Below are 56,785 nucleotides of genomic sequence, written 5' to 3'. Positions count from 1 at the left end.
TGCGCAGCAGGTAGATCACCAGCTCAAAAAGCTCACAATCGAGAGGTAGCTTTGGGCAACGGCGAGGCCGACAGCGGGTCAGTCGGGCTCTGTGTCCAGCGAGGCTGGCGTCATACGCCCCGTCAGGCTTGACTGTATGGCGCACCAGTTCGCGTGAAATAGTACTAGGTGCACGTCCCAGTTGGTGGGCGATAGCGCGAATCGAGTAGCTAACCCGCATCAGCATGATGGCGGCTCTGTCTTCAGCAGAAAGATGGCGATAACAGTGAGTCATGGCAATACCCTACCTGATAGGTTAGGTGTTGCACTTGGTCATTGAGACCGCCGATCTACTGGCAATGGGGCTAGATGTTTTTTCCCCCTATCACGACGTCGGTATTGGCTCAGCAGAGGATGTAGTTGAGAAGGATCTTGAGGGGGTGCGTGATTGCGACGCTCTCTTTGCGATCGGTGATGGGCTTGATTCGGGCACTATCTACGAGATTGGTTATGCTCGGGCATTGAACAAACCCGTTGTCTATTATGCGGAAAATGAATCTGATCAGGATAATAAAATGATGGAAGGCTCTGGTTGCCGAATCACAGATGACTACGTCAGTGCAATCTACCAGACTGTTTGGGAAGCGATGGTGCTATGAAGTCAGGATTAATGCTGTCTGGTGGCATGGATTCCTTGGCGCTTGCTTGGTGGAAACGTCCGGAAATCGCATTCACCTTAAACTATGGCCAGCTCGCGGCTCAGGCTGAAATCGAAGCTTCGATGAACATCTGCCAACAATTAGATATTCCCCATCATGTAATTGAGATCGACTGCCGCCAACTGGGGTCGGGAGATATGGCTGGCAGGCAAGCCGACAGCTTGGCTCCAGCGTCGGATTGGTGGCCATTCAGGAACCAGATGCTTGTTACGCTGACGGCGATGAAAGCTATCACGTTCGGCGTCACGCACCTGTGGCTGGGAACCGTAAAGTCAGATGGATTTCACAGGGATGGCTCACCTGAGTTCATGTCGGCTATCAGCCATCTGCTCAGCCTACAAGGGGGCGGCATGGTAGTAGAGGCACCTGCCATCGGGCTCTCTACTGTAGAATTGATCCGTGAATCACGTATTCCTGCAAGCCTACTTGCTTGGGCTCACAGCTGTCACAAATCGCATGTTGCATGTGGCGACTGCCGTGGTTGCAACAAGTACATGGAAGTATTTCAAGAGGTAGGGTATGACTTGGATCGATTTGGGTGATCCTCTGCCAAAGCCCGTCCCAAAAAGTTACGAACCTTTTGAATGGAAATTAGGCGAGGTATGTTCTCTCCCTGCTCCTAATGAGGCACTAGCCCGGCCGTTTAGCGAGGTTCTGGATGCACGTTCGTCGCAACGAGAGTTCGGCGTTGTTCATGACCAACAGCTCGGAACTTTCCTATGGCACGCCTGCAGAACCCGTGGAATAGGTTCGTCTAAACTTGGTTTCGCCCTAGAGCATCGAGCAGCGCCCTCAGCAGGCGCGATCCATCCAATTCAAATTATTTTGAAACGACCTAATGATGATCGATGGTGGTTGTATGAGCCCAGGGCTCACCAACTGGTCGAACTCATATATGCGATCAACAGACTTTCAGGCCTTTATGGGCTCAGCCTGCAGGTTCTGGGCGGTGACGAAGCAATACGTATCTTGTTTTTAGCCGAGCCGGGAAAAACATTAGGTAAATACCAGGACGGTTCCAGCCTAGTTTGGCGTGATGCGGGGGCTCTGCTTGGGGTCATGGCATTGACTGCAACAGCCCAGGGACTCAACTTCTGTCCGCTAGGTATCACGGGTGAGCCATGGGCAAGCTCTTTAGCCGATAAGGGGAAGTTGGCTGGAGTTGGTCTTGCTCTTCTTGGCACGTCTACGGGGGATTGATACAGGCTTACGGTACCCCATGCCCATGATGCTATGCACTGTGTCAGGCGAAGACATCATTTCCAGCCACATCAAAGCGTCAAGCTCGGACGCCCTGACACCTAGCCCTTTGCTAAAACGGATAAATTGCTCTTCGAGCTCTAGATAATGGCGCTCTACGGTCAAATTGCTTTCAAAGAAGTTGCCTAACAGCCCGGCGCGGAGAATGTGGATATCCAATATAGCCACATCGTCTGCGTCAAGCCAATTACGAGCTACCCATGATGCAGTCTTATAACCGATGCCTGGAATAGCTAGCAGCCAGTCACGCAGTGCCTTGCCAGATCCTAGCGGGGGATGTTCAGCAGACAGCTTTTGAAGAGCCGCATATAGGTACCGAGCTTTCTGTTTGGCGAAACGGTATCGCACTTGGCGGCTATCAATCGCAAGGGGATCTTTTAGCCATTCAAGCAGACTTTCTTCAGCCGGTGGTTGGTTACCAAAAGCACCGCGTTCTTTGACATGTTGAAAGGCGGCGAGACCAACGTTTGCGGGGATTCCATGACCTCCTAACAGACAGGCACCCACTTCTTCTTTTAGTGTCGTCCCAAGCTTGTAGTTGACCCGATCTCCAGTGAGACGGCGGGCGTACACTTGGTAGGCCCAATAAGCCGGCGTTGGAAACGCTTCCATGGCTCCCCACGGAACGCCCGGAATGACTTCAGAGTCTGCCTTTGGCAGCTCAATGTTGAAGACCACTTGATTTATAAAAATAGCTCCTAGCTGCATCAAGCGGACTCCTCGGCATTGCCGTAGTGCTTCTGTATCCATTGCAATAGCTCATGTCGCTCAATGGGGGCTAGGTTCTGTATACGATTACGGAGCCTATTTTGCCGACGTTGTATGGTTTGGCGTTCACGGAACGTTTCGCCTAAGTAACGGCTGTCGTGTAAATGACTTGGTGACTCGAAGTTCATCCACACCTTTTCCTCGCGCACCCCTGCATGTGTCTTAGCCGGAAAACTCACCTTGCGCCATCCGACAAGCTCACGATTGTAAAGGTCACAGTCATAGCCTGAAAGCATCACGTTGCAAGGTAGTGAGACCAAACATCGCAACAAACGGATATGATCCTCTTTTGAATAATCGCAGCGATAGACCTTCGCTCGACGACGGGTTTCTGGAACGTAAGGCGGATCGACATACACCAGCTCCTGGCCTTCAAACGAATACGCTTCAAGGAAAGCGACTGCGTCGACTTGATAAAGCTCGCAAGCGTCTGAAAGTTCCATCTGCCAAAGTTCAATAACTTTGGCATCGAGATCCAAGCCAATATTTCGCTGCGCAACTTTTTTGTTGCGCATCACGGCTCCACCACCAAGGTGAGATTCAATATATGTCTGATGCGGTGGCATCAGATTGATCAAGCGCTGATAGCACTTGCCTTTTCCGCCTGGATATCTCATGCGCTAAGCATCGTCAGAAATGACGATGCTGTAAAGGTTAAGCTCTTAAAAGACAGCATGAGTGGAATTCGGTGGAGGGGACATTTATGAAGTACTCCAAATGGTCTCCCTTGATACCTGGATATTAAGTTCTCTAAAAATGGTGGATGTCGCTCCACCATAAAGCAACACGTCATCTAGCATCAGTTTCTTTCGAATCAGGCTGCATTATTACAACAGTACAAATAGTGTCGACATCCTAGCTGCTGTACACTGTGCAAAACATCTTTTCTATACATGGTACATGCATTAATTATGTCATTTGAGCGAGCGGGGGGCTGTAACGCTTGCATAGGGGGTGATACAGCTAACCCACCCAGGATATGATGTAAATATGGAATGCACTACCTTTTTAAGTGCACTATTCACCCAATAGTGTAGAGCTGAGCGTGAGTAAGGGGAAAGCGTCTTGAAATTGCTAATATTGGATGCCGGACACTGCTTAAGCTTGGCACTGGCCCGGGAAGCAAGTCGTCGTGCCGATACAGAATTAGTTATTGAACAAGGGACGACCATTACACCGTCGCGCCTTGCAGCGATTGCGCCTGACGCTGTGGTTATTCCACCGTTAGCACATCCCTTAAATATGGCGCCAGCAGATGTCACTGCTCATGCGGATGCAGTCGATATCTGCTTAGATGCTTGCCTATCTGAAAATGTAGCGTTGGTATGGTGTGTGTCTGATCAGCTCTATGAGGATGGCCTGGAAGTCCCTATTGATGAGCATGTAGTGCCTGCACCACGAGACGACAGCCTGCGCCGTCTGGTACAAACCGGCGACCGTATACGGGCGGAGTATCAGTGGCATCTGATTGTGCGTCTAGGCCCGCTGTTTGCTTTGGAAGGCAGTCATGCGTGGCTCAATGACATCATCGGTAACTTAGTCCTCGGGAAGCCAGTGCGGGCAGCAGAAGACGTGATCTTTTGCCCGACATCGGCGGATGCCGTCGCCATGGCGCTGATTGGTATGTTACAGCAGCAGGCCAGCGGAGCGGGTGCGTGGGGCGCCTATCATCTCGCTGGCACCGAGCCGGTCAGCGCTTTTACCTTTACCTCCATGGTGCGGACCCAGCTGTTAACCCATCTTGAAGGCCGCGGTGAGCAGATTACTCTCGGTGAGGTGCAGCCGCTTAAACACCATCATGATGCCAAGCTTCGGCGCGTCTTAAATTGTCGCCGTGTGTTAGATGTCTTTGGTGTCCATCAAAAGCCATGGCGGTTAGAGGCTGGGCGTATGTTGGATGCGTGGTGTTTAATCCGTGAGAATAATCGTGTCAGCGATACAGGAGCATCGGCTTGATAAATGTGGTTCGCAGTCTGGTATTTTATGCTGGCTATTTTTTTGCCATGCTGATGATTGGCATTCTGTTTTTACCCATTGCGCCGTTTCTTCCGCTCTCTGGCCGCTACCGCTTACTCAATCTGTATAACTACTTTTTGATGGTGTGGTTTCGTATCGCCTGTGGCGTCCGCTATGATATTCAAGGGCGTGAAAATCTACCCAGCGGCCCCTGTGTCATTCAAGCCAATCACCAGTGTGAGTGGGAAACGGTATTTCTGCAGGTGATGAAGCCGCCTGTGTGTACCGTGCTGAAGCGAGAGTTACTGCACCTGCCCATCTTCGGTTGGGGATTACGTTTGTTACGCCCGATCAGCTTGGACCGCTCTAAACCGGCGCGGGCGATGAAGCAAGTGCTTACGCAAGGCGTAGAACGCCTTGGTACCGGCTTGTCGGTACTGATTTTTCCAGAAGGAACGCGGGTGGACCCAGGCGTTCGCAAACGCTATAACAAAAGCGGCAGCGTAGTGGCGTGTCGTGCGGGGGTGCCGGTATTGCCGGTAGCTCACAATGCAGGCGAGCGTTGGCCAGGGCGTCATTGGGTTAAGCGGCCAGGCGTACTGCGGGTGCGTATCGGTAAGCCTATTGAGACGGCGGGGCGTATGCCCGATGAAGTGCTCGCAGAAGTGGAAGTGTGGATCGAAGCGCAGTTACAGGAAATTTCTGATGTGCCGCGGCCTACCACTCGTCAAAGCTGACGCTATATACCGAGCTAGTTAGACTATTAAGCAACAATGGCGCCCACTGGGCGCCATTGTTGTCTTCAGCATGCCTGTTGTCTTATCAGCGTTAATCGTTAAAGCGCTGGAAGACTAAACATGCATTAGTGCCGCCAAAGCCGAAGCTATTAGACAAGGCTCGCTCTATTGTCACGTTATCTCGACGTTTAGTGACAATATCAAAGCCGTCGGCCTGCTCATCCAAATTGGCGATATTCGCCGATGCAGCGACAAAGTTATGTTGCATCATCAGCAGCGAATAGATCGCTTCCTGTACACCGGTAGCACCCAGGGAGTGACCGGTCAGCGATTTGGTTGAGCTCATCGCGGGTGTCGTATTACCAAACACTTTACGTATTGCTTTTAGCTCGGCCACATCACCCACCGGGGTAGAGGTACCGTGAGTATTAATGTAATCGATCTTACCCTCTACGGTAGCCATTGCCTGATGCATGCAGCGCATAGCGCCTTCGCCTGAAGGCGCCACCATATCGTAGCCGTCAGAGGTGGCGCCGTAGCCAACTAACTCGCCGTAGATCTTGGCACCACGCGCTTTAGCGTGCTCAAGCTCTTCCAACACCAGCATGCCGCCACCGCCTGCAATCACGAAACCGTCGCGGGCGTTGTCGTAAGGGCGCGAGGCTTGCTCTGGCGTATCGTTATAGTGCGTTGAGAGCGCGCCCATGGCATCAAACAGGCAGGAGAGTGTCCAGTGCTCCTCTTCACCACCACCAGCAAACACTACATCCTGCTTATTAAGCTGAATTTGCTCCATCGCGCTACCAATGCAGTGCGCTGAGGTAGCACAAGCAGAGGAGATGGAGTAATTCACGCCCTTAATTTTAAAGGGTGTCGCCAAACAGGCGGAAACAGTACTGCCCATTGTCCGCGTCACACGATAAGGGCCAACGCGACGCAGGCCTTTTTCACGCAGTACGTCGGCAGCTTCAACTTGGTTAGCGCTTGAAGCACCGCCGGAGCCAGCAATAAGCCCGGTTCTCTCGTTGGAGACCTGCTCCTCAGAGAGCCCCGCGTCTTCAATGGCCTGGGCCATTGAAACATAGGCGTAGGCAGCTGCATCGCCCATAAAGCGGCGCAGTTTGCGGTCGATGAGTGCGTCAAGATCGATATCGACGCTGCCAGCCACATGGCTACGGAAGCCACGCTCGGCGTACTCTTCCTTAAAACGAATACCGCTACGCCCAGTTTTGAGCGCGTCCAGGACCTGTCGTTGGTCGTTGCCAAGGCACGATACGATGCCAAGGCCGGTGACTACCACTCGTCGCATGGGAGCCTCCTGTTCAGAAATTCGCAGTGGAGGTAAATAGGCCAACACGCAGATCATTAGCCTGATAAATGTCGCGTCCGTCGACGGATACTGTGCCGTCGGCGATACCCAAGATGAGTCGTCGGGTAATAATACGCTTAATATTAATACTATAGGTCACTTTTTGTGCATCCGGCAGGATCTGCCCGCTGAACTTGACCTCGCCACAGCCGAGTGCACGTCCGCGCCCCGGGTGGCCTAACCAGCCCAAATAGAAGCCGACTAGCTGCCACATGGCATCTAGACCTAAACACCCAGGCATAACAGGGTCTCCAGGGAAGTGGCAGTCAAAGAACCACAAGTTAGAGCTGATATCCAGCTCGGCGATCAGTTCGCCCTTGCCATGCTCTCCGCCTTCTTCATGAATGTGCTTAATGCGATCAAGCATCAGCATATTAGGCGCTGGGAGCTGTGCATTACCGGGGCCGAATAGCTCGCCGCGTGAGCAGGCCAGCAGTTCTTCGCGATCAAAGGAGTGTTGCTTGGTCACTGAATCGTTCCGAATATCAAAATGGTTGTTGGGCTAGTCTACTTCCCGAAACCGCTGAATGCACGTAACTGGCTATTTATCGCTTATATCTGAAGATTTTAGCGGTTTGGCTGATAGCACCATAGTAGAAGACTTTATTCAAAAGCTGTCGTTCAAGCACAATAAATGTCGCATTACCGTAATATATAGAGCATCCAAGTAGTGATTTACGCGCCGCGCTTATTTCCGGTGACCAGTTGGAGCTGCATTATCAAACCCAGCATGAGCCCGCTAGCGGCGAGCTGGTGGGTATGGAAGCACTGCTGCGCTGGCGCCATCTCAAGGCTGGCATGATTTCCCCCGGCGACTTTATTCCGTTGGCCGAGCGGCACGGTTTAATAAGCCAGCTGGGCACCTGGGTGATCGAAAAAGCCGACGATATGGGTCAATATTTCGGCACGGCAGCTCTTTCAAGGCGACCTGGAAAGCCAGTTGACGACTTGCCTAAAGCGTTATCAGTTGAAACCTTCGCAAATTGGTTTAGAGCTGATTGAGTCGGTGCTGCTTGACGAACGTGCTGGCGATATGGGGCCACGCCTTCAGGCGCTGCGCGACCACGGCTTTGCGATTGCCATCGATGACTTTGGGACAGGCTATTCGTCGCTCGGTTATTTGAAGCGCTTGCCGGTAGACAAAATTAAACTCGACCGGGCGTTCATTAAGGAGTTGCCACATGATCAAGCGGATGCCTCGATCGTGAAGGCGGTCTTAGCAATGGCGGAAGGCATGGGGCTAGGAGTGATAGCAGAAGGCGTAGAAACCAAAGAGCAGGGTAAGTTTTGGCGGATCCGGGTGTACGTCCGTACAAGGTTTCTACTTTGCCAGACCGCTACCCGCTGCGGAATTGGAAAAGCGTTTGCTGCCTGAGCCAGCCACTGCCTCTGCTGCTTCTTAACGCTTATAAAAACGGCTAATGCCTACACACAGTGACGCCCATATCAGCGCCTGGGCTGGCAGCAGCCAAGGGGCAAGCGACACCTCCGCGAGTAGCGCGCCGCCGTAATAGGAGAGTGGGCCGCTGACAGCGCCACACAGCGCGGCTAGTAGCGGATAACGCCACAGCCACGCCAGCGAGTGATAGACTAGGGTGGCAAACAGCGGCCATAGCATCCACAGCCAGAGTGGCAAGAGCCCCAGCACTAGCGCTTGATCGTTAAACTCAAAGCCGCCCAGCCGCTGCAAGCCACCATCAATCACCAGCCCGAGCAGCGCAAACCCGGCGATAAACCGCCACTCTCCAGGCAGGGCGCAGCGCCATAGGTGCCAGGCTAGCAAGCCTCCGCCCGCAAGCGCGGCAACGCTTGAACCACCTACTACGCATAGCAGCCAGCCAGCTTCAAAACGCAGGGCATTGAACAGCAGCGCCTGCCACTTGCGTGATGCCATTTAGAGCGCGCCGGTGAGCGGTATGGGTTTCGCCGCTGGTTTCGCCAGCAGTAGATGGCAGGTACCGATAGAGCGCTCGATGAAGCCGCCTTCGCAGTAGCATAAATAGTAGCGCCACATACGGATAAAGCGCTCGTCATACCCTAGCGTGCGTACCTGCTCCAAGCTTGCTTCAAAGCGGTGGCGCCACTCACGCAGAGTGCGGGCATAATGCGGGCCTATTTCATCCAGCGCGACCACGTTCAGCGATGTTTTGCGCATTACGCTGCTTAACATGGCATGGTGCGAGGGTAGAAAGCCGCCAGGAAAGATGTAGCGCTTGATAAAATCCATGTCGCGTTTAGCGTCTTCAAAGCGCTGGTCGCGGATGGTGATGGCTTGCAGCATGGCCTGCCCATCGTCGGTTAACAGGCTATCCAGCTTGTTGAGGTAGGTATCGAGATACTGGTGCCCCACGGCCTCGATCATCTCGACCGAAATAAGCCGGTCGTAGCGGCCGGTTAATTCACGGTAATCCTGCTTGAGCAGGGTAATTCTGTCTTCCAGCCCCTCTTCTTTGATGCGCTGAGCAGTATGAGCGTGCTGTTCATCGGAAATGGTCGTGGTGGTGACACGGCAACCACGAGTTTTCGCCGCATGAATCGCCAGACCACCCCAGCCGGTGCCAATCTCTAACAGGTGATGTTCTGGCCGGACATCAAGCTTTTCAAGCATCAAATCCAGTTTGTAGGTTGAGGCCTCTTCCAGACTAGCTTCTGGGTAGGGGAAAACGGCGCTGGAGTACATCCAGTGGTGGCGATCCAAAAACGTCGAAAACAGGTCGTTACCAATATCGTAGTGGGCGGCAATGTTGCGCTTAGAGCCGCTTAGGCTGTTGCGCTGAAAACGGTAGGCGGCACCCAATAACCAACGGGCCAAGCGGGCACTGCCGTTCTCCATTTTGGTATTAACCTGTTCCAGGTTGGCGGCAAACAGACGGACCAGGGCGACCAAGTCGTCGGCATCCCAGTCACCGTCCATATAAGATTCGGCAGCGCCGACGGTACCGCCGAAGGCCAGCCGCTTCCAGGCGCGCGAGTGGCGGATTACTACGGTTACCTGCAGCGGTCCTCCCTGGCCTAAGTGGTGGCACTGGTCGCCTTCAATGAGGGTAATACGACCACCGCGAAAGGTATCCAATTGGGCCACTAGGCGCGGTTTAAGCCACTTGGTTAAGCGGTCTTGGGCAACAGGTTGAATATTTGGCGGCGTAGAACGCAGGGTCGTCACTTTGAAGTCTCCTTGCGCTGCTTGGGGTGGTTATAAACGGGGGCGCGCTTCAGCCACAGGCGTAGCGCTTCAAAATGAATGCCCGCGATGGTTTTCAGGCTCATCCATGGCTGGCGCGCCAGGGCTTTTATCAGCGCGCCACGAGTAGCGGGGGAGGCGTTCAGTGTCAGGGTGGCATCAAAATGGCACTGCTGTTCCCGCCAGTTCTCCATATGCAAAAAGAGCGTTTCGCCGGGGGCGTTAAATTTCCACCGATAGGTCATATCCATGGGATTGAAAGGCGACACGTGGAGGTCTTTGTCGAAACGGGCCTGGTGGCTGTGACGTGAAGGGTCCACCGCGCTGGCGTAACGGGTACGCTCACGCCAAGGCATATTGGTGACTTCGCTCAATACGGCTGCCAATCTACCTAAATGGTCGTAGGCGTAGTAAACGGAGATAGGATTAAACATGCAGCCCAGCGTGCGCAGTTGGGTGAGCACACAAATCCGCCCTGTGGGGGCGCTGCCTAATTGACGAACAAGCTCTTCGCGCACGGCGGTTTTTAGCGGGCGATCCACCGGGCCTAGGTAATCCTCCCGCCGAAAACGCGCCAGGGCAGGCCTGCGGGCGCTAAAGCCGGGCACCTTGTCGAACAGATCGGGCAGCTCGTCCAGATCCAGCCACGCCATCCATACCTGATAGCTGAATGTGTGGGGCTTGGGCGTGAAGCGGCGGTGACGCAGGGTGCCACGGTAGATACGCGAACGTGGTGCGGCAATCATCCCAGTCCCTCGACACCTTGCGGTGTCAGCAGCTCATGAGCCGGCAGCGCCAGCGGTTCCGCGGGAGGCGTGGCAGCCTCGTCACAGCCCAAGGCCTGGGCGACGCGCAGGGCGCTCCACACCCCGTCTTCGTGGAAACCGTTGCGCCAATAGGCACCGCAAAAATGCGTACGATGCGCTATCGACGATATCTCTGCGTGGCGCGCCTGCGCCGCCTGGCCCGCCAAGGTGAACTGAGGGTGCGCGTAGGTATAACGCCCCAGCACTTTATTGGGGTCGATGCTGTCGCTGTCGTTCAGGGTCACGCAAAACGTAGTGTCACTCTCTATCCGTTGAAGGATATTCATGTCGTAAGTAACCGAGACTCGTGCCTCGCTATCTCGCTGATCCAGGCGGTAATTCCAGCTCGCCCAGGCACGTTTGCGCCGCGGCAGCAGCGAGGTGTCGGTATGCAGCACCACCTCGTTATCCTGATACGGCATGGCGCCGAGCACTGCTTTCTCGTCTGCACTGGCGTCACCTAGCATCGCCAAGGCTTGGTCGGCGTGGCAGGCGAGCACCACCTGGTCAAAGTGCTGGCTGCCAGCCGGTGTGGTAATCGTAACGCCAGCACGCTCTCCAGCACGTTCGCGGGTAATCTTGGTGACCGGCGTATTGAGGTGAATGCGCGACGCGTAGGGGGCCGTTAGGTTAGGGATATAGCTTTTCGAACCGCCCATCAGGGTGTACCACTGGGGGCGGTGATTAACTGATAGCAGGCCGTGATTGCGGAAAAAACGCACAAAAAACGCCAGCGGAAAGGCGCGTAAATCGTTGATGCTGGCCGACCAAATGGCGGCTCCCATGGGCAGTAAGTAACGCTGCTGGAAATCGCGGTTGTAGTGGTGGCGGTCTAGGTATTCCCCTAGGGTCATCTGTTCGGGTAGTTCGTTGCGGTCAAGCGCTTTAGTGGCCTGCTTGTTAAAACGCAGGATATCGCGGAGCAGACGATAAAAAGAGGGATTAAATAAATTGCGTCGTTGGGCAAACAGTGACCCTAACGTGTGCCCGTTGTACTCAAAGTCCCTTGCCGTTGCATGCACCGAGAAACTCATCTCGGTGGCTTGTGAGGCAACGCTCAGGGTCGCCATCAAGCGCTGAAAGTGCGGATAGGTCCAGTCGTTAAAGACAATAAAGCCGGTGTCGATCGCATACGTCTGCCCTTTTACGTCTACATCCATCGTGGCGGTATGGCCACCCAGCCGCGAATCCGACTCGAACAATGTAACTTCATGCTGAGCGGAAAGGTACCAGCCAGCGGCCATGCCGCTAATACCGCTGCCGACAATGGCAATACGCTGAGATGCCCCAGCACTATTTGATACCACGGTACTCATGACGATTCCTTTTGGGCGCGGGTCATGCGCAGGCCAATCTGACGGCGCAAGGCAGGAGGCAAAATGCCCAGCAATTTGACCAGATAGGTGAACCGGCGTGGGAAATGGATATCCAGCCGACCCTTTACCAAGCCTGCGATAATGGCATCGGCCGCTTGCTCAGCGGTGACCTGCATGGGCATCGGAAAGTCGTTTCGCTCGGTGAGTGGCGTTTTCACAAAGCCGGGGTGGATAAGGCTGACATCAATGCCTTCCTGATCAAGATCCAAGCGCAGCGATTCCAGGAAGTAGCTGACGGCGGCTTTAGAAGCGCCATAGGCTTCTGCGCGGGGTAGCGGTAAATAGGCCGACGCGCTGGAGGTGGCCGCTAGCCGGGCGGGCAGACCCTGCTGCCGTGCAGCCCGTAGCAGCGGCAGAGCGGCTTCGACACCGTACAAAGTGCCAAATAAGTTGGGCTTAAAAACGCGCTCGACTAAATCCATATCGAACTGCTGAGCGTTCAGGTATTCGCAAGTGCCAGCATTGAATAACGCTAAATCTAATGCCCCCAGGCGCTCGGCAATGGTCTCGCCAGCATTAAGCACGGCTTGGCGGTCACTAACATCTAGCGGGAGCGGATGGGCATTGGGGTGGCCTTGGCACAGCGCTTCAAGTGACTCAGCGTTGCGGGCGCTGAGTACCACCTGGTGGCCTTGGGCGATAAATTTACGGGCAAGCGCTTCACCAATGCCGGACGTGGCACCGGTTAACCAAATACGTTGGGGCGTTTCCCATGTGCTCATTAAGCCTCCTCGTACGCCCCGCCGTGATGTTACTGCTTAGGCAAGACGTTTTTTTAACCAGCGAATGGCGCTTCCCATCAGCGGTAAATGTTCGTAAAGCATGGCGCCAGCATCAAAATAATCGCGATGACACTCAACGCGCCCATCGGCGGCGAAGGTGAGTGCGCTACAGCCTTCGACCTTGACAGCCTGGCCACCTGCCAATCTGGGATGAATAAACGTCATGGTCCAGGTTACAAACGCTTGCTGACCCTGTAACTGCCGAGTGTGGTAAGTGAAGTGGCACTGCTCGACATTTTCATACATGGCTGAAAAATAGCGCGCTAATGCTTCGCGACCTTCAATATGGTGCAGCGAGTCACTAAAAATTATATTTTCAGTATATACCTCGTATAGCTTTTCTGTACAGGTATTGTCTAGTTTGTTGAAAAAGGCGCAGAACGCCTCCAGCGCCGCAGGCTCAGCCATAACGGTCTCCTTGATTAGCTTTGCAACTATAATGGCTTAAGGAAACGGGGACAGAAGCGATTATTTAGTGAGTGATTTAAACGTGTCCAGTGCACGTTGACGTGCCGCTTTGTGATCAACGATCGGCGCTGGGTATTGCACATCGGTGAGTAGGTCTTGAGGCGGCGTATGGCGCGCTTTGGCAGGCAGATCAGCAAGCTCAGGCAGCCAGTGGGCAATAAACTCACCGTCAGCATCAAAGCGGGTCGACTGAGTGGTAGGGTTAAAGATGCGAAAGTAAGGCGCGGCATCGGTACCCGTAGAAGCAGCCCACTGCCAGCCACCGTTGTTGGCGCAAAATTCGCCGTCCACCAAGTGACGCATAAAAAAGGCTTCACCGCGCCGCCAATCAATCAGCAGGTGCTTACTTAAAAACATTGCGGTCACCATGCGCAGCCGATTATGCATCCAACCGGTGGCGACTAACTGGCGCATGGCAGCATCGACAATAGGGTAGCCAGTACGCCCTTCGCACCAAGCTTGAAAGCCTTCATCATCATCGCGCCACTTCAATTGCTTAGTGTGTTCCTGGAAGGGTTGATAGCGGCACACTTCGGGAAATCCTACCGCTACGTGCTGATAAAATTCGCGCCAGACCAGTTCGTTGACCCAGGTAGTAAGACCGATATCGCCATCGGCTAAGTGACCGCCGTTTTCGCTTATCACGGCTTGTAAACATTGGCGATGGGAGATCATGCCTAACGCTAAGTAGGGGGATAGCTCGCTGGTACCACGTACCTTGGGAAGATCACGCTGGTCTTTATAGTGGCGGCCACGAAAGCGCAGGAAACGCGCCAAGTTATCCGCCGCGGGCCGTTCACCGGCAGGCCACAGGCGCTCTTCTATCGGTGTGCTGTCAAGGGTCGGTAGCGCAGGCAACGGATCACTTTTAATATCCAGTTCTGTTTGCACCGGTGGTGACTCGCGCAGCGCTAACTGGTCGGCGGTGACCTGCTTGTGCCACGCCTTGGAGAACGGCGTAAATACCCCGTAGTAGTCGCCCTTGCCGGTTAGCAGGCTGCCGGGGGCAAATGCCATGGCATCGTGGCAGCCATGGGCGGCAATACCGGCCTGCTTAAAGGCGTCTTGCACAGCCTGGTCGCGGTGGCGCTCATTGAGGGCGTACTCGTAATTGAAGTGCAACTGCTCAATATCGTACTCACGAGCGATATCGAGCAGTGCCTCGGGGGCCTGATCATAGCGGCCAATGTCGCGATGCAGCAGCGGAATATTCAATCCGTTAAGGGCTGTTTTAACGGTGGCGACACCGCGCGCCCAAAAATCCAGCTTATTGGCACCATGGCCGTGCTCTTGCCACTGGGGAATACTGCGCAAAAAAACCGCGATGACAGGCCCTTTGGCCGCTGCGGCAGCCAGGGCACTGTTGTCATCAATACGCAAGTCGCTGCGCAGCCAAACCAATTGACGTTTCATAGGCTTTTCTGTCATAGGGGCTCCTACGGCACAAAAAAATGGCCGGTCGCCAGAGGGCGAACGGCCAGGGTAAGAGTGTGTTGGTTACAGTACGCCTGACTCGCGTAAGAGAGGACGCAAGCGAGCAATCGCCTGGGGCAAGTCATCGCCTAGCATGTGAACCGGGCTATCGCGCAGATCGGCTTCGCGCAGGCGCGCCACTTCACCACACACGCCGATGGGCACATTAAGCGTCTCGGCGGCTTTAGGCAGCGCTTGGCGAATATAGCTGTCACTTTCGCGCTGGCCGCTAGACAGCAGTACCATCGACGAGTGTAGCCGCGCGACTGCCTGAGGGAGATCCTCCAGTGGCAGCGAGTGGTCAAGCATCTGTACTCGGTAGCCTTGCTCGCTGGCCATCAATGCCGACATCAACACCCAGAGCGGGCCAGGGTCATCGGGCATGGCATTGAGCAAAATCAGCGGGCCCCGGGTAGCCTGGTTAGCATAATGCAAGCGGATGCCCACTTGGCTGCGCAAAAATGCTTCCAAGGTGCGGCGTACTAACTGGTCTGCCTGAATGGCCCATTTCGCCTCTAAGCTTAAAACAACCGGCTGCCAAAGCTCGTTAATGGCAATACTCAGCGGATAGAGCGCTAAGCTCTGGTAATAAAAAGCCTCTAGCTTGGGCAGGTCTAACGCTTCGATGATGGCTTGCAGCTGCAGGCGTTGGCTAGCCCAATCGCCGGCATCAGGGGTAGGCGCCTCAATTGTTTCTGGCTGGTCAAGCAAGTCGGCGACTTGACTGACCGGCACACCACGATTGAGCCACTGCAAGATGCGTTCGATGCGTGTGATGTCGTCTTGAGCGTAAAGGCGATGCCCTTTGGGGGTGCGCTGGGGGCGAATCAGCCCGTAGCGTCGTTCCCAAGCGCGAAGGGTGACCGAGTTTACGCCCGTCAAGCGAGACACTTCGCGTATCGGATAGAGCGGCGTATCGGGGGGATGGGTCGCCTTAAGACTCATGAGCGCCAGTACCTCTTTGTTAACTGCAACGTAGTTAACCACATGCTAGTTAACTGCAGCGCCGCGCTGTAAGGGCCGGACATTATTCGCCGCGGCGAAGGTGAAGCGTGTTCCATGTAGAGACTGCCTAATCAAAGATCTGAACATTAGTACGTTACTGTATGCTCATTTGTACAACTTGTCGCTATTCGGTACAACCTTTATAAGAATCCTTCTTAGCCCGTATAATATTTTAAAAATTAGACCGACCGGCCTATTAGCGCTTTCCCCAAGCGATGGCCTGATAGCCAGGCATCTTCTACCCGGCCGTCACAAAAGTTATCGCCGCACAAGGCCAAACCGTTTCCACTGTATAAGTATGTGTGTTCACAAGCGGCCGCTGGTTGTGCATAGCGCCACCGGTGCGCGCCTGTTTCAATCAGGTCGGGTAGCGTTGCTGAGACGGGGAAAAGACTTTTTAGAGCGGCAAGAAGCTGGCGAGCCACCTCACTGGCAGGCTGCTCCAAATGTGCTTCGCTCCAGTCGAGTTGAGCCAGCAGGCTAAGGCTTTCAGGTTGAGCTGCGCGTCCTGGTTTAGTTTGGTTACGTGACACAATATGCAGGGTAGGGTGGGCAACCCGCGCCATCTGCCAGTCTGGGTCAACACCGGGTATGGCGGGAAGCGGTCCGTCAAAAATCGCCCATCCCGCCCAGCAGGCGCGCTGCTTTCGTGTTTGGCACGCGGTGGCCAAATCGTCGTCCCACGCTGCCAGCAGTGCATGGGCCTGGGGCGGTGGTGCGCTGACCACTACCTGATCATAAGGCCCATGGGTAATGCCGCCAGCCGTTACCAACAGCCACCCTTTTTGCGTGCGTTTGAGTGACGTGATGGAAGTGCCTGTATGCAGTGCAGCCTGAGGTAGCGCCGTTAGCGAGTCGGCCAAATGACGCGTCAAGGCACTCATTCGAGGAGCACCGGTGTAGCGCTTTTGCCCATCGTTATGCGCCTGCCAGCCATTTGGACTAGCCTGATAGGTAGCGGTGGGCCAAGAAGCGATGCAGCCAATGGATAGCCATGTATCAACCGCGCGCTGAAAGTCTGCGTTGTGTACGCTGAAAGCCTGGGCGCCTAGATCTAGCGTCGCGCTGGGTCTGCGCTTACTCGACAGGCGCCCGCCAGGGCCGCGGGCTTTATCAAACAGCGTAACGCTAGCGCCGCTATTGGCGAGTACCTGCCCACAGGCAAGCCCTGCGATGCCTGCACCAATGATGGCGACCGATTGATGAGCACTCAGAGGCAGTATCGCCATGGTTCCTCGCAGCGTTGTTTAGGTGTCGTATGAATAGAGTTGAAAGCTTAATGTAGCAGTTGTGTATAGATGTCGTACAATTTGGTCGTCGATTGATTCATTTCGTCAAGCTGACAACGAACGGTGGCACCAACAGGAGTAATTCCATGCGCGTATTAGTGACCGGAGGCAGTGGGTTTGTCGGCCAGCGGCTATGCCAAAAACTGATAGAGCAAGGCCACGAGGTGCAGGTGGTTTCCCGTCACCCTCATCAAGTACGCGATCGCTTGCCCAATAGCTGTGACATTCGTGACAGCGCCCAGGCGTTTATTGAGTCACCACCGGACGCGCTAATTAACTTGGCTGGAGAGTCTATTGCCGGTAAGCGCTGGAGCGATGAGCAGAAAGCCAAGCTGATAAATTCTCGTGTAGCGTCAACTGAGCAATTGGTCGCGTTGTGTGAACAGTTAAAGGCTAATGGTCAGCCATTGCCGAAGGTAATGGTATCGGGTTCAGCGATGGGCTATTACGGCGATCAGGGCAAGCGCGTGGTGACCGAAGAGACAATCCCTAACGATGAGTTTGCCCATCGTCTGTGCAAACAGTGGGAGGCAGCCGCCCAGCCGATTGAGGCGATGGGGGTGCGTTTAGCGATTTTGCGTACGGGGTTGGTGCTAGATACAGGCGGCGGTAGCCTGCAGAAAATGCTGCCGCCGTTTAAGCTAGGACTAGGTGGCCGCTTTGGCAGCGGTGAGCAATTTATGCCGTGGATCCACCGCGATGATTTAGTCGCGGCGATCCTGTTTCTCATCAATCACGAAACCTTGAGCGGCGCCTTTAACGGCAGCGCACCGCACCCGGTCACCAACGCCATCTTTACCAAAACCCTGGCCAAGCATCTCAATCGACCGGCCATTTTTCCCGTACCCGCGTTTGTCTTGAAGGCGGGGTTGGGGGAAATGTCTCGGCTATTGCTGACCGGGGCGGATATGCGCCCCGCGCGCCTTGAAGCGGCAGGGTTTACCTTTCAATATCCCACGCTGGACAAGGCGCTTGAGGCGATCCTTTAGGAAGCATTCGCTTGGCGATTAACGATCGGCGTCAACGGTGATGATTACCCGTACTGAATCCAGCCGCAGGCGGGTATTTTCAATCGCTTCACTGAGCGCCTTGCGCTCATCTTTCAGCGCGTCAATTTCAGCGCTGCGTACCGCCGGGTTGTGCTCGGCCAGCGCGGTCAAACGGGCAATCTCGGCATCCAACTGTGCACGCATGCGCGCTTCAGCATTTTCGACAATGCTGGGCAGCTGGCGCTCGGCTTCGCCTTCCCCCTGAGTCAGCAGCTCGCGCAACTGATCGTGACGGCTCTTGATCAAATCCCTCGCCAGCGACTTGTTAACCTTCTGCAGGTTTTTGCCCAAACCGGTGAAGGAGATCTTGCTGGTCAGATTGGCACCTGACTCATCCAGCAGCAGGCGCACCGCGGTGGGCGGCAGGAAGCGGTTAAGGTGCAGTTTCTTGGGCGCCGGGCAGTGGGTGCGGAACACCAGCTCGGCCATCAAGCGTCCGCTGGGAATGGCGTCGTGGCGCAGCAGAGCGAGCGCCGAGTTGCCCATGGTGCCATCCAGCACGCGGCCCATCATTTCCCGCAGCAGCGGGTGTTCCCAAGAGAGCCGCTGCACATCGTCGCGGGCTAGCGCCTGGGCGCGGCTGTACGTGGCGGTAAAGCCTTCTTCGCCTTTAACCAGACCCGGCAGGCCATCCAGCATATGTTGGCTGGGCTGCAGGTGCATCAAGCCCTTGCCGATTTCCTGACTCTCCACGCCGAAAATATCCAGCGCCCGTTCAAGGTAGCGCGGCAATGCGGCGTCTTCGTCAAGTTCGCGCACGGCGTCGATGACCTGCTGAGCGCGGGCAGGGCGGCAGGCGTTGAGTTCCAGCAGCCGGTTACGGCCCGCATCGTGCTCCGCCAATTTGGCGCTGAACATCGTGCGGGTTTCGGCGATAATCTCTTCAAGCGCTTCATCATCCAGCAGGGCGTCAGCCAGGGCGTCACCAAAGGCATCAAACAGATCGTTGCCGACCCCATGGGGGGCGCTGAACGCATCCATACCTTCGTTATACCAGCGCAGCAGGCGCTCGCCGGGGCTGCCCTCAAAGGTCGGAATATGCAGCTCAATAGCGTGTCGTTGGCCGATGCGATCCAGGCGGCCAATGCGCTGTTCGAGCTGATCCGGGTGCTGGGGCATATCGAACATCACTAGGTGACGGCAGAACTGGAAGTTGCGCCCCTCTGAGCCAATTTCCGAGCACACCAGCACCTGAACGCCTCCATCTTCATCGGCAAACGCCGCTGCCGCGCGGTCACGCTCAATCAAGGAGAGGTCTTCGTGGAACACCGGTGCGTGGTAGCCGCCCAACACCCGTAGCCCTTCGGCAAGGCCTTCGGCGGTTTCCCGGTGGTGGGCAATGACCAGGACTTTTTCGTTAGCGAAGCCGTTCTCGCTGTCGTCGCTAAGCTTCTCCAGCAGCCAGTTAACCCGCGGGTCAATGTGCCACCAGTCTTCGCCGTTGAGCGGATCATTGCTGAGCTCGCGATAGGCCGCGTCGGGATAGATCAGCACATCGGGGTGATCCATGCCGGTCTCGATTAGCAGCTCGTCAAGATAGTCATCGTCGCGCTCTAAACGGCGCACGACACGACGGTAGGCCGAAGGCAGCGCTAACGGCACCAGGTTGAGGCGTCGCTCCGGGAAGCCGCCTACGTGGCGGCGGCTGTTGCGGAACATCACTCGGCCGGTGCCGTGGCGATCCAGCAGCGCTTCGCTCAGTTGGGCGCGAGCGGCGTCCTGCTGCGCTTTGCTGGCCTCCTCGTTACATAGCGTGGCCAGCAGCGCTTGACTGTCGCGGTCATCGGCTACCGCAGAGACGTGAGCACTCGCATCAGGGTTGCCGGGCAGTGCCTCCAAGGCATCGATGGCGCGTGCGACCTCGGTGTAGTGGCTCTCTTCGGCTTTGAAGCGCTCAAGATCGTGGTAGCGCTCGCTGTCCAGCAACCGCAGGCGGGCAAAGTGGCTCTTGATGCCCATCTGTTCTGGGGTTGCGGTGAGCAGCAGCAGACCGGGAATCAGCGCGGAAAGCTGTTCGACGCACCGGTAGCCGGGGCCGCTGCCTTCTTCACTCCAGTCGAGGTGGTGCGCTTCGTCGACGATCAGCAGGTCGAACTGGCTGGCCAACGCCTGCTCCTGGCGTTGCGGGTTGGCGAACAGCCAGCCCTGGCTGGCTAACACCAGCTGCGCGCTCTCAAAGGGGTTGTAGCTGCCGTGGGCTTGGCTTTGGGTTTCATCTAACAGCGTGACGTTAAGCGAGAAGCGGCGCAGTAACTCGACCAGCCACTGATGCGTGAGGCTGTCGGGCACCAGTATCAGCGCCCGCTCAACGCGGCCGTTGAGCAGCAGGCGGTGCAGAATCAGGCCGGCTTCGATGGTTTTACCCAAGCCCACTTCGTCCGCCAGGAGTACGCGGGGCGCATGGCGGTTGGCGACTTCATTGGCAATGTAGAGCTGGTGAGGTATCAGGTCGATACGCGGCCCGGAAAAGCCCAGCGCGCTGTGCTGCTCAATACGCTGATAGTGGTGCAGGGTACGAAAGCGCAAATCAAACCAGTCGTTGCGGTCAACCTGGCCGGTCAGCAGGCGGTCACGGGCCTGGTCGAACTGCATGGTATCGGCGAGCTTGGCTTCGGGCAGTTCGCGCAGGTTGCCATCGCTGTCTTCACCGATATAGGTAATCAGGCCACCGGACTCTTTGCTGTCATCAACCACCATCTGCCAGCCGTCGGCGGAGAGCACGCGGTCGCCGCTGCCGAACATAACGCGGGTCAGCGGAGCTTGGCGGGTATTGTAGGTACGGGTTTCCTGACTGGCACTGAACAAAATGGTAACGCTACGGGCGTCGCAGTTAAGCACGGTGCCGAGCCCAAGCTCAGCTTCACCGTCGCTAATCCAGCGTTGGCCGGGAGAAAAATCGCTCATGATGCCTCGGAGGAGTCTGCAAAACGGGTCGTCTGCCGCCGGGGGGAGCATCGGCGGCAACAGGGCGGGGGATTCTAACGCAAAGCAGCGGGGGGATTAAGGTGTATCGACATCAATCTTTTAACCAGCGGTCTAGATGGGCGCGGGTAAGTTCGCCCACATGCACATCTAAGGTATTTCCCTGCTCATCGAATAGCACGGTAGTGGGTAGCCCCGGTGCTGCGAAAAGGGTCATCAGCTGTTGGCTGGGGTCGCGCAGCGCATAGCGAAATCCAAGCTGCTGCTCATCTAAATAGCGCACCATGGGCAGTAGGTCTTCGCCTTGGTTTGCCACCACCACGCTGACACCATCGCGCTGAGCGGCCTCCTCAAGCAGCGGCATTTCACGCAGGCAGGGCGGGCACCAGGTCGCCCACAGGTTGACGATAATTAGATCAGCGTTGTCGGTCAGCGAGGGTAGATATACTTCATTGCCTCCCACGTCCTCAAGGGTGACCTCCGGCAGAGCGTCAACCGCAAAGTCATTGCCTAGGGGCGCCAGGGTAACCAGCACCAGCCATAGGCTGGAGGCGGCGACCAGCATCGCCATCGCACCGCCCATAGCCAATAATCGCGCCCGCAGCGTCCAGGCTGTCCATATCAAGCCTGCCACCATTCCCCAAAGGCCGTGGTAGCCGGGTTGCCATACTTTGAGCGCTTCAAGCGGGGCGTTGCTATAGCTATCCAGGTTGAGCATAAGGTGGCCCACCCGGGCGCTGACTAACCAAACAATGATAAGCCCGGTAAACCAGCGCTGCTGGTCACGCTGGGGAAGGCCCAGCAGTAACCGTGTACAGAGTAGCAACAGCAGCGCGCAGCCGATGGCATAAAGACGCGGTAATGAAATCAGCAGTGGGCCGAGAGCGATGGCATTCATGATTTTCTCGTGAAGCAGGTACACTGGCAGACCATACCATGCGAGCTACAAATTACGGAGACGTTATGCCCCCACCCGCTTTTGATAGGCTGCGCGCGCTAGCGATCGGCTCCCAGGCGATTGGCTTAATGCTGATAATTACGTTGGAAACGGTGATGGGTAACGCCGCCCGCCCCTGGCAGGGTTGGGTGTTGGCTGCGATGCTGGTTACCGCGTTAACGATTGCGCTGGTGCGGCTTTATCGCCACAAGCGCCTTCAAAAGCAGCTTGCTGAACGCAGGCGATTGCTAGAGGAAGAGGACGAGCGTTAGAAACCGATGCTTGTGTTTTTGGCGTTCAAGTTCCAGATTAATAGCAGCCTTAACGATTGTCCGATGAGGCACACTAAAAAATTGAACAACCTCTTACGACACTGGGAGCGACAAATAATATGATCAATAAGCGCGCATTAGCCACCGCTGTGGCGGCCTCAACCCTGGCAATGACCGGATTCGCACAGGCAGAGGTCAAAGTTGGCTTCTTGGGCGGCTTTACTGGGGGAATCGAAAGTTTAACGCCCCCCATTTTTGAAGGTGCTCAGCTAGCCGTAGAGCAGATCAATGAGCAGGGCGGCATTCTAGATGGACAAACGTTGGTGATGCCCTCCGGCGATACCACCTGTTCCGATGCATCAGCTGCCTCAAACGCCGCTGACCGGATGGTGAACTCTGAGAATGTGACGGCGATAGTGGGTGCCCTATGTACTGGTGCAACCATTGCTGCAGCCAACAACGCGGCCATTCCCGGTGGCGTATTGATGGTATCGCCTGCCTCTACGGCGCCTGCCGTATCAGAACTGGACGATAATGATCTGGTATTCCGCACCGTACCCTCAGACGCTTTCCAGGGGGAAATGCTGGCTAAGCTACTGCTTGAAAAAGGCATTGACGCAGTGGCGGTGACCTACGTCAATAATGATTACGGTCAGGGCCTTTCTGACGCCTTCAGCGCCGCGTTTCAGGCCGGTGGCGGCGAGATTACCGAGAACCTGGCCCACGAAGATAACCGCGCCGACTATCGTTCTGAGTTAGGCTCGCTTTCAGTGAGCGGCGTGGAAACATTGGTAGTGTTGGCTTATGCCGATACGTCAGGTCAAACGGTACTGCGTCAAGCCTATGAAAGCGGCATGTTTACCCAGTATGTAGGCGCTGACGGCATGGTCGGTGATAGCCTTATTGAAGCCATTGGTGCAGATGTGCTGGATGGCATGATCGCTACGCGCCCCGGCAGTCCTGACCTGCCCGGCACCGATATCTTTATCGAAGCCGCTGAAGCCGCTGAGCTGGACCCAAGCGCAGTATTTGCCGCCCAAGCCTACGACGCCGCCTTCCTGATTGCATTAGCAATTGAGCAGAACGGCAGCGCTGACCGTGAAGGCCTTTCCGAAGCGCTGCGCAGCGTCTCAAGCGCCCCTGGCGAAGTCATTCTGCCCGGCGAGTGGGAAAAAGCGGTTGAGTTGATTGCCGCAGGTACCGATATTAACTACGAAGGCGCTTCCGGCTCTCATGAGTTCGATGATAACGGCGACGTACCCGGTGTAGTGGTTGAAATGGCTGTCGAGGACGGCACCTTTACCAGCAAAGGTCAGGTTGATCTTTAAGCCTTAAGGCTTAGCGTTAAAAATGCCCGGCTGATAACAGCCGGGCATTTTTTATGAGTCATCAGTTGAGGCCATCAGCCGTGGCTTTTGATCTTCTCGGGTAGTAGCCCTTTGGGCGCAAAGCGCAGCACCATCGTGATCAGCAAACCAATCACCAGCACCCGTGCCTGCAGGGCGCGGCTATCCATATTGCTGGGAGCATCCCAACCGAAAGCCCCTTCGCCAAACGCGACGGCTAACTGCATTAAAAACAGCGCCAAAGGTTCAGACATAATCCAGATAATATACACCGCTACGGCGCCGAAAATAGTGCCCAGGTTATTGCCCGGCCCACCCAGTATCACCATTACCAGCACCAGGAAGGTATGGTTGAGCGGCAGATAGCCCTGTGGGTCGAAGAGGCTGTTGAAGGTGCCCAGGATGCCGCCGCCCAAGCCCATCAGAATGCAGCCCAGCACGAAGATTTCCAGACGCCGTTTGTTGATATCCTTACCCATTGCCGCAGCGGAAACTTCGTTATCGCGAATTGCCCGAATCATTCGTCCCCAGGGGGCGTTGTAGGCGCGATTGAGCAGAAAGAAGATCACCGCAATGATCACCGCGGTAAACGAAAGGTAGATAGCCCGGGAGAGGGTAAACCCCAGCTCGGCAGGTCCCGGCGTTGGCCATGGGAGCGGTGACACCGTTGCGGTGCCGCGGGTCAGCCAATCAGAGTTCTTCAAAAACGCCTTGATGATTTCGGCAATGCCCAGGGTAGCAATGGCCAGATAGTCACTGCGTAAGCCTAAACAGATATGACCAATAAAGTAGCCCACGCCACCTGCTAAGGCGCCACCAACAATCCAGCCGATCCAGGGCGGTAAGCCAAGCCCACCGACAAAGCCTGCCTGGTTTTCAATCGCATCAGTGACTTCGCGCAGCTGGCTAATCACCACCAGGTAAAGCACGAGACCCAACACCACGGTGATAAACGTACGCAGGGGCTTGGGTACGCCCAGTCGATCCAGCTTGCTGGCGCCAACAATCAATACAATAGCGGCTGCGCCATACAGCAATACGCGGCCAAATTCACCGGGTAGCGCCGTGCCCCAGAAGGCATCATTGACCGGCACGCTAAAGAACATTGCGCAGAAGCCGCCCAGAGCAACAAAGCCCATCACACCAGCGTTAAACTGCCCCGCGTAGCCCCATTGAATCGTTAACCCCAGCGCCAGAATGGCGTAGCAGGCGGCCTCGACCAGCATGCGTGTGCTATAGGCGGCGCCCATGATGGCGTAAACCGCTAAAATAGCCACCAGCAGCACACCAAACAGAATTAGCTCGCGCAGCGGGAAGCGACGACCAGGCGCGGCCTCTTGGGGGGTGTAGGCAGGGTTGCGGGTTTTTTCTGAGTTGCTCATTAGATCACCTTGCCCTTAAAGAGTCCGGTGGGACGCCACACCAGAATGGCTACCAGAATGAAAAATGGCACCACGATTTTATACTCGGTGCCCACAAAGGCGAGGTTTGATGGCAGCTCCAGCCAGGCGGGCAGGCTATCGCTGAAAGGGCGCAACAGCACGTTCCAGTTAAACACTGCCAAGGTTTCGGCGAAACCGACCACAAAACCCCCGGCAATCGCGCCATAAGGGTGGCCAACACCGCCGACAATGGCGGCGGCAAAGATAGGCAGCAGCAGGAAGAAGCTCAAATCGGGCTTGAAGGTGACATCCAGGGAGAGCAGCGTTCCGGCAATTGCGGCTAAAGCTCCCGCAATCATCCAGGTCACCGCCACGATGGTATTGGTATTAATACCCGATGCCTGGGCGAGTTCAGGGTTATCCGACATGGCGCGCATAGCCTTGCCTAACCGCGAACGGTTAAGGAAAAGGTGTAGTGCGACGACCGCAACGATAGTGATCACGAACAGATAAATCTGCGGTTCGGTCACCACAATCGGTGCACGGGCACCCTCGAAGGGCAGCGCAAGGCGGAAGATCTCTTTACGGTCGTCGACATATAAACTCTGCCCGCCGGTGCCGGAAAAGAGGCGGATCAAGCCTTGTAGGATCAACGTGACCCCCAGCGAGCCAATCACCAACACAATCGGCTTGACCCCGTGGGCACGCAGCGGCTTGTAGAAGATTTTATCGATACCTACAGCCAAGGAGGCGGTGAGCAGCATCGCCAGCGGCAGCATTAGCACGGCGGTGGGTACGCCCAGGCTGGCGCCTGCCGCCGGGAACGCTGTGGTGAGCAGCAGCACCATAAAGGCGCCGAAGGTCATCATGTCGGCGTGGGCAAAGTGGGCAAAGCGCATAATGCTGAAAATCAGCGTTACCCCAATGGCCCCGATGGCATAAATTGAGCCGCTTACACTGCCCGAAATCACCACATTATTGATGAAAAAAACCAGTTCATTCACGTTATTGTCCCCAGGGCTAGCCGCCCAAAAAGCTTTTGGCCACATCGGGGTCGGCGAGCAGAGCGGCCCCTGTGTCGGTAAAACGGTTCTGGCCGGCGGCCAGCACAAAGCCTTTATCGGCGATCGCGAGTGCCTGCTTGGCGTTCTGTTCTACCATCAAAATGCCCACGCCAGCGGCGTTGATCTGTTTGACGCGGTCGAAAATCTCATTCATATACAGCGGCGACAGCCCCGCGGTGGGTTCGTCCAGCAACAGCAGGCTGGGCTCGGCCATCAAGGCGCGCCCCATGGCGACCATCTGGCGCTGTCCGCCGGAAAGCTCACCGGCAGGCTGGCGGCGCTTCTCATACAGCGGAGGGAAAAACTCATAGATCTGAGCGAGCATGCGCTTGACGTTTTGCGGCTTTAGAAAAGCGCCCATTTCGAGGTTTTCCTGCACCGAAAGGCTGGGGAAAACGTTCTTTTCCTGGGGCACGAAGCCCATGCCGCGCTGCACCAGCTGGTTAGGCGGCAGGTTTTGGATGGGCTGGCCGTTAAGCAGTATCTCGCCCTGATTAACATGCAGCAGGCCAAAGACCGCTTTCAGCATGGTGGATTTACCCGCCCCGTTAGGGCCGACGATCACACCGACCTCATCGGCTTCCAGCGTCATGTTTATCCCGTTAAGGATATTCATGCCGCCATAGCCGCCGTGCACATCGCGTGCGTCGATTAATGGCCTGGTTGTTGATGGCATAAGCAAAGTATTCCAGCAAGGTCGCTTGGCAGCGACATCATTATATTAATTGGCTAATGGGAGAAAACGTCACGTTTAAGCGGCATCTGTACCGAAGTAGGCCTCAATGACCTCAGGATTATTCTGGATGTCGTTGATATGCCCCTCCACCATCACGCTGCCCTGAGCCAGCACGATAACCGGGTCGCAAAGGCGGGCAATCATCTCCATATCGTGCTCAATGACCAGGAAGGTGTAACCCATTTCGCGGTTGAGCCGCTCAATATTGCCGATCAAATCACCCAGCAGGGTGCGGTTTACCCCGGCGGCGATCTCATCAAGTAGCACTACCTTGGCGTTGGTCATCATGGTGCGGCCAAGCTCCAGCAGCTTCTTCTGGCCGCCGGACAAGTTGCCCGCTAGCTCATTACGCACGTGGTGCAGGCCGACGAAATCAATCACCTCCAGCGCGCGGCGGCGCACCTCGGCTTCTTCTTGGCGCACTATGTCTGGCTTTAACCAAGCGCTAAAAAGGCTTTCTCCCGCCTGTTTGGGTGGCACCATCATGAGGTTCTCCAGCGCGCTCATCTGGCTGAACTCGTGGGCAATCTGGAAGGTACGCAGCAGGCCTTTGTGGAAACGCTGGTCGGCACTAAGCGCGGTAATGTCTTCACCATCGAGCAGAACGCGGCCGCTATCCGGGGCTAAAGCGCCGGCAATCAGATTAAACAGGGTAGATTTGCCTGCGCCGTTAGGGCCGATCATGCCGGTAATGGAACCCTTCTCCACTTGAATGGAGCAGTCGTTAATTACCTGCAGGCCGCCGAACGCTTTGTTGACTCGCTGTACATCAATAAGAGGGTTCATGGTGTCTCCACGCGATACAGGCGGCTGAAAAGCCGCCTGCGCACTGTTATTAAGTTGTTTGTCGTGGTTTTTTTAGCCAACGCTGGCTGGCTGCAAAGGCCCCAATCATGAGCAGCGCACCGAGGGTGGGGATCAAATAGCCATCCACCTGAGGAATGGTGCGTAAAAACACAAAGGCCACCGCAGCAGGCGCCACAAAGCGCACCAGAAAACGCCATAGCTTAAACCAGGTGACGCTGCTGCCCAGTTCTTTCATCACTTCACTTTGGGTTAGCGCCCAGCCGGCAAACAGCGCTATCAGCAGACCGCCCACCGGCATAAAGATATTGGTGAGTAGCTCGATAAACTCAAACGCACTGCGCCCAAATAGGCTATGGAATATCGTCCCCTCGGCCCAAATGTTGAAGCTAACCACGGTCAACAGGCCCATTGCCCAGGCGGCGATGACCATGATCGTAACCGCCTGTGGCCGGGTTATGTCAAAGCGCTCCACCAGGAACGCCGCGACAGGCTCGATCAGCGAAATAGAGGAGCTGATAGCGGCGCCGAGCACCAGAATAAAGAACACCCCACCGACCAACGCGCCAAACGGCATCTCGGCAAATGCCAGCGGCAGGGTGACAAACATCAGTCCAGGACCCTGGCCGGTTTCCAAACCAGCGCCAAATACCAGGGAAAAAATGGCCAGGCCAGCGACCATCGCCACGGCGGTATCGACAATAGCGACGGCAAAGGCGGTGCGCGTCAGCGACACATCGCTGGGCATATAGGCACCGTAGGCCATAATCGCACCCATCCCCAGGCTAAGGGTGAAGAATGACTGACCCATGGCCTGCAGCCAGCCCTCAAGGCTGAGGTCGGCGATATTAAAGGTGAACAGGAAGCTGGCGGCGGCGCCTATATCGCCATTCACCACGCCGTAGGCCAGCACCACCAGCAGAATCACAAACAGCGCTGGCATCATAATGCGCAGGCCTGATTCGATGCCTTTATGAATCCCCATACCGACAATCAACGCCGACGCTGCAATGAAAATAGTGTGATAGAGCGTCATTAGGCCGGGCGCCGCTAAAAGGGCATCGAAGCCATCGCTGATGGTTTGTGCATCAGCTCCCACCAGAGAACCGGTCAGCATTAGCCCGGTGTAGTGGATCGCCCAGCCGGCAATCACCGAATAGAAGCTTAAAATTAAAAACGCCGAAGCGGCACCCAACCAGCCGATCGTTTCCCAGGCCCGCGAGGTACCATGGGTTTTAGTGAGATGTCGCATGCCCATAATTGGGCTTTGTCGACTGTTACGCCCCAACATGATCTCAGCAATGAGAATGGGAATACCAACCGCGAAAATGGTCAGCGCATAAATCAAAATAAAGGCACCGCCGCCATTTTCACCGGTGAGGTAAGGGAATCGCCACAGATTGCCTAGGCCGACGGCGGAGCCAACGGCGGCGAGAAGAAAGGTGCCTTTGTGCGTCCAGACGTTTTGACCGCTCATGGTAAGAGTGTCCGTGTTTGGGTGTCAGGATGGGGATAGGTATCCAAACACTTGTATGAAGATAGTGATGCCAGCGTGCCCTGGGCGTGCTGAATTTAGCGTTACTGTGCGATAGAACGCGCCGCCTTTCCAGCACCGTAACGTTTAGGCTGCGTTTAGTGGGCTGCTTGGCAAGCTGCTGACAGTGTTAAACGAGTGTTCGATGAGTGGCGAATCGACATAAAAAAACCCGCTTGCGCGGGTTTTTCGACAGCTAACTGCTTTAAGCGATATTACTTTTTGCTAAAACGCTTACGCTCGGTCTCTTTCAACAGCTTTTTACGCAGGCGGATATGCACAGGCGTGACTTCGACGAGTTCGTCGGAGTCGAGGAACTCGATTGCCTGCTCCAGGGAGAACTTAACCGGCGGGGTTAACACGATGTTCTCATCGTTACCGGTGGAGCGCATGTTATCGAGCTTCTTGCCTTTAGTGGGGTTAACCACCATGTCGTTTGCGCGGTTGTTGATACCGATCAGCATGCCTTCGTAAACTTCTGTGGCGTGATCAATAATCAGCTTGCCGCGCTCTTGCAGTGCATACAGTGCGTAGGCAAGGGCCTTACCGTCCACCATTGAGACCAATACGCCATTACGACGCTCAATAGAGGCTTCAGGCTTCAGCGGGCCGTAGTGATCAAAACGGCTGGTCAGAATGCCGGTGCCAGAGGTCAGGGTTAAAAACTGGCCACGGAAACCAATCAAGCCGCGGGCAGGAATGATGAAGTCCAGGCGAACCCGTCCCTTACCGTCCGGCAGCATGTTGGTCATCTCACCTTTACGGTAGCCCAGCTCTTCCATGATCGAGCCTTGGTGCTGCTCTTCACAGTCGATGATGACTTCTTCGTAAGGCTCCTGCTTCTCACCGTCAATCTCTTTGATGATAACTTCTGGGCGGCCTACCGCCAGCTCAAAGCCTTCACGACGCATGGTTTCGATCAACACCGAAAGGTGCAGTTCGCCACGGCCAGATACTTTGAACTTCTCAGGGGTTTCGCCCTCTTCAACGCGCAGCGCCACGTTGTGAATCAGCTCTTGTTCAAGGCGATCCTTGATATTACGGCTGGTCACAAACTTGCCGTCTTTGCCGGCGAACGGTGAATCGTTGACCTGGAAGGTCATCGAGACGGTCGGCTCATCAACGGAGAGCGGTGGCAGCGCCTGCACGTTAGCGGGATCGCACAGGGTGTCAGAAATTGACAGATCATCGATGCCGGTAACGCAGACGATATCGCCCGCGGTGGCTTCGTTGGTCTGTACACGCTCAAGACCCATATGGGTCATGACCTGGCCGATTTTGCCCTTACGTACATTACCGTCAACGCCGATGATCGAAACCTGTTGGTTCGGTTTCACCGCACCGCGCTTGATGCGGCCCAGGCCGATAACGCCCACGTAGCTGTTGTAATCCAGTGCGGAGATCTGCATCTGGAAGGGGCCGTTAAGTTCAACCTTGGGCGGCTCAACGATGTCGACGATCGCCTGGAACATGGGGTCCATGTTGTCGGCCAGCTCTTCAGGATCCATACCGGCAATGCCGTTCAAGGCAGAGCAGTAAATGATCGGGAAATCGAGCTGTTCGTCAGTCGCGCCTAGATTGTCGAACAGATCAAAAATCTGGTCGATCACCCAGTCAGGGCGCGCGCCGGGACGGTCAATTTTGTTGACCACCACAATCGGCTTGAGGCCTTGGGCGAAGGCTTTTTGCGTCACAAAGCGAGTTTGCGGCATCGGGCCATCAACGGCGTCTACAAGAAGTAGGACCGAATCAACCATCGACATGACGCGCTCAACTTCACCACCGAAATCGGCGTGCCCAGGCGTATCCACAATGTTGATGTGGTAGCCGTTACCGTGGCTGTCTTGCCATTGAATGGCCGTATTCTTGGCCAAAATGGTAATACCACGTTCTTTTTCCTGATCGTTCGAGTCCATAACGCGCTCTTGACCTTCTGCTTTACGGTCAAGGGTGCCGGACTGGCTCAGGAGTTTGTCGACCAGAGTGGTTTTACCATGGTCAACGTGGGCTATGATCGCGACGTTGCGCAGGTTATTAACCGCGCTGGAGTTTTGCTGGTTTTGCATGCTGAGAGAGAACTCTTGTGAACACCCGTTTGTCCACGGGTCGGAAAATGCGGGTCGCAAGGGCTGGCAATTTGCCGACCATCTTGGCTCAGGGCTTGCGTCCAATGGCTATTCTACCATGTCAAAGGCTTCTCTGATATTACTGGAGCGCTTATCGACCTTGGTCGCCCCCAGGAAAGTTTTCGCAGCGAACCTCCATCCGCTAGAATAGCGCTTTTCCCATTGGGGCAGGAGCATGACCATCGGCAACCTGATGCGTTTGTTAAGCGATGGCGAGGTTCACTCTGGCGAGCAGCTGGGTGAAACGCTGGGTATTTCTCGTGCTGCGGTGTGGAAGCAGTTAAAAAAACTGGAGGCGCTGGGCGTTGAGCTAGTCGCCGTTAAAGGGCGTGGCTATCGGCTAGCACAGCGGTTGGAGCCACTGGAGGGCGCCAAAATCGTCGAGCGTTTACCTGCTCAGACACGTCATTACCTTGCACGCCTGTTTGTTGAAGATCAGTTACCTTCCAGCAATGAATATTTGCGTCAGCGCTTTGAGCAGGGCGCGGGGCATGGCGAAGTGTGCTTGGTTGAACTGCAAACGGCAGGGCGTGGGCGACGCGGGCGTGTCTGGTCGACGCCTTGGGGGCAGAGTTTAATGCTCTCGTTAGGCTGGCGCTTTGAATCTGGCATCGCGGTGCTTGAAGGCCTGAGTTTGGCCGTCGGGGTTGTAGTGGCTCAGGTGCTAGAGCAGCATGGCGTGGTGCCCAAGTTAAAATGGCCCAACGATATCTTGCTCTCCGAACAGGGCGATGATGCCAGCGACGAGCTTGGCAAGCTGGCCGGTATTCTGATTGAAGTCACCGGGGACGCGGCAGGTCCCTGCGAGGTAGTGATCGGCATGGGCATGAATCTGTGGCTGCCTGCTGCTCAGCGAGCCGCGATCGAACAGCCGGTTGCGGCGCTTTTCGAGCGGTTGCCGGGTATCTCGCGTAATCAGTTGGCCTCCGATGTCGTAGCTGGTCTATTGGCGATGCTGGCTGACTTTGAGCGTGTTGGCTTTAGCGCCTGGCAGGATGAGTGGAATCAACGTCATGCTTATGCAGGACTGCCTATTCGGGTGATCCAAGGGCAGCAGACCAGCGATGCCATCGCCGGGGAAGTAGATAAGAGTGGTAACCTTTGGGTTACCGAAAATGGTCACTCGCGACGCCTAGCCGGCGGTGAGATCAGCGTACGCAGGCGTTTATGATTCTGGACCTTGATATCGGCAACACGCTGTCAAAATGGCGGCTCAAGGATGCCGAGAGTAGCGAGATACGATCGCGCGGGGCGGTATGGACCCGTGAAGAGTGGCGACCAGGGGCTGACATCCCGGATCTTGATGTAGTGGAGGCCGTGCGTATTTCAAGCGTGGCCAGGGCGGCCGTGCTGGAAGAGACGGTTGCTTTACTGCGTCGCCGGGTGCGTCATGTGCACGTGGCACACTCAACTCATGAAGCGCTGGGGGTCGTCAACGGCTATGAGGAGCCAGGGCGTTTAGGCGTTGATCGGTGGATGGGAGCGCTGGCGGGCTATCAGTTAGCAGGCGGTTGCTGTGCGGTGGATTGTGGCAGTGCCATTACTATCGACTTTGTATTGCCGGGCGGTAGCCATCTTGGCGGCTTTATTATCCCAGGGCTGCGCCTGATGAAAGAGAGCTTGAAGCTAGGCACCCGCAATGTGGCCATCGACCCAGAAAGCGAGGCGGATGAATTGCTAGAGCCAGGGCGGCGTACAGTTGATGCCGTCAATCATGGTATCTACATGGCGGCCGTCAGCGCGATTAATCGCATCTATAGTGAAGTCTGTGATCAGCAAGGCGTGGCGCTGCCGATGCTATTAACCGGTGGCGATGCCCGGGTTGTCTCGCGGGGGGTGCAAGTGCCTCATGCGGTGTGGCCTGACATGGTTTATGGTGGTTTAGAGGCCTGTTTTCCAATGACCTTTGCTGAGCGTGCAGGCAAAATGTCAGGCGCGCCGCGAGTGCCGGAGCCTGTGTCGCTAGAAAAGATTCGTGCGGGACTTGCATTCTCAATGCTGCTTTGACAGAATGCAGCGCGTTCGAAGGCGAGGCGTAAGCGTCTTGCTATGTAGAAGGCATTAATGTTGAAAGTATGGGTTAGCTAAGCTTTTAATAGCTAAGACGATTACCAAACTTGACACATTTTTGAAGGCTGGCATAATGTGCCGCCACATTGGAGAGATTCCCGAGTGGCCAAAGGGAGCAGACTGTAAATCTGCCGCGAAAGCTTCGAAGGTTCGAATCCTTCTCTCTCCACCAGAATTAAGCCGCAGCGATTTAATCGGTGCAGCTGAATGAAAAGCCGATAGCGGGCATTGTCTACGATTTATAGCTTGGTAGAAGGTAAGGGGCTATAAGGCGGCGCGTAGCGGATTGTCATTCAAGACAGGTTCTGCGGGCGTAGTTCAACGGTAGAACCTCAGCCTTCCAAGCTGATGGTGCGGGTTCGATTCCCGCCGCCCGCTCCAGTTGATGTGTTTAGCTCATGTAGCTCAGGGGTAGAGCACACCCTTGGTAAGGGTGAGGTCGACGGTTCAATTCCGTCCATGAGCTCCATATTGCAGATAAAGCGAGCGAAGCTCGCTTTTTTTGTCTCTGCGTTTAGGTGGGGTTGTAGCATGCCTAAGCGTAAAGAAGGGGTTGTCAGAAGTGGCTTTCTTCGCTACCATGGCGCCCGCTGTTGTATAGGCGATTGAAAAAGACGCTTATCGATAGATGTAGTGTAGTTGTTGTAAAAAAATCAGTACGACGATACAGGCCAGTAGCTCAATTGGCAGAGCAGCGGTCTCCAAAACCGCAGGTTGGGGGTTCGATTCCCTCCTGGCCTGCCAACCTTCCCCAGGTTGGTATGTCTTTTTCCAAAATTCTTTTATCGTTCGCCGCACCCTGAGGAGTCTCGTTTTTATGAAGCCTGGTTCTGTAAAACATGGCGCCGAGGTGCAACAGACGCGCCATGACGGGCTCAAGTGGGCGGCGGTCGTAGCGCTGCTTGTCATTGCTGTTGTTGGTAATACCTATTTCGCCGATATTGGCCTGCTCTACCGCGTGCTTGGCGTAGTGGTGTTGTGTGTGATTGCGGGTTTGATCGCGCTAACCACTACCAAGGGTCGTGATTTAGTAGAGCTTGCCAGAAGCGCCAAGAAAGAGATTCAGCGCGTTGTATGGCCGACCCGTGCCGAAACCATTCAGACCACTGCCATTGTGCTAGTGGCCGTTTTGGTGGTGGGGCTAATGCTGTGGTTGATCGACACTCTTCTTGGCTGGGCGATGTCCGGCGTCATTGGTTAGGAGCTTTCATGTCCAAACGTTGGTACGTCGTTCACGCTTATTCTGGCTTTGAAAAGCATGTCATGCGTTCACTGATCGAGCGTGTGAAAATGTACGGTATGGAAGATCGCTTCGGCGAAATTCTGGTGCCGACCGAAGAAGTCGTCGAAATGCGTGACGGCAAGCGTCGCAAGAGTGAGCGTAAGTTCTATCCTGGCTATGTATTGGTCGAGATGGAAATGGCCGATGAGACATGGCACCTCGTCAACGAGACGCCACGTGTTATGGGCTTTATCGGTGGAACAAAAGAGAAGCCAGCACCGATTACATCACGCGAAGCAGACGCTATTTTGCTGCGTGTTAAAGATGGCACCGACAAGCCACGGCCCAAAACAATGTTTGAGCCGGGCCAGTCGGTGCGTGTTGTTGACGGGCCGTTTGCTGATTTTAACGGCGTCGTCGAAGAAGTTAATTATGAAAAGAGTCGCCTGCATGTCAGCGTGCTGATCTTTGGGCGCTCTACACCTGTTGAGTTAGAATTCTCTCAGGTTGAGAAAGAATAAGTTCGCAGGTTGAGAAAGACTAAGCGTATTTGATTCGTGCGAAATAACTAAGTAGTTGTTTCGTTGGTACCGGGGAGCCTTCGGGCGTTACTACCCAATTGGAGCATAAACGATGGCCAAGAAAGTACAGGCTTATATCAAACTGCAGGTTGCTGCAGGTAAAGCCAATCCAAGCCCGCCGGTAGGCCCAGCACTGGGTCAGCACGGCGTGAACATCATGGAATTCTGTAAGGCGTTCAACGCCGCGACTCAAGAAATTGAGCCGGGCCTGCCGACGCCAGTCGTGATCACTGTCTACTCAGACCGTAGCTTCACGTTCGTCACCAAGACACCGCCTGCTGCCGTGCTGCTGAAGAAAGCTGCTGGTATCAAGTCCGGTTCTGGTGAGCCGAACAAGAAGAAAGTCGGCACCGTGACGCGTGAACAGCTCGAAGAGATCGCCAAAACGAAAGAGCCTGATTTAACGGCTGCGAATCTTGATGCCGCTGTGCGCACCATTGCTGGCAGTGCTCGCAGCATGGGCCTAAACGTGGAGGGTCTCTGATCATGGCTAAACTATCTAAGCGTGCGAAAATTATTCGCGAAAAAGTAGACGCCACCAAAGCCTACTCTATTGAAGAAGCGGTAGCGCTGCTCTCCGAGCTGTCTACGGTTAAATTCAAGGAGTCAGTTGATGTTGCTATCAACCTTGGCGTTGACCCGCGTAAATCTGACCAGGTTGTGCGTGGCGCTACCGTCATGCCTAACGGTACGGGTAAAGATGTACGCGTTGCGGTCTTTACCCAGGGCGCCAATGCCGATGCCGCTAAAGAAGCCGGTGCCGACATCGTGGGTATGGACGACTTGGCTGAGCAAGTGAAAAAAGGCGTGATGGATTTTGACGTCGTTATCGCTTCGCCAGATGCTATGCGTGTTGTTGGTCAGTTGGGCCAGATCCTAGGTCCGCGTGGCCTGATGCCAAACCCGAAAGTTGGCACCGTAACGCCTGATGTGGCGACAGCGGTTAAAAATGCCAAAGCGGGCCAAGTGCGTTTCCGTACTGACAAAAACGGCATTATCCACACTACCCTGGGTAAAGTGGATTTTGACGTGGCAGCGATTAACGGTAACCTGGAAGCCCTCGTTGCTGACCTTAAGCGCCTCAAGCCGAGCGCGTCTAAAGGCATTTACTTCAAAAAAATGACTCTGTCCACTACCATGGGCCCGGGTTTAACAATCGATCACTCTGCTTTCGCATAAGCGAGTAATCGTTGGTTTTTTTGTAGGAACCGAGCAAGAACTTTGCGGTCCCCCGTTTGGTTATTAACACTGGCCGGGGCATCGTCAAAGACCGCAGGTGCCGCGCTTAGTATGTACACTTAGCATTTTGTATATACAGGGGCGGCTTAATTGCCTCATAAGCGCCTGCGCAGATGGTGTGGCCGCCAGTTGGTTAAGCTTGAAAGCTTTCTGGTGAGCACCATCCCCAAGGCTTTCCGCATTGCAATTTTTTTGCAATTAAGAGCGGAAAGAGATGGTAACCACCGGAACCTTCTTGGGTTCCGGCACGAAGGAGTGATCACTGTGCCACTAGCACTTGAAGGCAAGAAAGCGATTGTTGCCGAGGTCAGTGAAGCGGCCAAGGGCGCACTCTCCGTCGTAGTTGCTGATTCTCGCGGCGTTACGGTTGGTAAAATGACCGATCTGCGCAAGCAAGCGCGTGAGAATGGTGTAGAGCTGCGTGTTGTTCGTAATACGCTGGCTCGCCGCGCTCTCGAGGGCACTCAGTGGGAGTGCCTGAACGATAGCTTCGTTGGTCCTACGTTGTTGGCCTTCTCTACTGATCATCCGGGCGCTGCTGCTCGTCTGTTCAAAGAGTTTGCTAAAACGGACAAGAACTTCGAAGTAAAAGCGTTGGCCTACGAAGGTGAGCTGATTCCGGCTGCTGACATCGACCGTCTGGCAACCCTACCGACTTACGACGAAGCAATTGCCAAGTTGATGTCGGTAATGAAAGAAGCCTCCGCTGGCAAGCTGGTTCGTACTCTGGCCGCTCTGCGCGACCAGAAGCAAGAAGCCGAAGCTGCTTAAGCAGCGTTTCTTGCAGGCGGCGCAAACGGTATGACGGTATAAGCCATCATCAGCGCGCTGCCTGAACCGAGCAATGAATCCTGAGTCCTCGGCTGACCGAGACTCCCGCAAAGTTAGGAATGAAACAATGGCACTGTCTAAAGACGATATCATCAATGCTGTAGCCGACATGTCCGTAATGGAAGTTGTCGAGCTGATCGAAGCAATGGAAGAGAAATTCGGCGTTTCTGCAGCGGCTGCCGTAATGGCTGGCCCGGCTGCTGGCGGCGAAGTAGCTGAAGAACAGACTGAATTTGACGTCGTTCTGACCGCTGCTGGCGACAAGAAAGTTAACGTGATCAAAGCAGTACGTGAGATCACTGGCCTTGGCTTGAAAGAAGCTAAAGGTGCTGTTGACGGCGCTCCGGCGACCATCAAAGAAGGTCTGTCTAAGGACGACGCTGAAGCAGCTAAAGCTAAGCTGGAAGAAGCGGGCGCAACCGTCGAGCTCAAGTAATTATTGTGCGGACGGCTTTACGCGCTGCGTAAGCTTCCACGGCTGGCGGCGGGATATCCCGCTGCCGGCCTTTTTCTGTTGCAACTGGTGTTTCATTAATCGCAGTCGCAATAGAAACGTAGAAATAGTGTTATCGACTACAGTGTTATCGAACTAGATTTTCGACGGCGAGCTACCGATTTAGGAGCTTGCTGTCTGTGTCTGACGAAGCCCGCCGGGCAGCGATGACCACGCATCGGTCACCCATGGTGAACAAGCTGGGGAATACAGATGGCTTACTCATATACTGAGAAAAAACGCATCCGCAAGGATTTCGGCAAACTGCCCCAAGTGATGGATGTGCCTTACTTGCTGGCGATCCAGCTTGATTCCTATTACGACTTCCTCCAGCAAGATCGTTCGCCCGACGAGCGTCACGAAGTCGGCTTGCACGCGGCTTTTAAGTCCGTGTTTCCGATTGAGAGCTTCTCCGGTAATGCGGCGCTTGAGTATGTCAGCTACCGTTTCGGCACGCCGGCGTTCGATGTTAAGGAGTGCCAGCTGCGCGGCGTCACTTACTCCGCCCCGCTGCGCGTGAAGGTTCGCTTGATCATCTATGATCGCGACTCCTCAAACAAAGCAATCAAAGATATTAAAGAGCAGGAAGTCTACATGGGGGAAATCCCCCTGATGACCGAGAACGGTACCTTTGTTATCAACGGTACTGAGCGGGTTATCGTTTCCCAGCTCCACCGCTCACCCGGTGTGTTCTTCGATCATGACAAAGGTAAGAGTCACTCTTCCGGTAAGCTGCTCTATTCAGCCCGGGTGATTCCTTACCGTGGTTCTTGGTTAGACTTTGAGTTTGACCCCAAAGACAACGTCTTTGTACGTATTGACCGTCGCCGCAAACTGCCGGCGTCGGTGCTGATGCGTGCGTTAGGGATGAACACCGAAGAGATCCTGGCCGAGTTCTTTGAAACCAGCGTCTTTCACATTGAGAAATCCGGTTTCTATGTGGAGCTGGTTCCGTCGCGCCTGCGCGGCGAGACGGCTACTTTCGACATCAAAGATGACGAAGGTAATGTGATCGTTGAAGAGGGGCGTCGGATTACCCAGAAGCATATTCGCCAGCTTGAAAAAGCCGGTCTTGAGCGTCTGGATGTGCCGATGGAATACCTATTCGGTAAAACCCTGGCAAAAGATCAAATCGACTCTAAAACAGGCGAGCTGATCTGCCCGTGTAATACCGAGATCACACCAGAAGTGCTTGAGCGCATGGCCCAGGGCGGCATTACCCTGGTCGAAACGCTCTACACCAATGATCTCGACTGCGGTTCATTCATTTCCGACACCTTGAAGCTGGATGCTACTAATTCCGCGCTTGAAGCGTTAGTCGAAATTTACCGCATGATGCGTCCCGGCGAGCCGCCGACCAAAGAGTCTGCTGAGACGCTGTTTAACAACCTGTTCTTCTCTGAGGACCGCTACGACCTGTCGGGCGTTGGCCGCATGAAGTTCAACCGCCGTCTGCGCCGTGATACCGATACCGGCTCCGGCGTACTGGATCGTAAAGACATCCTTGATGTGCTGCGCGAGCTGATCAGTATTCGTAACGGCTTCGGTGACGTTGACGATATCGATCACCTGGGTAACCGCCGTATTCGCTGTGTGGGCGAAATGGCCGAGAACCAGTTCCGCGTTGGCTTGGTGCGTGTAGAGCGTGCCGTCAAAGAGCGTCTTTCCATGGCGGAAAGCGAAGGCCTGATGCCGCAAGACTTGATCAACGCCAAGCCCGTTGCGGCGGCGGTAAAAGAGTTCTTCGGTTCCAGCCAGCTTTCGCAGTTTATGGATCAGAACAACCCGCTTTCGGAAGTGACCCACAAGCGTCGTGTGTCTGCACTCGGCCCCGGTGGTTTGACCCGTGAGCGCGCTGGCTTCGAAGTACGTGACGTTCACGCCACGCACTACGGGCGTCTATGCCCGATCGAAACGCCAGAAGGCCCGAACATCGGTCTGATTAACTCGCTGGCCACCTACAGCCACACTAACAGCTACGGTTTCCTTGAAACGCCGTACCGTAAAGTGGTTGATCGTCAGTTGACGGACGATATCGTCCACCTCTCGGCGATCGAAGAGGGCGACTTTGTTATCGCCCAGGCGTCAGCAGCGGTAGATGAGTCCAACAAACTAAGTGATGACCTAGTTCAGGTTCGTCACCGCGGTGAAACGACCTTTATGCGTCCTGAGCAAGTGACGCTAATGGACGTATCGCCACGTCAGGTCGTCTCCGTCGCAGCGGCATTGATTCCGTTCCTGGAGCACGATGACGCCAACCGCGCCTTGATGGGTTCTAACATGCAGCGTCAGGCGGTGCCGACCCTGCGTGCTGATAAGCCGTTGGTAGGTACGGGCATGGAGCGCTTTGTTGCCCGTGACTCCGGCGTCTGTGCGGTGGCCAATCGCGGCGGCGTGATTGATTCCGTGGATGCGCGTCGTGTGGTGGTACGGGTTAATGAAGATGAAATTATCGGCGGTGAAGCCGGTGTGGATATCTACAACCTGACCAAGTACACCCGCTCGAACCAGAACACCTGTATGAACCAGCGCCCCATCGTGCGGCCTGGTGACAACGTGGCGCGTGGCGATATTCTCGCCGACGGCCCGTCTGTCGACATGGGTGACCTGGCCCTTGGCCAGAACATGCGCATCGCGTTTATGCCCTGGAACGGTTACAACTTCGAGGACTCGATCCTGCTTTCCGAGCGGGTCGTTCAAGAGGACCGTTTCACGACGATTCATATTCAGGAACTGACCTGTGTGTCTCGCGACACCAAGTTAGGCTCGGAGGAGATTACTTCCGATATCCCGAACGTGGGTGAGTCTGCGCTCTCCAAGCTGGATGAGGCGGGCGTTGTTTACATCGGTGCTGAAGTTGGCCCCGGTGACATTCTGGTCGGTAAGGTGACGCCGAAAGGTGAAACCCAGCTGACGCCAGAAGAGAAGCTGTTGCGTGCCATCTTCGGTGAGAAAGCGTCTGACGTTAAAGATACTTCCCTGCGTGCCCCGACCGGCATGAAAGGCACGGTCATCGACGTTCAGGTGTTTACTCGTGACGGCGTTGATAAAGACTCTCGCGCACTCTCCATTGAGCGTACGCAGCTTGATGAAGTGCGTAAGGATCTGCAAGAGACGTACCGGATTGCTGAAGACGCCACTTTTGAGCGCCTACAGCGCACCCTTGATGGCCAAGCTGTCAATGGCGGTCCGAACCTCAAAAAGGGCGACGTGCTAGACGAGGCATACCTGGATGAGCTGCCGCGCCAGCAGTGGTTCAAACTGCGCATGCAGGATGAGTCCTACAATGAGCTGTTGGCTCAGGCCGACGAGCAGCTTGAAAACCGTCGTAAAGAGATGGACGAGCGCTTTGAAGATAAGAAGCGCAAGCTGACCCAGGGCGATGACCTCGCGCCGGGCGTGCTGAAAATCGTTAAAGTCTACATGGCTGTTAAGCGTCGCATCCAGCCAGGCGACAAGATGGCGGGTCGTCACGGTAACAAAGGTGTTATCTCGGCCATTATGCCGATCGAAGACATGCCGTTTGACGAGAAGGGCGAGCCGGTCGACGTGGTGCTAAACCCGCTGGGCGTACCGTCGCGGATGAACGTTGGTCAGATCCTTGAGACGCACCTGGGCATGGCGGCACGTGGCTTGGGCGTCAAGATCGAAGCCATGCTGCGCGACGCACGCGGTCAGCAAGTCGCGGAGATTCGTGACTTCCTGGGGCAGATCTACAATACCCAGGGTACACGTGTTGAAGATCTCGATTCCCTGACCGACGATGAAATCATCGCCCTGGCGAAGAACCTCAAAGGCGGTGTGCCGATGGCAACGCCGGTGTTTGACGGTGCTAAAGAGCACGAAATCAAGCACCTGCTGAAGCTGGCGGACATCCCTGAATCGGGGCAGATGGCCCTGTTCGATGGCCGTACCGGTGACGCCTTTGATCGTCCGGTTACCGTCGGCTACATGTACATGCTGAAGCTTAACCACTTGGTAGACGACAAGATGCACGCGCGTTCTACCGGTTCTTACTCGCTGGTTACCCAGCAGCCCTTGGGTGGTAAGGCGCAATTCGGTGGTCAGCGCTTCGGTGAGATGGAAGTGTGGGCGTTGGAAGCTTACGGCGCCGCATACACGCTACAAGAGATGCTCACCGTCAAGTCGGACGACGTCGAAGGCCGCACCAAGATGTATAAAAACATCGTGGATGGCGACCACACCATGCAGGCAGGCATGCCGGAATCCTTCAACGTACTGGTGAAGGAAATCCGCTCGCTGGGCATCGATATCGAGTTAGAGAGCTAGGAGCCGTCCCATGAAAGATTTGGTGAAAGTACTCAAATCGCAGTCTCAGTCCGAAGAGTTTGACGCGATCAAGATTACCCTGGCGTCGCCGGACATGATTCGCTCCTGGTCGTTTGGCGAGGTGAAGAAGCCTGAGACCATCAACTACCGTACCTTTAAACCGGAGCGGGACGGCCTGTTCTGCGCCAAGATTTTTGGTCCGGTAAAAGACTATGAGTGCTTGTGCGGCAAATATAAGCGCATGAAGCACCGCGGTATTATCTGCGAAAAATGTGGCGTTGAAGTGACCAAAGCCGCCGTGCGCCGTGAGCGCATGGGGCACATTGAGCTGGCTTCCCCGGTTGCTCACATTTGGTTTTTGAAGTCACTGCCGTCGCGTATTGGCATGTTCCTCGATATGACCTTGCGTGATATCGAGCGCGTGCTGTACTTCGAAAGCTTTGTCGTGATCGATCCAGGCATGACCACGCTGGAGCGTGGTCAGCTGATGAACGACGAGCAGTACTTTGAAGCACTGGAAGAGTTTGGCGACGACTTTGACGCCCGCATGGGTGCCGAAGCCGTTCAAGAGCTGCTCAAAGATATCGATCTGGAAGAAGAGATTAACCACCTGCGTGAAGAAATTCCGCAGACCAACTCTGAAACCAAGATCAAGAAGCTCTCCAAGCGCCTTAAGCTGCTTGAAGCCTTCTACCACTCTGGCAACGCGCCGGCGTGGATGGTCATGGAAGTGCTGCCCGTGCTGCCGCCGGACCTGCGTCCGCTGGTGCCGTTGGACGGTGGCCGCTTCGCGACCTCTGATCTCAACGACCTTTACCGTCGTGTGATCAACCGTAACAACCGCCTGAAGCGTCTGCTTGACCTCAATGCGCCGGATATTATCGTGCGTAACGAGAAGCGTATGCTTCAGGAAGCGGTCGATGCACTGCTGGATAATGGTCGTCGTGGCCGCGCGATCACGGGCTCTAACAAGCGTCCGCTGAAATCGCTCGCCGATATGATCAAAGGTAAGCAGGGCCGTTTCCGTCAGAACTTGCTGGGTAAGCGCGTCGACTACTCGGGCCGTTCGGTCATCACCGTAGGTCCGACGCTGCGTCTGCACCAGTGTGGTTTGCCCAAGAAAATGGCGCTTGAGCTGTTTAAGCCGTTTATCTACTCCAAGCTGCAGTCGCTGGGCTACGCCTCAACGATCAAAGCCGCCAAGAAGATGGTCGAGCGCGAGCTGCCGGAAGTGTGGGACATCCTCGCTGATGTTATCCGCGAACACCCGGTACTGCTTAACCGCGCGCCCACGCTTCACCGTCTGGGTATCCAGGCGTTTGAGCCGCTGTTGATCGAAGGTAAAGCGATTCAGCTGCACCCGCTGGTGTGTGCTGCTTACAACGCCGACTTTGACGGTGACCAGATGGCGGTACACGTACCGCTAACCCTGGAAGCGCAGCTTGAAGCCCGTGCGCTGATGATGGCCACCAACAACGTGCTGTCGCCCGCTAACGGCGAGCCGATCATCGTACCGTCGCAAGACGTTGTTCTGGGTCTTTACTACATGACCCGCGAAAAGATCAACGCCAAAGGCGAAGGCATGGTGTTCTCTGACCTCAATGAGGTTGAGCGCGCCTTCGGTACGCAGTCCGTATCGCTGCACGCCCGGGTTAAAGTGCGCCTGGACGAGATCGATATTGAAGAGGAAACCGGCGTGCGCAGCTTCCATCGCCGTATTTATGACACCACGGTCGGTCGTGCGATGCTGTTCCGCATTCTGCCCGAAGGTGTGCCCTTCGCGCTGATCGATCAGCCCATGAAGAAGAAGGCGATCTCCAGCCTGATCAACGAAGTCTATCGTCGTGCCGGCCTTAAGCCGACCGTCATCTTCGCTGACCAGCTGATGTACACCGGCTTCCGCTTAGCGACTTGGTCCGGTGCGTCAATCGGTGTTAACGACTTCGTTATCCCCGAAGCGAAAACCGAAATCGTTGACGCCGCGGAAGCCGAAGTTAAAGAGATCGAAGACCAGTTCTCTTCTGGCCTGGTAACCGCCGGTGAGAAGTACAACAAGGTTATCGATATCTGGTCGAAGGCCAACGATAAAGTCGCCAAGGCGATGATGGTGGGTATCTCGAAAGAGACCGTCATCGATCGTGATGGTAATGAAGTTGAGCAGGACTCGTTCAACAGCGTCTTCATCATGGCCGACTCTGGTGCGCGTGGTTCGGCTGCCCAGATTCGTCAGTTGGCCGGTATGCGTGGCCTGATGGCCAAGCCGGATGGGTCGATCATCGAAACGCCGATCGTTGCCAACTTCCGTGAAGGTCTGAACGTACTTCAGTACTTCATCTCGACCCACGGTGCACGTAAAGGTCTGGCGGATACGGCCCTGAAAACGGCTAACTCCGGTTACCTGACGCGTCGTTTGGTCGATGTGGCGCAAGATTTGGTTATCACTGAGGTTGATTGTGGTACCGAAAATGGCTTGACGCTACACCCGATCATCGAAGGCGGCGACATCATCGTGCCGCTCTCTCAGCGTGTGCTAGGTCGCGTGGTTGCGCAGGATGTCGTTCATCCGGGCAGTGGTGAAGTGCAGCTCGCTAAAGGTACCCTGCTCGACGAGAAGTGGTGTGCCGAGCTCGACACCATGGGCGTCGACGAAATTGTCGTACGCTCCACGATTACTTGTGAGACCGCACATGGCGTGTGTGCCTCCTGTTACGGCCGTGACTTGGCGCGTGGCCATCAGGTCAACATTGGTGAAGCCGTTGGCGTTATCGCCGCACAGTCCATCGGTGAGCCGGGTACCCAGCTGACCATGCGTACCTTCCACATCGGTGGCGCAGCATCGCGTTCGTCTGCTGTGGATAGCGTACAAGTGAAGCACGGCGGTAAGGTTCGTCTGCACAACATCAAGCACGTTGAGCGTGGCGACGGCAAGCTAGTGGTGGTCTCTCGTTCGAGCGCCTTGGCTGTTGCTGATGACCATGGTCGAGAGCGCGAGTACTACAAGCTGCCTTACGGTGCTGAACTTTCTGTACGCGACGGTGATGTTGTAGATGCTGGTTCAATCGTCGCCAAGTGGGATCCGCACACCCACCCGATCGTTGCCGAAGTAGAAGGTAAGGCGCAGTTCATTGATCTTGACGAAGGTGTCACTATGCACCGCAGCGTCGATGAGATGACCGGCTTGTCCTCTATTGAGGTGATCGAGTCTGCAGCGCGCCCCATGGCTGGCCGCGATAAGCGCCCGATGGTTATGCTGCAGGACAACGCTGGCGAGTATGTTTCTGTTTCCGGTTCCAATACCCCGGTGCAGTACTTGCTGCCAGGCAACTCGATTATTTCGGTCGACGATGGTGTCACTATCGGTGTGGGTGAAGTCGTTGCCCGTATCCCGGTAGAAGCCTCGGCGAACAAAGATATCACCGGTGGTCTGCCACGCGTTGCTGACTTGTTCGAGGCGCGTAAGCCGAAAGAGTCGTCTATCCTGGCAGAAATCAGCGGTGTCGTTAGCTTTGGTAAAGAGACCAAAGGCAAGCGTCGCCTGATGATTACCCCAGAATCTGGCGATCCGTTTGAAGCCTTGATTCCGAAGTGGCGTCAAATTGCCGTCTTCGAAGGCGAAGCGGTTGAGAAGGGTGAAGTCATTTCTGATGGCCCGAGCAACCCTCATGACATCCTGCGTTTATTGGGTGTTGAAGAGCTCGCCAAGTACATTACGGCAGAAGTGCAAGACGTTTACCGTCTCCAGGGCGTTGGTATCAACGATAAGCACATTGAAGTGATTGTGCGTCAGATGCTGCGTAAGGTAGAGATTGCTGATTCAGGCGACTCTGATTTCATCACTGGCGACCAGGCAGAGCTGGTACGCGTGTTAGAGCAGAATATTCGTCTCGAAAAAGAGAAGAAATTCCCAGCCAAGTACCAACGCATGTTGCTGGGTATTACTAAGGCCAGCTTGGCTACCGAGTCATTCATTTCCGCGGCCTCCTTCCAGGAGACTACCCGCGTACTGACCGAAGCAGCGGTAACCGGCAAGCGCGATTACCTGCGCGGCCTGAAAGAAAACGTGGTGGTTGGTCGTCTAATACCAGCAGGTACGGGCTTGACTCACCACGCAGAGCGTCGTCGCAAGCGCGAAGGCGTTGAGCAACTGTTGAATCCCTCGGCGACCGAGGTAGAGCAGGAGCTAGGTGCCCAGTTAACCGCTCTCGATTCTGACGACGAGCTGTAAATTTGGTGCTTGAAACAAGCAGTAAAATTAGTAAGTAGCATAAGTTGCTGGCCTAAAACGTCACCTTGCTGGTAAAACCGCCAGCAAGGCTTGACGGCACCTAGGGTCAGCCTTTAGAATGCGCAGCCTTTAACAGTGGGGTGGGTGCGCCCGCATCCGCTGCACGTATTTGTTAAAAAGGCTACTTGTTGAAAGACAAGGCAACCATTGGAGTCAGCTAAACACCATGGCAACGATTAATCAGCTAGTGCGCAAGCCGCGCAAGCGCCCCGTCACTAAAAGTGACGTGCCCGCGCTGCAGGCCTGTCCGCAAAAGCGCGGCGTATGTACGCGCGTTTACACCACCACCCCGAAGAAGCCGAACTCGGCCCTGCGTAAGGTTTGCCGTGTGCGCCTTACCAACGGTTTCGAAGTGTCTTCTTACATCGGTGGTGAAGGTCACAACCTTCAAGAACACTCTGTCGTTTTGATTCGCGGCGGTCGTGTAAAGGATTTGCCAGGTGTGCGTTATCACACCGTTCGTGGCGCCCTTGACACCTCTGGCGTTCAAAATCGTCGTCAGGGTCGTTCTAAATACGGTACTAAGCGTCCTAAGTCCTAATAAGGCTGGGGTAGCTGTACAGCATGGCCGATTTTATTGGTGTGCTGAGTAGCGATTATCACGAATTTGACGGTCTGATAAGAGTAAGGTCGGGCGGCGCTTTGTCTTGGTACAAGCTCATGAGTTCCGGGTTTACCTGAAAGATCCTTAATTGAGGGCTTATCATGCCTAGAAGAAGAGTAGTAGCTAAACGCGACATCCTTCCGGATCCTAAGTTCGGAAGTGAGCGTCTGGCGAAGTTCATGAACCACCTGATGGTCAGCGGCAAAAAGTCCATAGCTGAGCGTATCGTTTACGGTGCGTTGGACAAGGTTGCCGAACGTAGTAAAGAAGATCCGCTGGAGATCTTCGACAAAGCGCTGGAAGCCATCCAGCCCATGGTCGAAGTGAAGTCGCGCCGCGTTGGTGGTGCGACCTATCAGGTGCCGGTTGAAGTACGTCCGTCTCGTCGCCAAGCGCTAGCAATGCGCTGGCTGGTAGACGCGGCGCGTCGTCGCGGTGAGAAAACCATGGTGCAGCGTCTAGCAGGCGAAATGCTGGATGCCGCGGAAGGTAAAGGTTCTGCCGTTAAGAAGCGCGAAGACGTGCATCGCATGGCAGAAGCCAACAAGGCCTTCTCGCACTACCGTTTCTAAAATCGGTGTTTCTAGAAACTGCGTTTCTAAGCACGGCGTTTTTAAGTACGGCTTTATGGTTTTTATATGCACGTTGTTCAGCATGGCGAAGTGTTTGCTGAGTCGCGTTGTTGCAATGCATTAGTTGCAATATCCAGCCGCTACCATTCAGTGGTAGCGGCGGACGCATAAGCCTCGCTTGCATACGCCGCTAAATTAACGAGCATCGCCAACAAACGGGAGTTTCACCGTGGCACGCAAGACTCCACTAAATCGCTATCGTAATATCGGTATCGTCGCTCACGTTGACGCGGGTAAGACTACGACGACTGAGCGGGTACTGTTCTATACCGGCCTTTCCCACAAAGTGGGCGAAGTGCACGACGGTGCTGCGACCATGGACTGGATGGAGCAGGAGCAGGAGCGTGGTATTACGATCACCTCAGCTGCAACTACCTGTTTCTGGCAGGGCATGAACAAGCAGTTCCCCGAGCACCGTATTAACATTATCGACACCCCAGGGCACGTTGACTTCACGATCGAAGTTGAGCGTTCTTTGCGCGTACTTGATGGTGCGGTGGTTGTACTGTGTGGTTCTTCCGGCGTTCAGCCGCAGACCGAAACGGTATGGCGCCAAGCCAATAAGTACGAAGTGCCGCGCATGGTTTTCGTCAACAAGATGGACCGTACCGGTGCTGATTTCTTCATGGTTGTCGACCAGTTGAAAGAGCGCCTGGGTGCTAATGCTGTGCCGATCCAGATTAACTGGGGCACGGAAGAAGACTTTAAAGGTGTTATCGACCTTATTCAGATGAAAGCCATCCTGTGGGATGAAGAAAGTCTGGGTATGACCTATGACCTCGTGGATATTCCTGCTGAGTTACAAGAAACAGCAGAAAAGTATCGCGAAGAGATGGTCGAGGCTGCTGCCGAAGGCTCTGATGAGCTGATGGAGAAATACCTTGAAGGCGGCGAGTTAACGATTGAAGAGATCAAGGCTGGCCTGCGTGCGCGCACCCTGGCTAACGATATCGTTCTGGTTACCTGTGGTTCTGCGTTTAAGAACAAGGGTGTTCAGGCCGTGCTGGATGGCGTTATCGAATTCATGCCTTCGCCAACAGAAGTTAAGGCGATCGAAGGTGAGTTGGATGACAAAAACGGCACCGTTGATACCCGTGAAGCGGACGACAGTGCACCGTTTGCGGCGTTGGCGTTTAAAATCGCCACCGACCCCTTTGTTGGTACGCTGACCTTTATCCGCGTCTACTCGGGCGTTCTGAAATCTGGCGACGGTGTTTATAACTCCGTTAAGCAGAAGAAAGAGCGCGTTGGCCGTATCGTTCAGATGCACGCCAACTCCCGTGAAGAGATCAAAGAAGTACTGGCGGGCGATATCGCCGCTTGTATCGGTCTCAAAGACGTCACCACCGGTGATACCCTGTGCGACATCGATAACAAAATTGTTCTCGAGCGTATGGAGTTCCCGGATCCGGTTATCTCGGTTGCTGTAGAGCCTAAATCTAAGGCAGACCAAGAGAAGATGGGTGTCGCTCTGGGCAAACTTGCTCAGGAAGATCCCTCCTTCCAGGTTAAAACCGACGAAGAAACCGGCCAGACGATTATTTCTGGTATGGGTGAGCTTCACCTGGATATCCTCGTTGACCGTATGCGTCGCGAGTTTAAGGTTGAAGCCAATATTGGTAAGCCGCAGGTTGCCTATCGCGAAACGATTCGCGGCAGCATTGAGCAAGAAGGCAAGTTCGTGCGTCAGTCTGGCGGTCGTGGTCAGTACGGTCACGTTTGGCTACGTATTGAACCGCTGACTAAAGAAGAGAAGGGTGAAGGCGAAGATGAAATCTTCTTCAAATTCACTTCTGAAATCGTGGGTGGTGCGGTTCCGAAGGAATACGTTCCCGCGGTTGAGAAGGGTGCTTACGAGCAGCTCAAAAACGGTGTCATCGCGGGTTACCCGATGATTGACGTTAAAGTGTCGCTGTTCGACGGCTCCTTCCACGACGTAGACTCCAACGAGACTGCGTTTAAGATTGCTTCTTCTATGGCAGTGAAAGAAGGTGCCAGGAAGGCCAAGGCCGTGCTGCTGGAGCCGGTGATGAAGGTCGAAATCGTGACCCCCGAAGAATTTATGGGTGACGTCATGGGCGACCTGAGCCGTCGTCGCGGCTTGGTGCAGGGCATGGATGACTCTTCTTCTGGTAAAGTCATTCGTGCAACGGTGCCACTGGGCGAGATGTTCGGTTATGCAACCGATCTGCGCTCACAAACCCAGGGCCGTGCGAGCTACTCTATGGAGTTCTCGAAGTACGACGAGGCGCCCTCCAGCGTCGTTGAAGCCGTCATCAATCAAAACGGTTAACCGTTAGCTAACGTAAAGAGGTTATAGCAGTGGCTAAGGAAAAATTTGAACGTTCCAAACCGCACGTCAACGTCGGCACCATTGGTCACGTCGACCACGGTAAAACGACTCTGACAGCGGCCCTAACTCGCGTGTCTGCTGAGGTTTTCGGTGGCGACTGGAGTGAATTCGCCGCTATCGATAATGCGCCGGAAGAGCGCGAGCGTGGTATCACGATCGCGACATCGCACGTGGAATATCAGTCTGAGGCGCGTCACTACGCGCACGTTGACTGCCCAGGTCACGCCGACTACGTCAAGAACATGATTACCGGTGCTGCGCAGATGGACGGCGCTATCCTGGTATGTTCTGCCGCAGACGGCCCGATGCCGCAAACGCGCGAGCACATCCTGCTCTCGCGTCAGGTTGGCGTACCGTACATCGTTGTGTTCCTGAACAAAGCGGACATGGTCGATGACGAAGAGCTGCTCGAGCTGGTAGAAATGGAAGTTCGCGAACTTCTAGACCAGTACGACTTCCCGGGCGACGACACGCCGATCATCACTGGTTCTGCGCTGATGGCGTTGAATGGTGAAGATGAGAATGGCATGGGTACTACTGCGGTAGCTAGCCTGATCAAAGCTCTGGATGAGTATATTCCTGAGCCGGAGCGCGCTATCGACCAGCCGTTCCTGATGCCGATCGAAGACGTGTTCTCTATCTCTGGCCGCGGTACTGTTGTTACCGGTCGTGTAGAGCGCGGCATCGTTAAAGCGGGCGAAGAAGTGGAAATCGTGGGTATCCGCGACACCACCAAAACGATCGTTACCGGTGTTGAAATGTTCCGTAAGCTGCTCGACGAAGGTCGTGCTGGTGAGAACGTTGGCGCCCTGCTGCGTGGTACTAAGCGTGATGACGTCGAGCGTGGTCAAGTATTGGCCAAGCCGGGCACCATCAACCCGCACACTACCTTCGAAGCAGAAGTTTACGTACTGTCCAAAGAAGAGGGTGGTCGTCATACGCCTTTCTTCAAGGGCTACCGTCCGCAGTTCTACTTCCGTACCACCGACGTAACCGGTACTTGTGAACTGCCGGAAGGCGTTGAAATGGTCATGCCGGGTGACAACGTTCAGATGGTTGTTACCTTGATCGCTCCGATCGCAATGGACGAAGGTTTGCGCTTCGCTATTCGTGAAGGCGGCCGTACTGTCGGTGCTGGCGTTGTGGCCAAGATCGTCAAGTAAGCGACATGCTTGAATGATGAAGGGGGCTCTGATGAGCCCCCTTTTCTGCGCACCAACAGCAAATGTTTGACATGGGCTTTTGGCGTGCCTATAATGCGCATCCTTTGAATGCGTGGGTAGACGGCTCGCGCCGTCGACATCCATTGGAGTTTAAGGCAAATGCAGAACCAAAAGATTCGCATTCGGTTGAAAGCATTCGACCATCGCCTGATCGATCAGTCCACAGCAGAGATCGTTGAAACTGCTAAGCGTACTGGTGCTCAGGTTCGTGGCCCGATTCCGCTGCCGACCAATCGCGAGCGTTACACCATTCTGATCTCGCCGCACGTCAACAAAGATGCGCGTGACCAGTATGAGATTCGTACGCACAAGCGTGTGCTCGACATTGTTGAGCCGACTGAGAAAACTGTTGATGCATTGATGAAGCTCGATCTCGCCGCAGGTGTTGACGTGCAAATCAAGCTCAACTAATTACACTAGTCACTTTGCGGCCCAGCGCTCATCGCTCGTTTATACGAGTCTAGCATGAGCAGCAGCCGCCGCGCCGTGAGGCGCCATACAATGTGCTAGTGGAATGCTCTGGAAAGGGCAGCCATAGCGGGTGATAGCCCCGTACACTATAGGAGACTGAGTATGACTATCGGTTTAGTCGGTAAAAAGGCCGGGATGACCCGTGTCTTTACCGAAGACGGCGCGTCTGTGCCCGTAACCGTTATTGAAGTTGACCCTAATCGTGTTACACGCGTTAAATCTGTCGAGTCTGACGGTTACGCAGCGATTCAGGTCACATCTGGCTCTCGCAAAGCGAAGCACCTCACCAAAGCGCAAGCGGGTCAGTTTGCCAAGGCGGGTGTTGAAGCTGGTCGTGCACTGATGGAATTTCGTCTTGCAGAAGGCGAAACAATTCCTGAAGTGGGCGGCGAAATCACCGTATCCCTCTTCGAAGCTGGTCAAATGGTTGACGTGACTGGCACCTCTAAGGGTAAAGGCTTCCAGGGTGCTGTTAAGCGCTGGAATTTCCGTACCCAAGATATGACTCACGGTAACTCTCTGTCGCATCGCGCGCCGGGTTCTATCGGCATGTGTCAGACGCCGGGTCGCGTTTTCAAAGGCAAAAAGATGGCCGGTCAAATGGGTAACGCCCGTTGCACCGTGCAGAGCCTTGAGATCGTCCGTGTCGACGCCGAGCGTAACCTGCTGCTGATTAAAGGCGCCGTACCGGGTGCTCCCGGTAGTGACGTTATCGTTCGCAGCGCCGTGAAAGCAGGCTGAAGGGGATAATTACCAATGAATCTGAATCTTGCTGCAGGCGCGGGTACCGTTGAAGTAGCCGACGCCACTTTTGGCAAAGAATTCAACGAAGCGCTCGTTCACCAGGTTGTCACTGCCTATTTGGCGGCTGGTCGTCAGGGAACCCGCGCACAAAAGAGTCGTTCCGACGTTCGTGGCGGTGGTAAAAAGCCGTGGCGTCAGAAAGGCACCGGTCGTGCACGTGCCGGTACCATCCGCTCTCCGCTATGGCGTAGTGGTGGCGTAACCTTCGCGGCGCGTCCGCAAGACTACACCCAGAAGGTTAACCGCAAGATGTACCGCGCAGCGATGCGCTCCATCTTGTCAGAGCTGGTACGTCAAGAGCGTTTAGTCGCGATTGAAGAGTTCGTCGTCGATGCGCCTAAGACCAAGCAGGTAGCTGCCAAGCTGAAAGAGCTCAACCTTGAAAAAGTGTTGATCGTCACTGAAGAAATCGACGAGAAGCTCTATTTGGCCGCACGCAACCTTCCCCACGTTGACGTGGTGGATGTCGCGGCAGCTGACCCGGTAAGCCTGGTAGCCTTTGATAAGGTCCTGATTACCGTCTCCGCCCTGCGTAAATTCGAGGAGAAGCTGGCATGAACCAGGAACGCGTATTTAAGGTTCTGCTTGGGCCGCACGTGACCGAAAAGGCCGCAATGGCAGCCGAGCGCAACCAGTACGTTTTCAAGGTGGCATCTGATGCTACCAAGCCCGAGATCAAAAAGGCCGTTGAAGCACTCTTCGGCAAAAAGGTCGGTAGTGTTCAGGTACTGAACATGAAGGGTAAAACAAAACGTACTGCGAACGGCGTTGGCCTGCGTAAGGGTTACCGCAAAGCGTATGTGACCCTGGCTGCGGGTGAAACGCTCGAAGACTTCTCTGGCGCCGAATAAGGGCAGGAGTACGGATAATGGCAATCGTCAAGACCAAACCCACTTCCGCCGGTCGTCGCCACGTCGTCAAGATCGTTGGCGAGGAACTGTTTAAAGGCCGTGCTTATGCACCGCTTTTGGAAAAACAGTCCAAGTCCGGCGGCCGGAATAACTACGGTCGTATCACCACCCGCCACGTGGGCGGTGGTCATCGTCACCACTATCGGCTGATCGATTTCAAGCGCACCAAGGATGGCATTCCTGCCACCGTTGAGCGTCTTGAGCACGATCCCAACCGCAGTGCGCACATTGCGCTGCTGAAGTATGCCGATGGTGAACGTCGTTACATCATTGCACCGAAAGGTGTCAGCGCGGGTGACGTGCTGGAATCTGGTGTTAACGCGTCAATCAAGAAAGGCAATGCCTTGCCGCTGCGTAACGTTCCGCTGGGTTCTACGGTGCACTGCATCGAACTCAAGCCGGGCAAAGGTGCGCAGATTGCTCGCAGTGCCGGTACAAGCGCCCAGTTGGTTGCTCGTGAAGGTAACTATGCCACCTTGCGTCTTCGCTCTGGCGAAATGCGTAAAGTGTTGGCCGAGTGCCGCGCGACGTTGGGTGAAGTGAGCAACTCTGAGCACAGCCTGCGTCAACTTGGCAAGGCCGGTGCGAAGCGCTGGAGAGGCGTGCGTCCGACTGTTCGCGGTGTCGCGATGAACCCAGTCGATCACCCGCACGGTGGTGGCGAAGGCCGCACCAGTGGTGGTCGTCACCCGGTATCCCCATGGGGCGTGCCGACTAAGGGTCACAAGACGCGTAAGAACAAGCGCACCGACAAGCTGATCATTCGTCGTCGTAACAAGACGCGTTGATCTAAATTGCCAAGACATTAAGAGGTAACGGCTGTGCCACGTTCACTAAAGAAAGGTCCCTTCATTGACCTTCATCTTTTGAAGAAGGTAGAGGCTGCAGTGGAGAAGAACGATCGCAAACCGATCAAGACTTGGTCGCGTCGTTCTATGATCCTGCCCAATATGGTAGGCCTCACTATCGCGGTCCATAATGGTCGCCAACACGTCCCGGTGCATGTTTCCGAGGAAATGGTTGGCCACAAATTGGGCGAATTCGCTGCTACCCGCACTTATCGTGGGCATGCGGCGGATAAAAAAGCCAAACGGTAAGCCAGAGAGGATTGAGAGATGGAAGTCACAGCTAAGCTGCTTGGCGCTCGTTTATCCGCCCAGAAGGCCCGTTTGGTGGCTGACCAGGTGCGCGGTAAACCTGTCGCCGAGGCACTCGACCTGCTGACCTTCTCACCGAAGAAGGCTGCCAAGCTGGTTAAGAAGGTGCTGCAATCCGCGATTGCGAATGCGGAAGAAAATAACGGCATGGATATTGACGAGCTGCGTGTCTCGACCATCTGCGTCGATGAGGGCATGACGCTCAAGCGTATCAAGCCGCGTGCCAAGGGGCGTGCGGATCGTATCTTGAAGCGCACGTGCCACATCACCGTCAAGGTAGCCGAGAAGTAGGAGTCGACCGATGGGTCAGAAAGTCAATCCAACAGGCATTCGACTGGGCATCGTCAAAGACCATGCTTCTGTCTGGTATGCTGAGCGCGGCGCTTACGCCGATAAGCTCAATAACGATCTCGAAGTGCGTAGCTTCCTGGAAGAGCGTCTTAAAAGCGCCTCCGTTAGCCGCATCCACATCGAGCGTCCGGCGAACAACGCCCGCATCACCATTCACACTGCCCGTCCGGGTATCGTGATTGGTAAGAAAGGTGAAGATGTCGACCGTTTACGTCGCGATCTCACCCAGATGATGGGTGTTCCCGTGCATGTGAACATCGAAGAAGTTCGCAAGCCGGAGCTGGATGCCAAGCTAGTCGCTGCTAACGTAGCGGGTCAGCTTGAGCGTCGCGTCATGTTTCGTCGTGCTATGAAGCGCGCGGTACAGAACGCAATGCGTCTTGGCGCTGGTGGCATCAAAATTCAGCTGTCAGGTCGTCTTGGTGGCGCTGAAATCGCACGTACCGAATGGTACCGCGAAGGTCGCGTTCCGCTGCACACGTTGCGTGCGGATATCGACTACGCCACTTACGAAGCTCACACCACCTACGGCGTTATCGGCGTCAAAGTGTGGATCTTCAAGGGTGAAATCCTCGGCGGTATCGAGGAAGTACGTGCCAAGGCCAAACAGCCTGCCGGCAACGCGCCCAAGAAGAAAGGTTCCAGGTAAGGGGAGAGCGAGTCGATGTTACAGCCCAAGCGTATGAAATTCCGCAAGATGATGAAAGGCCGCAACCGTGGCCTGGCGCATCGCGGAAGCAAGATCAGCTTCGGGGAATACGGCCTTAAAGCTACTGGTCGCGGCCGCATCACTGCGCGTCAGATCGAAGCAGGCCGTCGTGCGATCACACGTCACGTAAAACGTGGCGGTAAGATTTGGATCCGCGTCTTCCCTGATAAGCCGATCTCCAAGAAGCCGCTCGAAGTTCGTATGGGTAAAGGTAAAGGTTCTGTTGAGTACTGGGTTGCCCAGATCCAACCGGGTCGGGTCCTGTATGAAATTGAAGGCGTGTCGGAAGAGCTCGCTCGTGAAGCGTTTGAGCTTGCCGCACAGAAAATGCCCTTATCCACCACCTTTGCGAAACGGACGGTGATGTGATGAAAGCCCAGGAAATTCGTGAAAAGTCCGCAGGAGAGCTCCAGGAGCAACTCCTCGAACTCCTCCGCGAGCAGTTTAACCTGCGCATGCAGAAGGCCACTGGCCAACTGAGCCAGACTCATCTGCTCAAGCAGGTCCGCCGGGATATCGCCCGCGTTAAGACTTTGCTCAACGAGAAGGCAGGTGATTGAGATGGCCGAAGAAAACACAAAGCGTACGCTCACCGGTAAAGTGGTGAGCGATAAGATGGATAAGTCCATCGTCGTTATGATCGAGCGGCGCGAGCGTCACCCGATCTACGGAAAATACGTTAAGCGCTCCACCAAGCTGCACGCCCATGATGAGGCGAACCAGGCTAAGGCAGGCGATACGGTCTCTATTCAAGAGTGCCGTCCGCTTTCCAAGAAAAAAGCTTGGACGCTGGTCGAGGTGGTTGAACACGCCAAGGGTTAATCCCTGGCTTGTCAATCAGTGCAGTCAGATTAGGTTTGGAGAAAACCGATGATTCAGACTCAGACAATGCTGGATGTCGCCGACAACAGCGGAGCGCGCCGGGTGCAGTGCATCAAGGTGTTAGGCGGTTCACACCGTCGTTACGCTCGCGTTGGTGATATCATCAAGGTCACGGTTAAGGAAGCGATTCCGCGTGGCAAGGTCAAAAAAGGCCAGGTGCTAAAAGCGGTCGTGGTCCGGACCCGTAGTGGCGTCCGTCGTCCCGACGGTTCGCTCATCCGTTTCGATGGAAATGCGGCAGTTTTGTTGAATAACACCAACGAACAGCCCATCGGTACCCGTATTTTTGGGCCGGTGACTCGTGAACTTCGTAATGAAAAGTTCATGAAGATCATTT

55 protein-coding genes, 4 tRNA genes and 2 pseudogenes (2 of these 61 running past the window's edge) are annotated in these 56,785 nt (G+C 55.2%); 39 read left to right on the top strand and 22 right to left on the bottom strand.

Annotated features, from left to right (window positions below; genetic code table 11):
• Positions 1-274 (bottom strand): annotated as a pseudogene (locus tag HZS80_RS11240) (IS30 family transposase) (it extends 745 nt beyond the left edge of the window).
• A 34-nt stretch (positions 275-308) separates the two neighbouring features.
• Here HZS80_RS11240 and HZS80_RS11235 point away from each other — a divergent pair.
• The 3 genes from HZS80_RS11235 to HZS80_RS11225 are packed head-to-tail and all read left to right on the top strand — an operon-like array spanning position 309 to position 1,898.
• Positions 309-638, top strand: a complete 330-nt coding sequence (locus HZS80_RS11235; protein WP_218927673.1) for a nucleoside 2-deoxyribosyltransferase — start codon at positions 309-311, stop codon at positions 636-638.
• On the top strand, positions 635-1,240 hold the full coding sequence (locus HZS80_RS11230; RefSeq protein ID WP_179916116.1) for a 7-cyano-7-deazaguanine synthase: 606 nt from the start codon (positions 635-637) through the stop codon (positions 1,238-1,240). Before HZS80_RS11235 ends, HZS80_RS11230 begins: the two co-directional genes overlap by 4 nt.
• Entirely contained in the window at positions 1,218-1,898 is a 681-nt protein-coding gene (locus HZS80_RS11225) for a nitroreductase family protein (protein ID WP_179916115.1), read from the top strand. The genes HZS80_RS11230 and HZS80_RS11225 overlap by 23 nt, the downstream gene beginning before the upstream one ends.
• On the opposite strand, the gene HZS80_RS11220 is transcribed toward HZS80_RS11225, so the two are convergent.
• Together HZS80_RS11220 and HZS80_RS11215 are read right to left on the bottom strand one after the other, a co-directional pair.
• The gene (locus HZS80_RS11220) at positions 1,833-2,666 is read right to left on the bottom strand and encodes an 8-oxoguanine DNA glycosylase (protein ID WP_179916114.1); all 834 of its coding nucleotides are present in this window, start codon (positions 2,664-2,666) and stop codon (positions 1,833-1,835) included. The two genes, HZS80_RS11225 and HZS80_RS11220, sit on opposite strands and share 66 nt — an antisense overlap.
• A complete protein-coding gene (locus HZS80_RS11215) occupies positions 2,666-3,343 on the bottom strand; it encodes a DNA adenine methylase (RefSeq protein ID WP_179916113.1) in 678 nt (225 codons plus the stop codon). Before HZS80_RS11215 ends, HZS80_RS11220 begins: the two co-directional genes overlap by 1 nt.
• A gap of 448 nt (positions 3,344-3,791) precedes the next feature.
• Here HZS80_RS11215 and HZS80_RS11210 point away from each other — a divergent pair, with 448 nt between their 5' ends.
• Both HZS80_RS11210 and HZS80_RS11205 read left to right on the top strand, forming a co-directional pair.
• Positions 3,792-4,682 (top strand): sugar nucleotide-binding protein, encoded by an 891-nt coding sequence (locus HZS80_RS11210; RefSeq protein WP_179916112.1) that lies wholly within the window; start codon positions 3,792-3,794, stop codon positions 4,680-4,682.
• Positions 4,679-5,419, top strand: a complete 741-nt coding sequence (locus HZS80_RS11205) for a lysophospholipid acyltransferase family protein (protein WP_179916111.1) — start codon at positions 4,679-4,681, stop codon at positions 5,417-5,419. The genes HZS80_RS11210 and HZS80_RS11205 overlap by 4 nt, the downstream gene beginning before the upstream one ends.
• 91 nt (positions 5,420-5,510) lie before the next feature.
• Here HZS80_RS11205 and fabB read toward each other — a convergent pair whose 3' ends face one another.
• The gene (gene fabB, locus HZS80_RS11200) at positions 5,511-6,728 is read right to left on the bottom strand and encodes a beta-ketoacyl-ACP synthase I (protein ID WP_035563967.1); all 1,218 of its coding nucleotides are present in this window, start codon (positions 6,726-6,728) and stop codon (positions 5,511-5,513) included.
• Positions 6,729-6,741: 13 nt separating this feature from the next.
• On the bottom strand, positions 6,742-7,257 hold the full coding sequence (fabA, locus tag HZS80_RS11195) for a 3-hydroxyacyl-[acyl-carrier-protein] dehydratase FabA (protein WP_008959204.1): 516 nt from the start codon (positions 7,255-7,257) through the stop codon (positions 6,742-6,744).
• Between the two features lie 200 nt (positions 7,258-7,457).
• On the opposite strand from fabA, the pseudogene HZS80_RS11190 reads away from it, so the two are divergent.
• Positions 7,458-8,191 (top strand): annotated as a pseudogene (locus tag HZS80_RS11190) (putative bifunctional diguanylate cyclase/phosphodiesterase); the annotation flags it as partial.
• On the opposite strand, the gene HZS80_RS11185 reads toward HZS80_RS11190, so the two are convergent.
• From HZS80_RS11185 to HZS80_RS11145, 9 genes are all read right to left on the bottom strand, one after another.
• Positions 8,188-8,682 carry a DUF2878 domain-containing protein gene (locus HZS80_RS11185; RefSeq protein ID WP_035563970.1) on the bottom strand — a complete coding sequence of 165 codons (495 nt, stop codon included), beginning with the start codon at positions 8,680-8,682 and terminating at the stop codon, positions 8,188-8,190. The pseudogene HZS80_RS11190 and the gene HZS80_RS11185 sit on opposite strands and share 4 nt — an antisense overlap.
• On the bottom strand, positions 8,683-9,951 hold the full coding sequence (locus tag HZS80_RS11180; RefSeq protein WP_179916110.1) for an SAM-dependent methyltransferase: 1,269 nt from the start codon (positions 9,949-9,951) through the stop codon (positions 8,683-8,685).
• A complete protein-coding gene (locus HZS80_RS11175) occupies positions 9,948-10,715 on the bottom strand; it encodes a DUF1365 domain-containing protein (RefSeq protein ID WP_179916109.1) in 768 nt (255 codons plus the stop codon). The genes HZS80_RS11180 and HZS80_RS11175 overlap by 4 nt, the downstream gene beginning before the upstream one ends.
• Positions 10,712-12,091 (bottom strand): NAD(P)/FAD-dependent oxidoreductase, encoded by a 1,380-nt coding sequence (locus tag HZS80_RS11170; RefSeq protein ID WP_179916108.1) that lies wholly within the window; start codon positions 12,089-12,091, stop codon positions 10,712-10,714. Before HZS80_RS11170 ends, HZS80_RS11175 begins: the two co-directional genes overlap by 4 nt.
• Positions 12,088-12,873, bottom strand: coding sequence for an SDR family NAD(P)-dependent oxidoreductase (locus HZS80_RS11165; protein ID WP_008959198.1), 786 nt, complete (start codon positions 12,871-12,873; stop codon positions 12,088-12,090). The genes HZS80_RS11170 and HZS80_RS11165 overlap by 4 nt, the downstream gene beginning before the upstream one ends.
• Before the next feature lie 36 nt (positions 12,874-12,909).
• The gene (locus HZS80_RS11160) at positions 12,910-13,341 is read right to left on the bottom strand and encodes a nuclear transport factor 2 family protein (protein ID WP_035563981.1); all 432 of its coding nucleotides are present in this window, start codon (positions 13,339-13,341) and stop codon (positions 12,910-12,912) included.
• A gap of 60 nt (positions 13,342-13,401) precedes the next feature.
• Complete coding sequence (gene phrB / locus HZS80_RS11155) at positions 13,402-14,814, bottom strand: deoxyribodipyrimidine photo-lyase (RefSeq protein ID WP_179916126.1); 1,413 nt, start codon at positions 14,812-14,814, stop codon at positions 13,402-13,404.
• 84 nt (positions 14,815-14,898) lie between these two features.
• Positions 14,899-15,819: a MerR family transcriptional regulator gene (locus tag HZS80_RS11150; RefSeq protein ID WP_179916107.1), complete on the bottom strand. Its 921-nt coding sequence runs from the start codon at positions 15,817-15,819 to the stop codon at positions 14,899-14,901.
• Positions 15,820-16,058: 239 nt separating this feature from the next.
• Positions 16,059-17,108, bottom strand: coding sequence for an NAD(P)/FAD-dependent oxidoreductase (locus tag HZS80_RS11145; RefSeq protein WP_179916106.1), 1,050 nt, complete (start codon positions 17,106-17,108; stop codon positions 16,059-16,061).
• A 146-nt stretch (positions 17,109-17,254) separates the two neighbouring features.
• Between HZS80_RS11145 and HZS80_RS11140 the strand changes: the two genes are divergently transcribed.
• Complete coding sequence (locus HZS80_RS11140) at positions 17,255-18,157, top strand: TIGR01777 family oxidoreductase (RefSeq protein ID WP_035563988.1); 903 nt, start codon at positions 17,255-17,257, stop codon at positions 18,155-18,157.
• An 18-nt stretch (positions 18,158-18,175) separates the two neighbouring features.
• Here HZS80_RS11140 and rapA read toward each other — a convergent pair whose 3' ends face one another.
• On the bottom strand, positions 18,176-21,121 hold the full coding sequence (rapA, locus tag HZS80_RS11135; protein WP_179916105.1) for an RNA polymerase-associated protein RapA: 2,946 nt from the start codon (positions 21,119-21,121) through the stop codon (positions 18,176-18,178).
• A gap of 112 nt (positions 21,122-21,233) precedes the next feature.
• A complete protein-coding gene (locus tag HZS80_RS11130) occupies positions 21,234-22,037 on the bottom strand; it encodes a TlpA disulfide reductase family protein (RefSeq protein WP_179916104.1) in 804 nt (267 codons plus the stop codon).
• A 65-nt stretch (positions 22,038-22,102) separates the two neighbouring features.
• Here HZS80_RS11130 and HZS80_RS11125 point away from each other — a divergent pair, with 65 nt between their 5' ends.
• Positions 22,103-22,348, top strand: a complete 246-nt coding sequence (locus HZS80_RS11125) for a hypothetical protein (RefSeq protein ID WP_179916103.1) — start codon at positions 22,103-22,105, stop codon at positions 22,346-22,348.
• 119 nt (positions 22,349-22,467) lie between these two features.
• Positions 22,468-23,676, top strand: coding sequence for an ABC transporter substrate-binding protein (locus HZS80_RS11120; protein WP_179916102.1), 1,209 nt, complete (start codon positions 22,468-22,470; stop codon positions 23,674-23,676).
• A gap of 74 nt (positions 23,677-23,750) precedes the next feature.
• On the opposite strand, the gene HZS80_RS11115 is transcribed toward HZS80_RS11120, so the two are convergent.
• The 6 genes from HZS80_RS11115 to typA form a co-directional block, all read right to left on the bottom strand.
• The gene (locus tag HZS80_RS11115) at positions 23,751-25,076 is read right to left on the bottom strand and encodes a branched-chain amino acid ABC transporter permease (RefSeq protein WP_179916101.1); all 1,326 of its coding nucleotides are present in this window, start codon (positions 25,074-25,076) and stop codon (positions 23,751-23,753) included.
• The gene (locus HZS80_RS11110; RefSeq protein WP_179916100.1) at positions 25,076-26,080 is read right to left on the bottom strand and encodes a branched-chain amino acid ABC transporter permease; all 1,005 of its coding nucleotides are present in this window, start codon (positions 26,078-26,080) and stop codon (positions 25,076-25,078) included. Before HZS80_RS11110 ends, HZS80_RS11115 begins: the two co-directional genes overlap by 1 nt.
• Positions 26,081-26,096: 16 nt before the next feature.
• On the bottom strand, positions 26,097-26,816 hold the full coding sequence (locus tag HZS80_RS11105) for an ABC transporter ATP-binding protein (protein WP_179916099.1): 720 nt from the start codon (positions 26,814-26,816) through the stop codon (positions 26,097-26,099).
• A 75-nt stretch (positions 26,817-26,891) separates the two neighbouring features.
• Positions 26,892-27,662: an ABC transporter ATP-binding protein gene (locus HZS80_RS11100; RefSeq protein ID WP_179916098.1), complete on the bottom strand. Its 771-nt coding sequence runs from the start codon at positions 27,660-27,662 to the stop codon at positions 26,892-26,894.
• Positions 27,663-27,711: 49 nt separating this feature from the next.
• The gene (locus HZS80_RS11095; protein ID WP_179916097.1) at positions 27,712-29,157 is read right to left on the bottom strand and encodes a sodium-dependent transporter; all 1,446 of its coding nucleotides are present in this window, start codon (positions 29,155-29,157) and stop codon (positions 27,712-27,714) included.
• Between the two features lie 272 nt (positions 29,158-29,429).
• Positions 29,430-31,280, bottom strand: coding sequence for a translational GTPase TypA (gene typA / locus HZS80_RS11090; RefSeq protein ID WP_179916096.1), 1,851 nt, complete (start codon positions 31,278-31,280; stop codon positions 29,430-29,432).
• Positions 31,281-31,515: 235 nt separating this feature from the next.
• On the opposite strand from typA, the gene HZS80_RS11085 reads away from it, so the two are divergent.
• The 30 genes from HZS80_RS11085 to rplN all read left to right on the top strand — a co-directional run.
• A complete protein-coding gene (locus HZS80_RS11085) occupies positions 31,516-32,511 on the top strand; it encodes a biotin--[acetyl-CoA-carboxylase] ligase (RefSeq protein WP_179916095.1) in 996 nt (331 codons plus the stop codon).
• A complete protein-coding gene (locus HZS80_RS11080; protein WP_008959180.1) occupies positions 32,508-33,347 on the top strand; it encodes a type III pantothenate kinase in 840 nt (279 codons plus the stop codon). Before HZS80_RS11085 ends, HZS80_RS11080 begins: the two co-directional genes overlap by 4 nt.
• A 151-nt stretch (positions 33,348-33,498) precedes the next feature.
• Positions 33,499-33,582 (top strand) — tRNA-Tyr (locus HZS80_RS11075).
• A 135-nt stretch (positions 33,583-33,717) separates the two neighbouring features.
• A tRNA-Gly gene (locus tag HZS80_RS11070) sits at positions 33,718-33,791 on the top strand.
• Between the two features lie 13 nt (positions 33,792-33,804).
• A tRNA-Thr gene (locus HZS80_RS11065) sits at positions 33,805-33,879 on the top strand.
• A gap of 199 nt (positions 33,880-34,078) precedes the next feature.
• Positions 34,079-34,154, top strand: a tRNA-Trp gene (locus HZS80_RS11060).
• A 73-nt stretch (positions 34,155-34,227) separates the two neighbouring features.
• Positions 34,228-34,611 (top strand): preprotein translocase subunit SecE, encoded by a 384-nt coding sequence (secE, locus tag HZS80_RS11055; protein ID WP_035564017.1) that lies wholly within the window; start codon positions 34,228-34,230, stop codon positions 34,609-34,611.
• Positions 34,612-34,619: 8 nt separating this feature from the next.
• The gene (gene nusG / locus HZS80_RS11050) at positions 34,620-35,153 is read left to right on the top strand and encodes a transcription termination/antitermination protein NusG (protein ID WP_008959178.1); all 534 of its coding nucleotides are present in this window, start codon (positions 34,620-34,622) and stop codon (positions 35,151-35,153) included.
• Between the two features lie 112 nt (positions 35,154-35,265).
• Entirely contained in the window at positions 35,266-35,697 is a 432-nt protein-coding gene (gene rplK, locus HZS80_RS11045) for a 50S ribosomal protein L11 (RefSeq protein WP_007112017.1), read from the top strand.
• A gap of 2 nt (positions 35,698-35,699) precedes the next feature.
• Positions 35,700-36,392: a 50S ribosomal protein L1 gene (gene rplA, locus HZS80_RS11040; RefSeq protein WP_007112016.1), complete on the top strand. Its 693-nt coding sequence runs from the start codon at positions 35,700-35,702 to the stop codon at positions 36,390-36,392.
• A 324-nt stretch (positions 36,393-36,716) separates the two neighbouring features.
• Entirely contained in the window at positions 36,717-37,223 is a 507-nt protein-coding gene (gene rplJ, locus HZS80_RS11035) for a 50S ribosomal protein L10 (protein ID WP_008959177.1), read from the top strand.
• A 127-nt stretch (positions 37,224-37,350) separates the two neighbouring features.
• Positions 37,351-37,719 carry a 50S ribosomal protein L7/L12 gene (gene rplL / locus HZS80_RS11030; protein WP_008959176.1) on the top strand — a complete coding sequence of 123 codons (369 nt, stop codon included), beginning with the start codon at positions 37,351-37,353 and terminating at the stop codon, positions 37,717-37,719.
• A gap of 270 nt (positions 37,720-37,989) precedes the next feature.
• Complete coding sequence (gene rpoB / locus HZS80_RS11025) at positions 37,990-42,066, top strand: DNA-directed RNA polymerase subunit beta (protein WP_035564020.1); 4,077 nt, start codon at positions 37,990-37,992, stop codon at positions 42,064-42,066.
• Between the two features lie 10 nt (positions 42,067-42,076).
• Positions 42,077-46,291 carry a DNA-directed RNA polymerase subunit beta' gene (rpoC, locus tag HZS80_RS11020; RefSeq protein WP_179916094.1) on the top strand — a complete coding sequence of 1,405 codons (4,215 nt, stop codon included), beginning with the start codon at positions 42,077-42,079 and terminating at the stop codon, positions 46,289-46,291.
• Between the two features lie 226 nt (positions 46,292-46,517).
• Positions 46,518-46,892: a 30S ribosomal protein S12 gene (rpsL, locus tag HZS80_RS11015; protein ID WP_008959173.1), complete on the top strand. Its 375-nt coding sequence runs from the start codon at positions 46,518-46,520 to the stop codon at positions 46,890-46,892.
• A 164-nt stretch (positions 46,893-47,056) separates the two neighbouring features.
• Positions 47,057-47,527 carry a 30S ribosomal protein S7 gene (rpsG, locus tag HZS80_RS11010; protein ID WP_008959172.1) on the top strand — a complete coding sequence of 157 codons (471 nt, stop codon included), beginning with the start codon at positions 47,057-47,059 and terminating at the stop codon, positions 47,525-47,527.
• A gap of 229 nt (positions 47,528-47,756) precedes the next feature.
• A complete protein-coding gene (fusA, locus tag HZS80_RS11005; protein ID WP_008959171.1) occupies positions 47,757-49,880 on the top strand; it encodes an elongation factor G in 2,124 nt (707 codons plus the stop codon).
• 29 nt (positions 49,881-49,909) lie between these two features.
• Positions 49,910-51,103, top strand: coding sequence for an elongation factor Tu (gene tuf, locus HZS80_RS11000; RefSeq protein ID WP_008959170.1), 1,194 nt, complete (start codon positions 49,910-49,912; stop codon positions 51,101-51,103).
• A gap of 159 nt (positions 51,104-51,262) precedes the next feature.
• Positions 51,263-51,574: a 30S ribosomal protein S10 gene (rpsJ, locus tag HZS80_RS10995; protein WP_007112007.1), complete on the top strand. Its 312-nt coding sequence runs from the start codon at positions 51,263-51,265 to the stop codon at positions 51,572-51,574.
• Between the two features lie 162 nt (positions 51,575-51,736).
• Positions 51,737-52,375: a 50S ribosomal protein L3 gene (gene rplC / locus HZS80_RS10990; RefSeq protein ID WP_008959169.1), complete on the top strand. Its 639-nt coding sequence runs from the start codon at positions 51,737-51,739 to the stop codon at positions 52,373-52,375.
• Positions 52,376-52,390: 15 nt separating this feature from the next.
• Positions 52,391-52,996: a 50S ribosomal protein L4 gene (rplD, locus tag HZS80_RS10985; RefSeq protein WP_008959168.1), complete on the top strand. Its 606-nt coding sequence runs from the start codon at positions 52,391-52,393 to the stop codon at positions 52,994-52,996.
• Positions 52,993-53,289 (top strand): 50S ribosomal protein L23, encoded by a 297-nt coding sequence (gene rplW / locus HZS80_RS10980; RefSeq protein WP_008959167.1) that lies wholly within the window; start codon positions 52,993-52,995, stop codon positions 53,287-53,289. The genes rplD and rplW overlap by 4 nt, the downstream gene beginning before the upstream one ends.
• A gap of 17 nt (positions 53,290-53,306) precedes the next feature.
• Positions 53,307-54,137, top strand: coding sequence for a 50S ribosomal protein L2 (gene rplB, locus HZS80_RS10975; RefSeq protein WP_008959166.1), 831 nt, complete (start codon positions 53,307-53,309; stop codon positions 54,135-54,137).
• A gap of 33 nt (positions 54,138-54,170) precedes the next feature.
• Positions 54,171-54,446, top strand: a complete 276-nt coding sequence (gene rpsS, locus HZS80_RS10970; protein WP_009098993.1) for a 30S ribosomal protein S19 — start codon at positions 54,171-54,173, stop codon at positions 54,444-54,446.
• A gap of 18 nt (positions 54,447-54,464) precedes the next feature.
• Positions 54,465-54,797, top strand: coding sequence for a 50S ribosomal protein L22 (gene rplV / locus HZS80_RS10965; RefSeq protein ID WP_007112002.1), 333 nt, complete (start codon positions 54,465-54,467; stop codon positions 54,795-54,797).
• A gap of 10 nt (positions 54,798-54,807) precedes the next feature.
• Positions 54,808-55,506, top strand: a complete 699-nt coding sequence (gene rpsC, locus HZS80_RS10960) for a 30S ribosomal protein S3 (RefSeq protein ID WP_008959164.1) — start codon at positions 54,808-54,810, stop codon at positions 55,504-55,506.
• A 15-nt stretch (positions 55,507-55,521) separates the two neighbouring features.
• A complete protein-coding gene (gene rplP, locus HZS80_RS10955) occupies positions 55,522-55,935 on the top strand; it encodes a 50S ribosomal protein L16 (protein ID WP_007112000.1) in 414 nt (137 codons plus the stop codon).
• On the top strand, positions 55,935-56,126 hold the full coding sequence (gene rpmC / locus HZS80_RS10950) for a 50S ribosomal protein L29 (RefSeq protein WP_007111999.1): 192 nt from the start codon (positions 55,935-55,937) through the stop codon (positions 56,124-56,126). Before rplP ends, rpmC begins: the two co-directional genes overlap by 1 nt.
• Position 56,127: 1 nt before the next feature.
• Entirely contained in the window at positions 56,128-56,388 is a 261-nt protein-coding gene (gene rpsQ, locus HZS80_RS10945; RefSeq protein ID WP_007111998.1) for a 30S ribosomal protein S17, read from the top strand.
• A gap of 48 nt (positions 56,389-56,436) precedes the next feature.
• A protein-coding gene (gene rplN / locus HZS80_RS10940; RefSeq protein ID WP_008959163.1) for a 50S ribosomal protein L14 crosses the window boundary here: on the top strand, positions 56,437-56,785 show its 5' portion. It continues 23 nt past the right edge of the window; the window shows 349 of its 372 coding nt (coding positions 1-349); the start codon lies at positions 56,437-56,439; its stop codon lies beyond the right edge, outside the window.

It is taken from the genome of Vreelandella glaciei, assembly GCF_013415125.1.
Classification (GTDB): domain Bacteria; phylum Pseudomonadota; class Gammaproteobacteria; order Pseudomonadales; family Halomonadaceae; genus Vreelandella; species Vreelandella glaciei.
The sequence above is the reverse complement of the archived record's forward strand: the minus strand, read 5'-3'. Positions and strand labels throughout refer to the sequence as shown.

Excerpts from the sequence above, each read along its gene's own strand:
- HZS80_RS11230 (WP_179916116.1), top strand. The coding sequence starts at position 635 with ATGAAGTCAGGATTAATGCTGTCTGGTGGCATGGATTCCTTGGCGCTT.
- HZS80_RS11225 (WP_179916115.1), top strand. The coding sequence starts at position 1,218 with ATGACTTGGATCGATTTGGGTGATCCTCTGCCAAAGCCCGTCCCAAAA.
- HZS80_RS11220 (WP_179916114.1), bottom strand. The coding sequence starts at position 2,666 with ATGCAGCTAGGAGCTATTTTTATAAATCAAGTGGTCTTCAACATTGAG.
- HZS80_RS11215 (WP_179916113.1), bottom strand. The coding sequence starts at position 3,343 with ATGAGATATCCAGGCGGAAAAGGCAAGTGCTATCAGCGCTTGATCAAT.
- fabB (WP_035563967.1), bottom strand. The coding sequence starts at position 6,728 with ATGCGACGAGTGGTAGTCACCGGCCTTGGCATCGTATCGTGCCTTGGC.
- HZS80_RS11185 (WP_035563970.1), bottom strand. The coding sequence starts at position 8,682 with ATGGCATCACGCAAGTGGCAGGCGCTGCTGTTCAATGCCCTGCGTTTT.
- HZS80_RS11175 (WP_179916109.1), bottom strand. The coding sequence starts at position 10,715 with ATGATTGCCGCACCACGTTCGCGTATCTACCGTGGCACCCTGCGTCAC.
- HZS80_RS11170 (WP_179916108.1), bottom strand. The coding sequence starts at position 12,091 with ATGAGTACCGTGGTATCAAATAGTGCTGGGGCATCTCAGCGTATTGCC.
- HZS80_RS11165 (WP_008959198.1), bottom strand. The coding sequence starts at position 12,873 with ATGAGCACATGGGAAACGCCCCAACGTATTTGGTTAACCGGTGCCACG.
- HZS80_RS11160 (WP_035563981.1), bottom strand. The coding sequence starts at position 13,341 with ATGGCTGAGCCTGCGGCGCTGGAGGCGTTCTGCGCCTTTTTCAACAAA.
- phrB (WP_179916126.1), bottom strand. The coding sequence starts at position 14,814 with ATGAAACGTCAATTGGTTTGGCTGCGCAGCGACTTGCGTATTGATGAC.
- HZS80_RS11150 (WP_179916107.1), bottom strand. The coding sequence starts at position 15,819 with ATGAGTCTTAAGGCGACCCATCCCCCCGATACGCCGCTCTATCCGATA.
- HZS80_RS11145 (WP_179916106.1), bottom strand. The coding sequence starts at position 17,108 with ATGGCGATACTGCCTCTGAGTGCTCATCAATCGGTCGCCATCATTGGT.
- HZS80_RS11140 (WP_035563988.1), top strand. The coding sequence starts at position 17,255 with ATGCGCGTATTAGTGACCGGAGGCAGTGGGTTTGTCGGCCAGCGGCTA.
- rapA (WP_179916105.1), bottom strand. The coding sequence starts at position 21,121 with ATGAGCGATTTTTCTCCCGGCCAACGCTGGATTAGCGACGGTGAAGCT.
- HZS80_RS11130 (WP_179916104.1), bottom strand. The coding sequence starts at position 22,037 with ATGAATGCCATCGCTCTCGGCCCACTGCTGATTTCATTACCGCGTCTT.
- HZS80_RS11125 (WP_179916103.1), top strand. The coding sequence starts at position 22,103 with ATGCCCCCACCCGCTTTTGATAGGCTGCGCGCGCTAGCGATCGGCTCC.
- HZS80_RS11120 (WP_179916102.1), top strand. The coding sequence starts at position 22,468 with ATGATCAATAAGCGCGCATTAGCCACCGCTGTGGCGGCCTCAACCCTG.
- HZS80_RS11115 (WP_179916101.1), bottom strand. The coding sequence starts at position 25,076 with ATGAGCAACTCAGAAAAAACCCGCAACCCTGCCTACACCCCCCAAGAG.
- HZS80_RS11105 (WP_179916099.1), bottom strand. The coding sequence starts at position 26,816 with ATGCCATCAACAACCAGGCCATTAATCGACGCACGCGATGTGCACGGC.
- HZS80_RS11100 (WP_179916098.1), bottom strand. The coding sequence starts at position 27,662 with ATGAACCCTCTTATTGATGTACAGCGAGTCAACAAAGCGTTCGGCGGC.
- HZS80_RS11095 (WP_179916097.1), bottom strand. The coding sequence starts at position 29,157 with ATGAGCGGTCAAAACGTCTGGACGCACAAAGGCACCTTTCTTCTCGCC.
- typA (WP_179916096.1), bottom strand. The coding sequence starts at position 31,280 with ATGCAAAACCAGCAAAACTCCAGCGCGGTTAATAACCTGCGCAACGTC.
- HZS80_RS11085 (WP_179916095.1), top strand. The coding sequence starts at position 31,516 with ATGACCATCGGCAACCTGATGCGTTTGTTAAGCGATGGCGAGGTTCAC.
- HZS80_RS11080 (WP_008959180.1), top strand. The coding sequence starts at position 32,508 with ATGATTCTGGACCTTGATATCGGCAACACGCTGTCAAAATGGCGGCTC.
- secE (WP_035564017.1), top strand. The coding sequence starts at position 34,228 with ATGAAGCCTGGTTCTGTAAAACATGGCGCCGAGGTGCAACAGACGCGC.
- nusG (WP_008959178.1), top strand. The coding sequence starts at position 34,620 with ATGTCCAAACGTTGGTACGTCGTTCACGCTTATTCTGGCTTTGAAAAG.
- rplK (WP_007112017.1), top strand. The coding sequence starts at position 35,266 with ATGGCCAAGAAAGTACAGGCTTATATCAAACTGCAGGTTGCTGCAGGT.
- rplA (WP_007112016.1), top strand. The coding sequence starts at position 35,700 with ATGGCTAAACTATCTAAGCGTGCGAAAATTATTCGCGAAAAAGTAGAC.
- rplL (WP_008959176.1), top strand. The coding sequence starts at position 37,351 with ATGGCACTGTCTAAAGACGATATCATCAATGCTGTAGCCGACATGTCC.
- rpoB (WP_035564020.1), top strand. The coding sequence starts at position 37,990 with ATGGCTTACTCATATACTGAGAAAAAACGCATCCGCAAGGATTTCGGC.
- rpoC (WP_179916094.1), top strand. The coding sequence starts at position 42,077 with ATGAAAGATTTGGTGAAAGTACTCAAATCGCAGTCTCAGTCCGAAGAG.
- rpsL (WP_008959173.1), top strand. The coding sequence starts at position 46,518 with ATGGCAACGATTAATCAGCTAGTGCGCAAGCCGCGCAAGCGCCCCGTC.
- rpsG (WP_008959172.1), top strand. The coding sequence starts at position 47,057 with ATGCCTAGAAGAAGAGTAGTAGCTAAACGCGACATCCTTCCGGATCCT.
- rpsJ (WP_007112007.1), top strand. The coding sequence starts at position 51,263 with ATGCAGAACCAAAAGATTCGCATTCGGTTGAAAGCATTCGACCATCGC.
- rplC (WP_008959169.1), top strand. The coding sequence starts at position 51,737 with ATGACTATCGGTTTAGTCGGTAAAAAGGCCGGGATGACCCGTGTCTTT.
- rplD (WP_008959168.1), top strand. The coding sequence starts at position 52,391 with ATGAATCTGAATCTTGCTGCAGGCGCGGGTACCGTTGAAGTAGCCGAC.
- rplW (WP_008959167.1), top strand. The coding sequence starts at position 52,993 with ATGAACCAGGAACGCGTATTTAAGGTTCTGCTTGGGCCGCACGTGACC.
- rplB (WP_008959166.1), top strand. The coding sequence starts at position 53,307 with ATGGCAATCGTCAAGACCAAACCCACTTCCGCCGGTCGTCGCCACGTC.
- rplV (WP_007112002.1), top strand. The coding sequence starts at position 54,465 with ATGGAAGTCACAGCTAAGCTGCTTGGCGCTCGTTTATCCGCCCAGAAG.
- rpsC (WP_008959164.1), top strand. The coding sequence starts at position 54,808 with ATGGGTCAGAAAGTCAATCCAACAGGCATTCGACTGGGCATCGTCAAA.
- rplP (WP_007112000.1), top strand. The coding sequence starts at position 55,522 with ATGTTACAGCCCAAGCGTATGAAATTCCGCAAGATGATGAAAGGCCGC.
- rpmC (WP_007111999.1), top strand. The coding sequence starts at position 55,935 with ATGAAAGCCCAGGAAATTCGTGAAAAGTCCGCAGGAGAGCTCCAGGAG.
- rpsQ (WP_007111998.1), top strand. The coding sequence starts at position 56,128 with ATGGCCGAAGAAAACACAAAGCGTACGCTCACCGGTAAAGTGGTGAGC.